55 protein-coding genes (1 of these 55 cut by a window edge) are annotated in these 55,783 nt (G+C 61.4%); 26 read left to right on the forward strand and 29 right to left on the reverse strand.

The annotated features are described in order from the left end of the window. The coding region (locus tag AKL28_RS10750; RefSeq protein WP_050468136.1) for an AI-2E family transporter at positions 1-1,082 on the reverse strand (1,082 nt) is incomplete at its 3' end. Positions 1,083-1,183: 101 nt separating this feature from the next. Between AKL28_RS10750 and purM the strand changes: the two genes are divergently transcribed. Next, entirely contained in the window at positions 1,184-2,227 is a 1,044-nt protein-coding gene (gene purM, locus AKL28_RS10755) for a phosphoribosylformylglycinamidine cyclo-ligase (protein ID WP_050468137.1), read from the forward strand. Between the two features lie 104 nt (positions 2,228-2,331). Here purM and AKL28_RS10760 read toward each other — a convergent pair whose 3' ends face one another. The 6 genes from AKL28_RS10760 to AKL28_RS10785 all read right to left on the reverse strand — a co-directional run bounded on the left by AKL28_RS10760 (position 2,332) and on the right by AKL28_RS10785 (position 7,514). Continuing rightward, positions 2,332-3,210, reverse strand: a complete 879-nt coding sequence (locus AKL28_RS10760) for a peptidase (protein ID WP_050468138.1) — start codon at positions 3,208-3,210, stop codon at positions 2,332-2,334. Between the two features lie 143 nt (positions 3,211-3,353). After that, positions 3,354-4,346, reverse strand: coding sequence for an alpha-E domain-containing protein (locus AKL28_RS10765; protein ID WP_050468139.1), 993 nt, complete (start codon positions 4,344-4,346; stop codon positions 3,354-3,356). Position 4,347: 1 nt separating this feature from the next. After that, complete coding sequence (locus tag AKL28_RS10770) at positions 4,348-5,775, reverse strand: circularly permuted type 2 ATP-grasp protein (protein ID WP_050468140.1); 1,428 nt, start codon at positions 5,773-5,775, stop codon at positions 4,348-4,350. Positions 5,776-6,067: 292 nt separating this feature from the next. Further along, positions 6,068-6,505 carry a cupin domain-containing protein gene (locus tag AKL28_RS10775; protein WP_050468141.1) on the reverse strand — a complete coding sequence of 146 codons (438 nt, stop codon included), beginning with the start codon at positions 6,503-6,505 and terminating at the stop codon, positions 6,068-6,070. A gap of 102 nt (positions 6,506-6,607) precedes the next feature. Next, positions 6,608-7,264, reverse strand: coding sequence for a glutathione S-transferase family protein (locus AKL28_RS10780; RefSeq protein ID WP_050468142.1), 657 nt, complete (start codon positions 7,262-7,264; stop codon positions 6,608-6,610). Between the two features lies 1 nt (position 7,265). Then, positions 7,266-7,514, reverse strand: a complete 249-nt coding sequence (locus AKL28_RS10785) for a hypothetical protein (protein WP_050468143.1) — start codon at positions 7,512-7,514, stop codon at positions 7,266-7,268. A 59-nt stretch (positions 7,515-7,573) separates the two neighbouring features. On the opposite strand from AKL28_RS10785, the gene AKL28_RS10790 reads away from it, so the two are divergent. After that, complete coding sequence (locus AKL28_RS10790) at positions 7,574-8,800, forward strand: polyhydroxyalkanoate depolymerase (RefSeq protein ID WP_050468144.1); 1,227 nt, start codon at positions 7,574-7,576, stop codon at positions 8,798-8,800. On the opposite strand, the gene AKL28_RS24405 is transcribed toward AKL28_RS10790, so the two are convergent. Next, a complete protein-coding gene (locus tag AKL28_RS24405; protein WP_156226295.1) occupies positions 8,781-8,966 on the reverse strand; it encodes a hypothetical protein in 186 nt (61 codons plus the stop codon). The genes AKL28_RS10790 and AKL28_RS24405 overlap by 20 nt on opposite strands. Between AKL28_RS24405 and AKL28_RS10795 the strand changes: the two genes are divergently transcribed. The 3 genes from AKL28_RS10795 (at position 8,965) to AKL28_RS10805 (ending at position 15,946) form a co-directional block, all read left to right on the forward strand. Further along, positions 8,965-12,339 (forward strand): transglutaminase family protein, encoded by a 3,375-nt coding sequence (locus AKL28_RS10795; RefSeq protein WP_050468145.1) that lies wholly within the window; start codon positions 8,965-8,967, stop codon positions 12,337-12,339. The genes AKL28_RS24405 and AKL28_RS10795 overlap by 2 nt on opposite strands. Before the next feature lie 114 nt (positions 12,340-12,453). Continuing rightward, positions 12,454-14,958, forward strand: a complete 2,505-nt coding sequence (locus AKL28_RS10800; RefSeq protein WP_050468146.1) for a circularly permuted type 2 ATP-grasp protein — start codon at positions 12,454-12,456, stop codon at positions 14,956-14,958. 1 nt (position 14,959) lies between these two features. Continuing rightward, positions 14,960-15,946: a transglutaminase family protein gene (locus AKL28_RS10805; RefSeq protein ID WP_082221444.1), complete on the forward strand. Its 987-nt coding sequence runs from the start codon at positions 14,960-14,962 to the stop codon at positions 15,944-15,946. A gap of 55 nt (positions 15,947-16,001) precedes the next feature. Here AKL28_RS10805 and AKL28_RS10810 read toward each other — a convergent pair whose 3' ends face one another. From AKL28_RS10810 to AKL28_RS10830, 5 genes are all read right to left on the reverse strand, one after another. After that, a complete protein-coding gene (locus tag AKL28_RS10810; protein ID WP_050468147.1) occupies positions 16,002-17,576 on the reverse strand; it encodes a methyl-accepting chemotaxis protein in 1,575 nt (524 codons plus the stop codon). Positions 17,577-17,795: 219 nt separating this feature from the next. Next, entirely contained in the window at positions 17,796-19,838 is a 2,043-nt protein-coding gene (locus AKL28_RS10815; protein ID WP_050468148.1) for a sodium:solute symporter family protein, read from the reverse strand. After that, the gene (locus AKL28_RS10820; protein ID WP_050468149.1) at positions 19,828-20,112 is read right to left on the reverse strand and encodes a DUF4212 domain-containing protein; all 285 of its coding nucleotides are present in this window, start codon (positions 20,110-20,112) and stop codon (positions 19,828-19,830) included. The genes AKL28_RS10815 and AKL28_RS10820 overlap by 11 nt, the downstream gene beginning before the upstream one ends. 1 nt (position 20,113) lies before the next feature. After that, entirely contained in the window at positions 20,114-21,703 is a 1,590-nt protein-coding gene (locus AKL28_RS10825) for a sensor histidine kinase (protein ID WP_050468235.1), read from the reverse strand. Positions 21,704-21,756: 53 nt separating this feature from the next. After that, complete coding sequence (locus AKL28_RS10830; RefSeq protein WP_050468150.1) at positions 21,757-22,446, reverse strand: response regulator; 690 nt, start codon at positions 22,444-22,446, stop codon at positions 21,757-21,759. Positions 22,447-22,805: 359 nt separating this feature from the next. On the opposite strand from AKL28_RS10830, the gene AKL28_RS10835 reads away from it, so the two are divergent. Further along, a complete protein-coding gene (locus AKL28_RS10835) occupies positions 22,806-23,222 on the forward strand; it encodes a hypothetical protein (protein WP_050468151.1) in 417 nt (138 codons plus the stop codon). Positions 23,223-23,421: 199 nt separating this feature from the next. Beyond that, positions 23,422-24,369: a Tim44 domain-containing protein gene (locus tag AKL28_RS10840; RefSeq protein ID WP_050468152.1), complete on the forward strand. Its 948-nt coding sequence runs from the start codon at positions 23,422-23,424 to the stop codon at positions 24,367-24,369. Here AKL28_RS10840 and AKL28_RS24410 read toward each other — a convergent pair. Next, a complete protein-coding gene (locus tag AKL28_RS24410) occupies positions 24,342-24,590 on the reverse strand; it encodes a hypothetical protein (protein WP_156226296.1) in 249 nt (82 codons plus the stop codon). The two genes, AKL28_RS10840 and AKL28_RS24410, sit on opposite strands and share 28 nt — an antisense overlap. A gap of 137 nt (positions 24,591-24,727) precedes the next feature. Between AKL28_RS24410 and AKL28_RS10845 the strand changes: the two genes are divergently transcribed. Then, positions 24,728-25,150, forward strand: coding sequence for an OsmC family protein (locus tag AKL28_RS10845; protein ID WP_050468153.1), 423 nt, complete (start codon positions 24,728-24,730; stop codon positions 25,148-25,150). A gap of 65 nt (positions 25,151-25,215) precedes the next feature. On the opposite strand, the gene AKL28_RS24830 is transcribed toward AKL28_RS10845, so the two are convergent. The 6 genes from AKL28_RS24830 to AKL28_RS10870 form a co-directional block, all read right to left on the reverse strand. Further along, entirely contained in the window at positions 25,216-25,359 is a 144-nt protein-coding gene (locus AKL28_RS24830; RefSeq protein WP_169801824.1) for a hypothetical protein, read from the reverse strand. A gap of 4 nt (positions 25,360-25,363) precedes the next feature. Then, on the reverse strand, positions 25,364-26,350 hold the full coding sequence (locus AKL28_RS10850; RefSeq protein WP_050468154.1) for an aliphatic sulfonate ABC transporter substrate-binding protein: 987 nt from the start codon (positions 26,348-26,350) through the stop codon (positions 25,364-25,366). Between the two features lie 22 nt (positions 26,351-26,372). After that, complete coding sequence (locus AKL28_RS10855; RefSeq protein ID WP_050468155.1) at positions 26,373-27,188, reverse strand: ABC transporter permease; 816 nt, start codon at positions 27,186-27,188, stop codon at positions 26,373-26,375. Between the two features lie 79 nt (positions 27,189-27,267). Further along, the gene (locus AKL28_RS10860; RefSeq protein ID WP_050468156.1) at positions 27,268-28,254 is read right to left on the reverse strand and encodes an aliphatic sulfonate ABC transporter substrate-binding protein; all 987 of its coding nucleotides are present in this window, start codon (positions 28,252-28,254) and stop codon (positions 27,268-27,270) included. A gap of 149 nt (positions 28,255-28,403) precedes the next feature. Then, positions 28,404-29,012: a sensor histidine kinase gene (locus AKL28_RS10865; protein WP_050468157.1), complete on the reverse strand. Its 609-nt coding sequence runs from the start codon at positions 29,010-29,012 to the stop codon at positions 28,404-28,406. Between the two features lie 2 nt (positions 29,013-29,014). Beyond that, the gene (locus AKL28_RS10870) at positions 29,015-30,643 is read right to left on the reverse strand and encodes a tetratricopeptide repeat protein (protein WP_050468158.1); all 1,629 of its coding nucleotides are present in this window, start codon (positions 30,641-30,643) and stop codon (positions 29,015-29,017) included. Between the two features lie 387 nt (positions 30,644-31,030). On the opposite strand from AKL28_RS10870, the gene recA reads away from it, so the two are divergent. The 6 genes from recA to AKL28_RS10900 all read left to right on the forward strand — a co-directional run bounded on the left by recA (position 31,031) and on the right by AKL28_RS10900 (position 36,976). Then, on the forward strand, positions 31,031-32,080 hold the full coding sequence (gene recA, locus AKL28_RS10875; protein ID WP_050468159.1) for a recombinase RecA: 1,050 nt from the start codon (positions 31,031-31,033) through the stop codon (positions 32,078-32,080). A 239-nt stretch (positions 32,081-32,319) separates the two neighbouring features. Further along, a complete protein-coding gene (gene recX / locus AKL28_RS10880; protein WP_050468160.1) occupies positions 32,320-32,787 on the forward strand; it encodes a recombination regulator RecX in 468 nt (155 codons plus the stop codon). Positions 32,788-33,275: 488 nt separating this feature from the next. Beyond that, positions 33,276-34,436 carry an ADP-forming succinate--CoA ligase subunit beta gene (gene sucC / locus AKL28_RS10885; protein ID WP_050468161.1) on the forward strand — a complete coding sequence of 387 codons (1,161 nt, stop codon included), beginning with the start codon at positions 33,276-33,278 and terminating at the stop codon, positions 34,434-34,436. Between the two features lie 112 nt (positions 34,437-34,548). Next, positions 34,549-35,430: a succinate--CoA ligase subunit alpha gene (sucD, locus tag AKL28_RS10890; RefSeq protein WP_050468162.1), complete on the forward strand. Its 882-nt coding sequence runs from the start codon at positions 34,549-34,551 to the stop codon at positions 35,428-35,430. Positions 35,431-35,584: 154 nt separating this feature from the next. Next, positions 35,585-36,310, forward strand: a complete 726-nt coding sequence (locus AKL28_RS10895) for a TerC family protein (RefSeq protein WP_050468163.1) — start codon at positions 35,585-35,587, stop codon at positions 36,308-36,310. Between the two features lie 159 nt (positions 36,311-36,469). Then, a complete protein-coding gene (locus AKL28_RS10900) occupies positions 36,470-36,976 on the forward strand; it encodes a pilin (protein ID WP_050468164.1) in 507 nt (168 codons plus the stop codon). 95 nt (positions 36,977-37,071) lie between these two features. Here AKL28_RS10900 and moaC read toward each other — a convergent pair whose 3' ends face one another. Continuing rightward, positions 37,072-37,581 carry a cyclic pyranopterin monophosphate synthase MoaC gene (gene moaC, locus AKL28_RS10905; protein WP_050468165.1) on the reverse strand — a complete coding sequence of 170 codons (510 nt, stop codon included), beginning with the start codon at positions 37,579-37,581 and terminating at the stop codon, positions 37,072-37,074. 182 nt (positions 37,582-37,763) lie between these two features. Between moaC and AKL28_RS10910 the strand changes: the two genes are divergently transcribed. Then, positions 37,764-39,320, forward strand: a complete 1,557-nt coding sequence (locus AKL28_RS10910; RefSeq protein WP_050468166.1) for a beta-barrel assembly-enhancing protease — start codon at positions 37,764-37,766, stop codon at positions 39,318-39,320. Between the two features lie 9 nt (positions 39,321-39,329). On the opposite strand, the gene AKL28_RS10915 is transcribed toward AKL28_RS10910, so the two are convergent. The 5 genes from AKL28_RS10915 to AKL28_RS10935 form a co-directional block, all read right to left on the reverse strand. Continuing rightward, positions 39,330-39,935: a DUF2946 family protein gene (locus AKL28_RS10915; protein ID WP_050468167.1), complete on the reverse strand. Its 606-nt coding sequence runs from the start codon at positions 39,933-39,935 to the stop codon at positions 39,330-39,332. Beyond that, complete coding sequence (locus AKL28_RS10920; RefSeq protein ID WP_050468168.1) at positions 39,928-40,920, reverse strand: YheT family hydrolase; 993 nt, start codon at positions 40,918-40,920, stop codon at positions 39,928-39,930. The genes AKL28_RS10915 and AKL28_RS10920 overlap by 8 nt, the downstream gene beginning before the upstream one ends. A gap of 42 nt (positions 40,921-40,962) precedes the next feature. Next, the gene (locus tag AKL28_RS10925; protein WP_050468169.1) at positions 40,963-41,397 is read right to left on the reverse strand and encodes a YybH family protein; all 435 of its coding nucleotides are present in this window, start codon (positions 41,395-41,397) and stop codon (positions 40,963-40,965) included. Between the two features lie 53 nt (positions 41,398-41,450). After that, on the reverse strand, positions 41,451-41,651 hold the full coding sequence (locus AKL28_RS10930; protein WP_050468170.1) for a zinc-finger domain-containing protein: 201 nt from the start codon (positions 41,649-41,651) through the stop codon (positions 41,451-41,453). 66 nt (positions 41,652-41,717) lie between these two features. Beyond that, positions 41,718-42,638: a branched-chain amino acid transaminase gene (locus AKL28_RS10935; RefSeq protein WP_050468171.1), complete on the reverse strand. Its 921-nt coding sequence runs from the start codon at positions 42,636-42,638 to the stop codon at positions 41,718-41,720. 181 nt (positions 42,639-42,819) lie between these two features. Here AKL28_RS10935 and AKL28_RS10940 point away from each other — a divergent pair, with 181 nt between their 5' ends. The 10 genes from AKL28_RS10940 to AKL28_RS10985 all read left to right on the forward strand — a co-directional run bounded on the left by AKL28_RS10940 (position 42,820) and on the right by AKL28_RS10985 (position 52,720). Continuing rightward, positions 42,820-43,608, forward strand: a complete 789-nt coding sequence (locus AKL28_RS10940; protein ID WP_050468172.1) for an AzlC family ABC transporter permease — start codon at positions 42,820-42,822, stop codon at positions 43,606-43,608. Then, on the forward strand, positions 43,605-43,928 hold the full coding sequence (locus AKL28_RS10945) for an AzlD domain-containing protein (RefSeq protein ID WP_050468173.1): 324 nt from the start codon (positions 43,605-43,607) through the stop codon (positions 43,926-43,928). The genes AKL28_RS10940 and AKL28_RS10945 overlap by 4 nt, the downstream gene beginning before the upstream one ends. A gap of 159 nt (positions 43,929-44,087) precedes the next feature. Further along, positions 44,088-45,278, forward strand: a complete 1,191-nt coding sequence (locus tag AKL28_RS10950) for a phosphoglycerate kinase (RefSeq protein ID WP_050468174.1) — start codon at positions 44,088-44,090, stop codon at positions 45,276-45,278. A 120-nt stretch (positions 45,279-45,398) separates the two neighbouring features. Then, positions 45,399-46,832 (forward strand): pyruvate kinase, encoded by a 1,434-nt coding sequence (gene pyk, locus AKL28_RS10955; RefSeq protein ID WP_050468175.1) that lies wholly within the window; start codon positions 45,399-45,401, stop codon positions 46,830-46,832. A 26-nt stretch (positions 46,833-46,858) separates the two neighbouring features. Beyond that, positions 46,859-47,923: a class II fructose-bisphosphate aldolase gene (gene fba / locus AKL28_RS10960; RefSeq protein ID WP_050468176.1), complete on the forward strand. Its 1,065-nt coding sequence runs from the start codon at positions 46,859-46,861 to the stop codon at positions 47,921-47,923. Positions 47,924-47,996: 73 nt separating this feature from the next. Further along, a complete protein-coding gene (locus AKL28_RS10965; RefSeq protein ID WP_050468177.1) occupies positions 47,997-48,893 on the forward strand; it encodes a phosphoribosylaminoimidazolesuccinocarboxamide synthase in 897 nt (298 codons plus the stop codon). Between the two features lie 3 nt (positions 48,894-48,896). Beyond that, positions 48,897-49,394, forward strand: coding sequence for a 5-(carboxyamino)imidazole ribonucleotide mutase (purE, locus tag AKL28_RS10970; protein WP_050468178.1), 498 nt, complete (start codon positions 48,897-48,899; stop codon positions 49,392-49,394). Next, the gene (locus AKL28_RS10975) at positions 49,391-50,590 is read left to right on the forward strand and encodes a 5-(carboxyamino)imidazole ribonucleotide synthase (protein WP_050468179.1); all 1,200 of its coding nucleotides are present in this window, start codon (positions 49,391-49,393) and stop codon (positions 50,588-50,590) included. Before purE ends, AKL28_RS10975 begins: the two co-directional genes overlap by 4 nt. Positions 50,591-50,607: 17 nt before the next feature. Further along, positions 50,608-51,657 (forward strand): L-threonylcarbamoyladenylate synthase, encoded by a 1,050-nt coding sequence (locus tag AKL28_RS10980; RefSeq protein WP_050468180.1) that lies wholly within the window; start codon positions 50,608-50,610, stop codon positions 51,655-51,657. 313 nt (positions 51,658-51,970) lie between these two features. Further along, complete coding sequence (locus AKL28_RS10985) at positions 51,971-52,720, forward strand: OmpW/AlkL family protein (RefSeq protein WP_050468181.1); 750 nt, start codon at positions 51,971-51,973, stop codon at positions 52,718-52,720. 90 nt (positions 52,721-52,810) lie between these two features. Here AKL28_RS10985 and AKL28_RS10990 read toward each other — a convergent pair whose 3' ends face one another. Then, the gene (locus AKL28_RS10990; protein WP_050468182.1) at positions 52,811-53,320 is read right to left on the reverse strand and encodes a flavin reductase family protein; all 510 of its coding nucleotides are present in this window, start codon (positions 53,318-53,320) and stop codon (positions 52,811-52,813) included. A 211-nt stretch (positions 53,321-53,531) separates the two neighbouring features. Between AKL28_RS10990 and msrA the strand changes: the two genes are divergently transcribed. Beyond that, positions 53,532-54,065 carry a peptide-methionine (S)-S-oxide reductase MsrA gene (msrA, locus tag AKL28_RS10995; protein WP_050468183.1) on the forward strand — a complete coding sequence of 178 codons (534 nt, stop codon included), beginning with the start codon at positions 53,532-53,534 and terminating at the stop codon, positions 54,063-54,065. Between the two features lie 135 nt (positions 54,066-54,200). Here msrA and AKL28_RS11000 read toward each other — a convergent pair whose 3' ends face one another. Together AKL28_RS11000 and pdxH are read right to left on the reverse strand one after the other, a co-directional pair. Next, positions 54,201-55,406: an SAM-dependent methyltransferase gene (locus tag AKL28_RS11000; protein WP_050468184.1), complete on the reverse strand. Its 1,206-nt coding sequence runs from the start codon at positions 55,404-55,406 to the stop codon at positions 54,201-54,203. A 50-nt stretch (positions 55,407-55,456) separates the two neighbouring features. Continuing rightward, positions 55,457-55,783, reverse strand: the 3' portion of a protein-coding gene (gene pdxH, locus AKL28_RS11005; RefSeq protein ID WP_050468185.1) for a pyridoxamine 5'-phosphate oxidase. The gene runs 309 nt beyond the window's last position; only the last 327 of its 636 coding nucleotides appear in the window; its start codon lies off the right edge, out of view; its stop codon occupies positions 55,457-55,459.

A 55,783-nucleotide genomic window follows, 5' to 3' on the forward strand; every position in this document is an offset into this window, starting at 1 on the left:
TATTGGTTGTAAAAATTGCTGGCGAGGTACTCGCGCCGCACATGCATGGCGAGCACCGAGACGATGGCCGATGCCGGCAGCGCCAGCAGCACGCCGACGAAACCGAACAACTGGCCAAACGCCAGCAAGGCAAAAATGACGACCAGGGGATGCAGGCCGATGCGTTCACCGACCAGTTTGGGCGTCAGGATAAAACTTTCCAGTACCTGGCCGATGCCGTAGATCAGCGCTACCCACAGCAGTCCGCTGGCGCCGTCGAATTGCAGGATGGCGGCCAGTATCGCCAGCACCAGGCCCAGGCCGAAACCGACGTAGGGAATGAAGACCAGGATGCCGGTCAGTACGCCGACCGGCAGGGCGCTATCGAAGCCGGCGACCGTCAGCGCCACCGAATAGTAGATCGCCAGCGTCAGCATCACCAGCAATTGGCCGCGCAGGTACTGGCCCAGCAGGTCGTCCACTTCGGTGGCCATGAGGTTGATGCGCGGCGCCCAGCGGCGCGGGATCATGGTCTGCACGCGCTTGATGAAGGGATGCCAGTCTTGCAGCAAGTAGAACAGCACCATCGGCACGAACAGCAGGTTGGCTGCCCAGGCCAGCAGTGCCGTGCCGCCCGCGCGCGCCGAGGACAGCACGGAAGTCCACATTTCATCGCTGCTGGTGCTGATCTGCTGGGTCAGCAAGGCCTTGATGCCGGCCATATCCAGGCGTACGTCGATGCCCAATTGATGCAGCCGCGGCGACACGATGGCGTTGAGCTTATCCAGCAATGGCGGTATTTGCGCCTGCAACTGCGGAATCTGGCGCAGCACCAGCGGCACGACGATCAGCACCAGCGCCAGCACGGCCAATATCAGCAGCGAAATCATGATGGCCACGGCCACGAAACGCGGCATGCGGACCGGACCGATACGGCGGCTGGCGATCCAGTCCACGCCCGGATTGAGCGCGTAACCGATGATGCCGGCGGCAATGAATGGCGACAGCATGGGCCCGAGCGCGGCCAGCAGGGCCAACAGCAGGATTCCGACGATCAGCCACACCAGATTTTGTTTTTGCTCTTCGGATAAAGAAAAAGGCATGGAATCGGGGTTTGGGGGTGTCGGTTTTGTTAAAATCACGGTTTGGCAGGGTTTCTTACCCTGAATCTTCTTATTTTACCGTCTTCACTGGCAATATCATCATGACTTCATCATCCAATGTCTCCCTTTCTTACCGTGACGCTGGCGTCGACATCGATGCCGGCGACGCCCTGGTTGAGGCAATCAAGCCTTTTGCCAAGCGAACCACCCGCGAAGGCGTGCTGGGCGGCATTGGCGGTTTCGGCGCCCTGTTCGAGATCAGCAAGAAGTACAAGGAGCCGGTGCTGGTATCCGGTACCGACGGCGTGGGCACCAAGCTGAAGCTGGCTTTCCATCTTAACAAGCATGATACGGTCGGTATCGACCTGGTTGCCATGAGTGTCAACGACATCCTGGTGCAGGGCGCCGAGCCGCTGTTCTTCCTCGATTACTTTGCCTGCGGCAAGCTGGACGTACCTTCGGCCACCGATGTCATCAAGGGCATCGCCGCCGGTTGCGAACAGGCCGGCTGCGCCCTGATCGGCGGCGAAACCGCTGAAATGCCCAGCATGTACCCCGACGGCGAGTACGACCTGGCCGGTTTTGCGGTCGGCGCGGTGGAAAAGTCCAAGATCATCGACGGCACCAAGATCGCCCCCGGCGACGTGGTGCTGGGCCTGGCCTCTTCGGGCGCGCATTCCAACGGCTATTCGCTGGTGCGCAAGATCCTGGAAGTAGCCAAGCCCGACCTGAACGCCGACTTCCACGGCCGCAAGCTGGCCGATGTGCTGATGGCGCCGACCCGCATCTACGTCAAGCCGTTGCTGGCGCTGATGGAAAAGCTGGAGGTCAAGGGCATGGTCCACATCACCGGCGGTGGCCTGGTGGAAAACATCCCGCGCGTATTGCAGGACAACCTGACCGCAGTGCTGGACGCCAAGTCCTGGACCATGCCGCCGCTGTTCACCTGGCTGCAGCAGCACGGCGGTGTGGCGGATGCCGAGATGCACCGCGTCTTCAACTGCGGTATCGGCATGACCGTGATCGTCTCCAAGGAAAACGCGGACGCTGCCGAAGCACACCTGAAGGCTGCCGGCGAGACCGTGTTCCGCATCGGCCAGATCCGCGCCCGCGCTGAAGGCGAAGCGCAGACGATTGTTGTCTAAAAGGAAAATTCTCACCCTGTCTTTGGCGGGGTGGGGAAGATAAAAATGGCTGCGATAGCGATATCGCAGCCATTTTTTATTGCAAAAGAGAAAGTATCTCGGACTTAATGGGCTTGTTCCGAATTGCCATCCTGATGCGCCAGGATCTGGCGCGGCATGGTCGGTGCATTGTGCGCGATATTGGATGGCGGCGGCACGCGTACCGGCTCGCTGTGGTCGGACGATGAAGACAGCACATTGAGCGTGGCTTCCGGCGCCGCGTCCCAGACCGGGTCGTCGATGGCTTCGAACACGCGTTTCAGTTGCGCGCCCCAGCTGCGGCGGATCATCTGGAAATACTGGTTTTGCTCGTCAATCGTCACAAAACGGGTCACGGCCAGTTCGTCGCTGTTGTAGAGCAGCAGGTCCAGCGGCAGGCCGACCGAGATATTGGACTTCAGTGTCGAGTCCATGGAAATCAGGGCGCACTTGGCAGCCTCGTCCAGTGTGGTTGTGGGCGTGACCACGCGGTCGATGATGGGTTTGCCGTATTTGGCTTCGCCGATCTGGAAATAGGTGTTTTCGTCGTGCGACTCGATAAAGTTGCCAGCCGAATACATCTGGAACAGGCGGCAACGCTCGCCCTTGATCTGGCCGCCGAAGATGATGGAAACGTTGAAGTCGATGCCGAACTTGCCCAACTCGGCGGCTTCGCGGTCATGCACCGCGCGGATGGCGTCGCCCAGAATCTGGGCGGCTTCATACATGGACGTGGCGGTCCAGATACTGCGCCCTTCGGCGTTGGTGCGTTCGCTCAGCATCTGGCGGATCGACTGCGAAATCGAGAGATTGCCCGCAGTCATCAAAACCATGACGCGATCGCCCGGATTCTCGTAAACACTCATTTTGCGGAAAGTGCCGATATGGTCGACCCCCGCATTGGTTCGCGAATCGGAGAGAAATACCAGGCCGCTGTTCAGGCGCATGGCAACGCAATAGGTCATGATGTGATCTGAAAATGTAAAAACCGGATTTTACAGGAAGCCTTGTCCACGAAAGTTGCGGACAAGGACTTCTGTCGCCGTGTGCCTACATTAACGGCGCAATTCAGAATTTTCTTAGGCAGTGGCGATGATTTTTTGAATATTCATGCTGCCAAAGGAACAAGGAAATCCCGGCTGACCCGGTTGCCTAGTTCGAAGATGCGCTCCAGAAATACCGTCAGGTAATCGTGCAGCCCGGCGTCGAGCACCTCCTCGATGCGCGCGAACTTGAGGTCGGCGTGCAGCTTGCCGGCGAAGCGTTCGGTATCGGCCGAGACGTCGTTGTGCACGTTCTTCAGGTTGGACAGCACGTGGCCCATGCAGGCCAGGAGCGAACGCGGCATGTCGGCGCGCAGGATCAGCAATTCCGCCACCCGCTCGGGCGTGATGACGTCGCGGTAGACCTTGCGGTAGATCTCGAAGCCGGACACCGAGCGCAGGATCGCGGCCCAATAGTAGAAGTCGATCTGGCCGTCGCCTTCCTCGCCCGATTGCGACTGCGATTGGGATTGGCCGTTCTGCTTTTGCGACTGGCTTTCCTTGGCGCCGTGGAACTTGACGTCGATGATGCGCGCAGTATTGTCGGCGCGCTCCAGGAAGGTGCCCAGGCGGATGAAGTGAAAGGCCTCGTCCTTCAGCATGGTGCCGATGGTGACGCCGCGCGAGAGGTGCGAGCGGTGCTTGACCCATTCGAAGAAATCGCTCGGGTTCTGCTCCAGCGCGTTGGTCTGCAGGTAGGACTGCATCTTGATCCAGGTGGCGTTCTGGATTTCCCAGGCTTCGGTAGTCAGCGCGCCGCGCACCGCGCGCGCGTTCTCGCGTGCCTGGCGCAGGCAGGAGGCAATCGATGAAGGGTTGTTCGGATCGCGCACCATGAAGTCGATCACATCCCTCTGCGTGAGCTTGTCGTACTTCTGGTTGTAGCCGTAGAGCAGCTCGGAAATGCCGAGCACGGCGCGCCAGCCTTGCTCGGCGTCGTCGGTCGATTGCGGCAGCAGCGCGGTTTGCACATGCACGTCGAGCATGCGCGCGGTGTTTTCGGCGCGCTCGGTGTAGCGGGCCATCCAGAACAGGTGATCGGCAGTACGGCTGAGCATCTTATTTCTCCAGAATCCAGGTGTCCTTGGTGCCGCCGCCTTGCGACGAGTTCACCACCAGCGAGCCTTCCTTCAGCGCCACGCGCGTCAGGCCGCCCTTGACCATCGTCACGCTCTTGCCGGACAGCACGAACGGGCGCAGGTCGAGGTGGCGCGGCGCGATGCCGGCCTCGACATAGGTCGGGCACACCGACAGCGCCAGCGTGGGCTGGGCGATGTAGCCGTCGGGTTTGGCGATGACGCGGGCGCGGAAGTCCTCGATCTCCTGTTTGGTCGAGGCCGGGCCGACCAGCATGCCGTAGCCGCCCGCGCCGTGCACTTCCTTGACCACCAGCTTGTCGAGGTTGGCCAGCGTGTAGTCGAGGTCTTCCTTCTTGCGGCACTGGTAGGTCGGCACGTTGTTGAGGATGGGTTCTTCCGAGAGGTAGAAACGCACCATGTCCGGCACATACGGATAAATCGATTTGTCGTCGGCCACGCCGGTGCCGATGGCGTTGGTCAGCGTCACCTTGCCGGCGCGGTAGGCTTGCAGCAGGCCCGGTACGCCCAGCGCCGAATCGGGGCGGAACGCCAGCGGATCGAGGAAGTCGTCGTCGATGCGGCGGTAGATTACGTCCACCCGCTTGGGGCCGCGCGTGGTGCGCATGTAGACCACGTTGTCCTTGACGAACAGGTCCTGGCCCTCGACCAGCTCCACACCCATCTGCTGGGCCAGGAAGGCGTGCTCGAAGTAGGCCGAGTTGTACATGCCCGGGGTCATCACCACCACCACCGGATCGGTCACGCCGGCCGGCGCCACCGAACGCAGGTTGTCCAGCAGCAGGTCGGGGTAATGGTCGACCGGGGCGATCTTGTGCTGCGTGAACAGGTCGGGGAACAGCCGCATCATCATCTTGCGGTTTTCCAGCATGTACGACACGCCGGAGGGTACGCGCAGGTTGTCTTCCAGCACGTAGAACTCGCCTTCGCCGGCGCGCACGATATCGACGCCGGCGATGTGCGCGTAGATGTCGTTGACCACGTTGACGTCCTGCATCTCGCGGCGGTATTGCGCATTCTGGAAGATCTGCTCGGGCGGGATGATGCCGGCCTTGACGATCTTCTGCTCGTGGTAGATGTCGTGGATGAACATGTTCAGCGTCTTGACGCGCTGCACGAGACCGGCTTCCAGCTTGGCCCATTCGGCCTTGTGGATGATGCGCGGGATGATGTCGAAGGGGATCAGTCGCTCGGTGCCGGCGTCGTTGCCGTAGACCGCGAAGGTGATGCCGACGCGGCGGAAGATCAGGTCGGACTCGGCACGTTTGCGGGCGATGGTTTCTGCCGACTGCGCTGAAAGCCAATTGGCGAATTCGGCGTAGTGCTGGCGCACTTGCGGGTTGTCGCTTGCGGCGCTCCCCGAATACATCTCATCGAAAAAATGTGCCATAAATTTGATTCGTTTTCCTGGTGTAAACAGGAACTTTTCTAAGTTGAATTTGACGAAAAATGAGGCGTGGAGATCTGCTGCAAATGCGCGCGCTTGCTAGCGTGTGCTCGATAAGCCTATCAGAGGCATATGGTTTTGGACAGTGGAAAATTTCATGGTTTTTATCTTTGCTCCTGATCTGTTTTTCCTTCTTGCACAGGTTCGAAAATACTGAACAGGCAGGCCCCGTTCCATCGATGGAAGTGCCCGGATGAAACGGGATGCACAGCGGAAAACGGCCGTTGCGCCTGGTTCAGTTCCACGGCGTGGGCGGCGGCACGGCACACGGCGGCGGCATGTCGATGGTCTTGAAATCGGCCGGACTGACGATTTCCAGATATTCCATATCGGGCGAATAGTCGAACAGGAAATGCACGATGCCGGGCCGCTGGTGCACGCAGTCGCCGGCCTTCACCAGCGTCACCTGGTCTTCGTACATGAAGCGCGCCCAGCCCTTCAACATGATGACGATGTGGAAATTCGCCTCGTGCCGGTGCCACCCCGTGCCTTCTTCCGGCGCCATGTTGGCCTTGACCAGCTGCGCGACCACTTGCCCGCCCGTGGCTGCGGCGATGCCGAGGTCGCGGTAGAGAAAAAAGTCGCGCAGCCCTCCCGTTTCATAAGGCGTGTCGCCCTCGCATACATGCGAGAACGTGTTCCTTGCCAATACGCTTTCAGCTACCGTGTTCATCACATCCGTCCTTTCTGCGGCGTCCCGCATTTGGCTTGCGATAAAAATAGCTGCGGCGGCTGCCGCACCTGCGGACGCGTTCGCTGAAAAATCGAATGCGTCCTAAAACTCCACATCCAGCTCATCAATATCTTCCGGCTCCTTCTTCGCGGCAGTGATCCATTCCTGCATCTCGGGCATGGCCATGATGCGCTTGCCGTAGGCCGAGCACACCGGATCCAGCTTGACGTCGTAGGTGACGAAGCGCGTGACCACCGGCGCATACATGGCGTCGGCCATGGTGCGCTGCTCGCCGAACAGGAAAGGGCCGCCGTACTTGGCCAGGCATTCCTTCCAGATGGTGGTGATGCGGTGGATGTCGGCTTCGGCGCGCGACCATACCTTGAAGTTGGGGAAGTGCGCCTTGAGGTTCATCGGCAATGCGGCGCGCAATGCCGAGAAGCCCGAATGCATTTCGCCGCATACCGCGCGGCAGTGCGCGCGCGCCGCCTGGTCGGCCGGCAGCAGCAAGGCCCTGGGACGGATTTCGTTGAGGTATTCGGCGATGGCCAGGGTGTCCCATACCAGCACGCTGCCGTGCTTGAGGCTGGGTACCAGGATGGAAGAAGACAGCAGCAGGATCTCTGCACGCGCCGTCGGATCGTCCGGCGGCACGATGTCTTCCTCGAAAGGCAGCCCGGCGAACTTGACCAGGAGCCAGCCGCGTAAGGACCAGGAAGAGTAGTTCTTGCTGGTGATGCGCAAAGTCGTCTTAGGCATGTCAGTCCTTTATCTGTTTTCTCGCAATGTTGACTTTGGGCACGTCGTCGCCGCGCGAGTACGCTGGCGCAGGCACGACATCGTTGCCGCCCTGGTCCCGCGTCTGCTCAATCGGGATGGAAAGCGGTAGCTGGGGGACATGCTTGCAAAGCGCGTGCCAGCTTGCGGATTTGTCGCTGCCAACGGTTGACAAAAAATGTCGTGATGACGGCGTGCGGGCCGCATCGGGAAAGGTATCAGTGGCATGCATATTGCATCGCAAGGAGGACTGCGAGCGAACAATATAAGAGACAGAAGGGCGGCGTCCTCATGATCAATACCTATCAGCTCTACCAGCAATATGCAGACGCCACCGATCCCCTGCGGGCTTCCGCCAGGATGATGGCGCCCGTGTTCGGGGTTGAATGGCCGGGTTTGCCGGTGCATCCCGTCATGCGCAAGCTGGCGTCGGCCTGCGAGGTGTTCGCGCGCACCCAGCTCACCCACGCCCGCCCGGATTTCGAGATCAATAGCGTTGAGGATGGCGGATGCACGGTTTCGGTGCATGAAGAGGTCGTCGCCGGCACACCCTTTTGCAGCCTGCTGCGTTTTCGCAAGGAAACGTCGGATGCCCAGCCCAAGGTGCTGGTGGTGGCGCCCATGTCCGGCCACTTCGCCACCTTGCTGCGCGGTACGGTCAAGACCCTGTTGCGCCATCATGATGTCTACATTACCGATTGGCACAATGCGCGCGATATTCCGGCCGGGCATGGTAAGTTCGGCCTGGATGAATACGTTTCCCATGTCATCTCCTTTCTCGAGATCCTCGGGTCGGGTACCCATCTGCTGGCGGTTTGCCAGCCCACCGTCGCTGCGCTGACGGCGGCCGCCGTGATGGCCGACGACGGAAATCCGGCGCAGCCGCGCACCATGACGCTGATGGCCGGCCCGCTCGATACCCGGGTCAATCCCACCACCGTTAATGCGCTGGCCAAGAGCAAGCCGATCGAATGGTTCGAAAAGAACATGATCAGCACCGTGCCGGCCCGTCATCCTGGCGGCGGGAGGCGCGTGTATCCGGGCTTCATGCAACTGGCGGCGTTCATGAACATGAACCTGAACCGCCACGTTGACGCTTTCCGCAACCTGTACCACCACCTGGCCGAAGGGGAGGATGAAAAAGCGTCGCAGATCAAGACCTTCTATGAAGAATACTTCGCCATGTCGGACCTGCCTGCCGAGTTTTACCTGGAGACTGTGCAGATGGTGTTCCAGGAGCATGCGCTCCCGCTGGGTACCTTGCAATACCAGGGACGCGACGTGAATCCGCGCGCCATCCGCCGCACTGCGCTATTCACCATCGAGGGCGAGAAGGACGACATCTGCGCCGTCGGCCAGACTGTCGCCGCACAGGAAATGTGCAGCAGCATCCGGCCTTACATGCGCTTGCACCACGTTCAGACGGCGGTGGGGCATTACGGCGTTTTCAACGGCCGCCGCTGGGAAAACGAAATCTATCCACGCCTGCGGGATTTCATTAATATGCATCACAGGTAGGTACGGCGGCGTAGTCGCAGTTCCAAGGGAAGGGTTCTAAGAATAATTCGATATGAATATCCATCAGTTCGCCCATCTTCAGCAACAGGCAGGCATATAGGTGCGGATGGCGGATAGGCATATCACTACAGGTATTTACCATTTGCTCGCCGTAAAGGATCTCCATGTCAATTCACGTGGCGCTGAACCATGTCACCTCGTACCAGTATGACCGTGCCATCAACCTTGGGCCGCAGGTCGTCCGCCTGCGTCCCGCACCGCACAGCCGCACTCGCATCCTGAGCTATTCGCTGCGCATCCTGCCTGAGCCGCACTTCATCAACTGGCAGCAGGACCCCGAGGCCAACTACCTGGCGCGCCTGGTGTTCCCGGAGAAGACTACCGAATTCAAGATCGAGGTCGACCTGGTGGCCGAGATGTCGGTCATCAACCCCTTCGATTTCTTCCTGGAACCCTACGCCGAGCAGTTCCCCTTCGAGTACGCCAAGGACCTGCAAAACGAACTGATGCCTTACCGGCAGAAGCTGCCGTTGTCGCCGTTGTTCAAGAAATTCCTCGACGGCATTTCGCGCGAGAAAATGGGCAGCGCCAATTTCCTGGTCGCGCTCAACCAGAAGCTGGCCGACCACATCGACTACACCATCCGCATGGAACCCGGCGTGCAGACGCCGGAGCAGACGCTGGAACTGAAGTCGGGCTCTTGCCGTGATTCGTCCTGGCTGCTGGTGCAACTGATGCGCCATCTGGGACTGGCGGCGCGATTTGTCTCCGGCTACCTGATCCAGTTGACGGCCGACCAGAAATCGCTGGATGGTCCTTCCGGCCCCGAGGCCGATTTCACCGACCTGCATGCCTGGTGCGAGGTCTACCTGCCGGGCGCCGGCTGGATCGGGCTGGACCCAACGTCGGGGTTATTCGCCGGCGAAGGCCATATCCCGCTGTCGTGCACGCCCGAGCCTGCTTCGGCGGCGCCGGTGTCGGGCCTGGTCGATCCCTGCGAAGTCGAGTTTGAACACCTGATGAGCGTCAAGCGCATCTGGGAAGCGCCGCGCGTGACCAAGCCCTACAGCGAGGAGCAGTGGGCCGAGATTGAAGCGCTCGGCCACGCCATCGACCGTGACCTGGTCGCCAATGACGTGCGCCTGACCATGGGCGGCGAGCCGACCTTCGTCTCGCTCGACTATCCGGATGAGCCGGAATGGAATACCGCCGCCATGGGCGCGACCAAGAAGCCGCTGGCAGCCGAGCTCTACCACCGCATGCGCGACAAGTATGCGGCGCAAGGCCTGCCGCATTTCGGCCAGGGTAAGTGGTATCCCGGCGAGCAGTTGCCGCGCTGGGCGCTGAACTGCTACTGGCGGCGCGACGGCGAACCGATCTGGCTCAATCCTGCGCTTATCGGTGACGAGACCAAACCGAACGTGACCGACAAGATTGTCACTAGCCATTTCCTGCACCGCGTGGCGCAGCGTTTGAAGGTGGATGGAAAGAACGTGTTTCCCGCCTATGAGGACGTGTTCTATTACATGTGGCGCGAGCGTCGCCTGCCCGGCAATGTCGATCCCTTCGATTCGCGCGTGGACGACAAGCAGGAGCGCGAACGCCTGATGCGCGTCTTCACGCAAGGCCTGCAAAGTGCGGCGGGCCACGTGCTGCCGCTGGCCCGCCGTTTCGACGGCCGCGGCTGGCAGAGCGGCAACTGGTTTTTGCGCAGCGAGCGCTGCTACCTGTATCCGGGCGATTCGCCGCTGGGTTATCGCCTGCCGCTCGATTCGCTGCCCTGGGTGAGCAGCAGCGAGTATCCGGCGGTGTATCCGGCCGACCCGTCGCAGGCGTTCAAGGGGCTGCCCGGTGCGGCCGAGATCCGGCGCCAGGCCGGCAGTCCGCAGGAGCCGCCATTGCGTGCGGGAGCGCCAACCGGCATCGGCACGGCCAGGCTGGCGCGAGGGCAGGCCGGGGACGCCGCGGCCAATGCCGTGAATGCCGCTGGCGTGGCACCGGCGCATGGCGAATCGGCCAGCCGGATCACCCGTACCGCGCTGTCGGCCGAAGTGCGCAACGGCGTGTTCTACCTGTTCATGCCGCCGTTGGCGCAACTGGAGCATTACCTGGAGCTGGTGGCCGCCATCGAAGCGGTGGCGGAGGAGCTCAAGCAGCCGGTACTGCTGGAAGGCTACGAGCCGCCCAACGACCCGCGCTTGCGCAAGTTCAGTGTTACGCCCGACCCCGGCGTGATCGAGGTCAACATCCAGCCGGCCAACAACTGGGGCGAACTGGTGGAACAGACCACCCACCTGTACGAGGCCGCGCGCGAGTCCCGCCTGACCACCGAGAAGTTCATGCTGGACGGCCACCACTCCGGCACCGGCGGCGGCAACCACATGGTGCTGGGCGGCATCACCACCGGCGACTCGCCCTTCCTGCGCCGGCCGGACTTGCTGCGCAGCCTGATTTCGTACTGGCACAACCACCCGTCGCTGTCCTATCTGTTCTCGGGCATGTTCATCGGCCCGACTTCGCAGGCGCCGCGCATCGACGAGGCCCGCAACGATTCGACGGTGGAGATTGAACTGGCCTTCGCCGAGATGGACAAGCAGGTTGCCAAGGGGGAATGCCCGCCGTGGCTGGTGGACCGGCTGCTGCGCAACCTGCTGATCGACGTCACCGGCAACACCCACCGTGCCGAGTTCTGCATCGACAAGATGTATTCGCCCGACAGCGCCACCGGCCGCCTGGGCCTGCTGGAGCTGCGCGCCTTCGAGATGCCGCCGCATGCGCGCATGAGCCTGACCCAGCAGTTGCTGCTGCGCGGACTGGTGGCGCGTTTCTGGCAGGAACCGTACAAGCCGGCGCGGCTGGTGCGTTGGGGGACCGAACTGCACGACCGCTTCCTGCTGCCGCATTTCATCGAGCAGGATTTCCGTGACGTGATCGACGATATGAACGAGGCCGGTTATGCCGTGAAGGCCGAGTGGTTCGCGCCGCACATGGAATTCCGCTGCCCCAAGATCGGCGACTACGCGGTCAAGGGCATGGAGATCGAATTGCGCACGGCGCTGGAACCATGGCATGTGCTGGGCGAGGAAAGCGGTGCCGGCGGCACCGCACGCTACGTCGACTCATCGCTGGAACGGCTGCAGGTGAAGGTGACCGGCATGGCCTCTGACCGTTATGTGCTGACCTGCAACGGCGTGTCCGTGCCGGTGCAGCCTACCGGCACGGTCGGCCAGTTCGTGGCCGGCATCCGCTACCGCGCCTGGCAGCCGCCGTCGGCGCTGCACCCGACCATTCCGGTGGATTCGCCGCTGACCTTCGACCTGGTCGATACCTGGAACGGCCGCAGCCTGGGCGGATGCCAGTACCACGTGGTGCATCCGGGCGGACGCAGTTACGAGACCTTCCCGGTCAACGCCTTCGAGGCTGAAAGCCGCCGTTTGGCGCGCTATTTCCGCCTCAACCACACGCCGGGAAAATTCGATGTGCAGCCGGCACGGCCGTCTATCGAGTTTCCTTTTACGTTAGACTTACGCTACTTCTAACTCAGCCGGGCGCGGCGTTCGCGCCGCGCCGGTCCTCCCGTCCACGCAAGCCGGTTCGCCGGCGCCAACAGACAGTGGCGGACCCGCCCGCATCGCGCCCGCCCAGCCCCATTTATGCACCAGCGTTTACTGGAAAGCTATCCAGCCAGCAGCGATCGTTACGACGAAATGCTGTCAGCCGACGGCCGCCTGCGGCCGCATTGGCGAACGCTGATCGACCAGCTTGAAAACCTGTCGCCGGAGATGCTGCGCCGGCGCGCCAGCGAGGTGCGCGAGGCCATCGCTTCGGATGGCGTCACCTACAACGTCTACGCCGATCCCAAGGGCGCCAACCGCCCGTGGGAGCTGGACCTGCTGCCGCACATCGTGTCGGCCGACGACTGGCAGTTCCTGGCCAAGGCCGTGGCCCAGCGCGCACGCCTGATGAACGCGGTGCTGGCCGACCTTTATGGCGAACAGTCCTTGCTCAGCGAAGGCCTGCTGCCGCCGGCGCTGGTGTTCGGCCAGCACGGCTACCTGATGCCGTGCCATGGCATCAAGCCGCCGGGCGGCGTGCATTTGCATGCCTATGCGATCGACCTGGCGCGCTCGGCCGATGGCACCTGGTGGGTGGTGTCGGACCGCACCCAGGGGCCGTCGGGCACCGGCTACGCCCTGCAGAATCGCCAGATCATGTCGCGCGCCATGCCCGAGGCATTGCGCGACATGCACGTGCAATCGCCGCATGGCTACTTCCACACGCTGCGCGCCATGCTCACGCAACTGGCGCCAGCCAACGGCGAGATGCCGCTGATCGTGCTGCTCACGCCGGGCCCCTATAACGAAACCTATTCCGAGCATGCCTTTCTGGCGCACACGCTGGGCTTCCCGCTGGTCGAAGGCGTCGACCTGACGGTGCGAGGCGACCAGGTGTTCCTGAAGACCCTGAACGGCCTGCGTCGCGTGCATGCGATCCTGCGCCGCATGGATGACGATTATTGCGATCCGCTGGAACTGCGTGCCGATTCGGCGCTGGGAATTCCCGGCCTGACGCAGGCGGCGCGCCTGGGCAATGTGCTGGTGGCCAATTCGCTGGGCAGCGGCGTGCTGGAGTCGACCGCATTGCACGGTTTCCTGCCGGCCATCAGCGAGCGCCTGCTGGGTGAGCCGCTGGCGCTGCCGGCGGTGGCGTCCTGGTGGTGCGGCGAGAAGCCTGCGCTGGATTACACGCTGGAACATCTCGACGATCTGGTCATCGTGCCAGCCTTTTCTTCCATGCGGATGCAGCCGGTATTCGGCCATGCCGTGACCGGCGCTGCGCGGCGCCGCCTGATCGAAAGCCTGCAACTGCAGCCGCACGCCTACGCGGCGCAAGAGTGGGTGCGCCTGTCGCAGGCGCCGGTGATGTCGCGCAGCGGCGACTATGGCCTGATGGGCCGCACCATCAGCCTGCGCGTGTTTGCCGTGGCCGACGGCCATGGCGGTTATCAAGTGATGCCGGGCGGCCTGACCCGCGTGGCATCGCGCCAGCGCCGCGATGTGGTGTCGATGCAGCAGGGCGGCACCACCAAGGATGTCTGGGTGCTGCGTGAAAACGAACCCGGCCCGGCCGAGCTCATGCCCGACGATGTCGTCGATACGGTCAACGGTACGCAGATCCGCAGCACCGTCGACGTTTCATCCCACTCCGGTGAAAACCTGTTCTGGATGGGGCGCTATTCCGAGCGCGTGAAGAACCTCGCGCGCCTGCTGCGCACCACCTTGCAATACACGATGGACGGCCAGAGCGAAAGCCGCGGCATCCTGGGCAGCGTGAGCTGGATTTGCAGCCAGCTTGGCGTGCTCATGCCCAAGTCCGATCCGCGCCCGACCATCACCGGCCTGCAGCAAAGCCTGCAGGCTGCCGTCATCGATCCGTCCGCACCGGTCAGCGTAGCGACCCAGGTGCGCCAGCTGGCGCATGCGGCCTACCAGGTGCGTGAACATCTGTCTCTGGACAATTGGCATGCCCTGACCAAGATGCCGGCCATGGTGCAGGAGCGCATCAGCACGCCTACCGGCGCCCAGCATGCACTGGGCAATGTGATCGATGCCTGTTCCGGACTGGCCGGCCATGCCCTGGATGACATGACGCGCGACGCCGGCTGGCAGTTCCTGATGGTGGGGCGCCATATCGAACGCATGGTCAACATGGCGACGCTGTTCGACAACTTCCTGCGCCTGCCCCCGGCACGCCAGACGGCCGCGCTGTCGTGGCTGCTGGAATCGGCCAGCAGTATCGTCACCTACCGTGTGCGCTATCGGCGCACGCCCGAGTGGCTGCCGGTGCTGCACTTGCTGGTATTCGATGCCAGCAATCCGCACGGCATGGCCTACCAGTTCCGCATGCTGCAGCAATATCTTGCCGACATCGCGCAGCAACTGGGCTTGCTGAGCATGACCATTCCGTCGCATCTGGCCGGCCAGCTGGATGCGATGAACCTGGCCGATTTCGCGCACGGATCGCCCACCATGGAAGAAGCCAACGCACGCCTGGCGCAACTGATGCGCGATGCCGTCGGCGGCGGCGCCATGCTATCCGACGACTTGTCGCGCCACTACTTCACGCCGTTGACGGCGCCGGTCAGCCAGGGGGTATGAGATGACGGAAAAAGACACTGCCGGCCAGACCTCCGGCGCCAGCGCGGCCGTCGCCGATGGGCGCGTCATCTACCAGCTCCACCACCAGACTACCTACCAGTATTCTCTGCCGGTGCGCCTGTCGCACCAGATGCTGCATCTGACGCCGCGCGAGCTGGCCTGGCAGCGCTGCCTCTCGCACCAGGTCAACATCCAGCCCGCACCGGCGCTGGTGTGCAGCTATGAGGACAATTTCGGCAACGTCATCAAGGCGTTCTCGCTGGACACCGACCACACCAGCCTCGATGTCGTGGCCGAGTCCTGGGTCGAGTTGACGCCGCGCCTGCTGCCGGCACACTCCATGCCTTGGGAGGAGGCGGTCGCATTGCTGTCTTACCAGGGCGCGCGGCCTTTGTCGCCGGGGATGCTGGATGCGTCCAATTTCCTGTTCGAGTCTTCCCATGTGCGCATCAAGCGCGAGTTCATCCATTACGCGGAGCAATGTTTCACGCCGGGTTTGCCGTTGCTGGACGGGGTGCGCGCGCTGATGCTGCGCATCTTCGATGAGTTCGCCTTCGATCCTGCCGCCACCACGGTCTCCACGCCGGTGACCGACGTGTTCGCCAACCGGCGCGGCGTGTGCCAGGACTTTGCGCACCTGATGCTGTCCTGCCTGCGCTCGGTCGGGCTTGCCGCACGCTACGTCAGCGGCTATCTGCTGACCCAGCCGCCGCCCGGGCAGCCGCGCCTGATCGGCGCCGATGCCTCGCATGCCTGGGTATCGGTATATTGTCCCGGACGCGATGGCGAAGCCGGCGTGTGGATCGATGCCGATCCCACCAACGGCCTGTTTCCCGACACCAGCCACATTACGCTGGGGTGGGGGCGCGATTTCCTCGATGTCTCGCCGTTGCGTGGCGTATTGATCGGCGGCGGCCAGCAAACCATGCAGGTGGCGGTGACGGTGATGCCGGGCGAAGAGGCCGGGGAGCTGGCGTTCGCTATCTGAGTGCTGTTTGGAAAGGTAGACGCTGCCTTTCCAATCGCCGCTGAAGAGCGCGGGTTTACGCCTGCGGCTTCAGCAAGAACACACTGACTGCCTGCTGCAGCCGCTGCGCCTGATTCTGCAAGGTGCTCGCCGCGGCGGCAGCCTGTTCCACCAGCGCCGCATTTTGCTGTGTGGTCTGGTCCATCTGCACGATGGCGTCGTTGATTTGCTGGATGCCGGAAGCTTGCTCACGGCCGGCGGCGGTGATTTCGGCGACCACATCGCACACTTTACGGATGCTCTCGACCACGCCATCCATGGTGCTGCCGGTCTGTTGCACCAGTTGGTAGCCGTTGTCGACGTTGCTGACCGATTCTTCGATCAGGGTCTTGATTTCCTTGGCCGCCGACGCGCTGCGCTGGGCCAGCGAGCGCACTTCCGAAGCCACCACCGCGAAACCGCGTCCCTGTTCGCCGGCACGCGCCGCTTCCACGGCGGCATTCAAGGCCAGGATATTGGTCTGGAACGAAATGCCGTCGATCACGTTGATGATATTGACGATCTGTTTGGACGACGAATCGATCGCATTCATGGTGGTGATCATGCGCTGCACCGACTCGCCCGCATTCCCGGCGATCTCGGAAGCCGAGTTGGCCAATTGGCTGGCCTGCGCCGCATTGTCGGCGTTTTGCCGCACGGTGGAGGTCAGTTCTTCGATGGCGGCAGCGGTTTCTTCCAGCGAGCCGGCTTGCTGCTCGGTGCGTGCCGAGAGGTCGAAGTTGCCGGTGGCGATTTCGCTGGTGGCAATGGCGATTGCGTCGCTGCCGGTGCGTACTTCACTGACGATGTCTTGCAAGTTGCCGTTCATCGATTTCATTGCCTGCAGCAAACTCGCTTTCTTGCCATCGACGGCGATTTCACTGCTGAGGTCGCCGGCCGCGATACGGTTGGCGATGTCGGAGGCATACGCCGGTTCACCGCCCAACTGGCCGACTACGCCGCGCGAGATGGCCAGTGCCAGAGTGACCCCGATGGCCAATGCAATGACGCCCAGCACGATCATGGTGTGCTTCGCGGCCTGATAGAACTCGGTTGCCTCTGTACTGGCTTCGTTGTTGAGCCGGTCTTCCAGCGCCGCCAGCTCACCCAGTTTCACGCGGCGCTCCGCTTGCTTGGCAGCCAGACCATTGTCCAGCAGCTGGCGCACGCCATTGATGTCGTCGGCGTCTGCCAATTCGGTCAGCTTTTGCACCAGTGGGGCCGCAGATGCTGAAAGTGCCTTGACCTGCGCCATGGTGGCTTTTTCGATGTCGGCGGTCTCTTCCAGGGTATTGAACATGGTATCGAGTTCCTTTTCGATGCCCTGGTAGTTGGCGACTTCCTTCTTGATGCGCTCGTTCAGGATTTTTCGCGCCGCCGCATCGGGCGCCAGCAGCAGGTCGCGCGTGGCCATCGATTGCTCATACAGCGAGGTGCGCAAGGCCACTGCCAGCCGTGCTTCGACATTGTTGACGTTGCTGATGGAATTGAGGCGGGTATTGACTTCGCCCATGCGGTTGACGCCGATGGCGATGACCAGGGCCAGCAGCACGAGCAGGACACCGAATCCCAGATTGAGGCGGTTGGAAACTTTCATTTGTGACAGTTTCATCGGTAATCCCTTCTTTCTTGGTTTTGATTCGCGGGGAATTGTGATGATGCCGATGTCTACTGCCCTTTACGCCCCTTGCGCAGAGAACCCCCCTATAGTGCACCGATTTTAAGGCCGGAGAAGGCTAGTGTAGAAGGAGAAGCAGGATGGTTTTTACCTCGCTTTTTTCCGGAGTTTCCCTTCAAATATGAAATTGTGTGAGATTTCTCATGCCCGACATCATGGCGTACGGATGTGATCGATCAGTGCGATGGTGGCTTCGTCCGGCGGCGGCGTCAGCAGGCTGACGATGACCATGGCCGCGATGCCTGCCGGCACACCGAACACGCCGGCGGAGATGGAGGCGATATGGAACCACTGGCCGGCGGCGCTGCCGCCGAAGGTCGGGTTGGTGTGCAGCATGTAGTACACGCACATCAAAAAGCCGCACACGATGCCGGCCACCGCGCCGGCCTGGTTGGCGCGCTTCCAGAACACGCCCAGCACCAGCGCCGGGAACAGGGTCGAACCGGCCAGCGAGAAAGCGGCGCCGACCATCGACAGAATGTCGCCCGGTTTCAGCGAGGCGGCATAGGCCGCCAGCAGCGCCACCACCAGCAACAGCAGCTTGGAGATGGTGACGCGCTTCTGGGTCGATGCGCTGGGGTCCACTACCTTGTAGTAGATGTCGTGCGAGAGCGCGTTGGAGATGGTCAGCAGCAGGCCGTCGGCGGTCGAGAGCGCCGCCGCCAGGCCGCCTGCCGCGACCAGCCCGGAAATGAAGTAGGGCAAGCCGGCAATCTCGGGCATGGCCAGCACGATGATGTCGCCATCCATCGAGATTTCGCCGAGTTGTACCACGCCATCGTGGTTGAGGTCGGTAATGCTCACCAGCGGGTTGATCTTGTCGATGTTGGCCCAGTAATAGACCCAGTCGGGCAGGTGGCTGTAGCTGGTGCCGACCAGCGAAGTGTAGATGTCGTATTTCACCAGCACGGTCAGCGCCGGAACCGAGAGGTAGATCAGCATGATGAAAAACAGCGTCCAGAATACCGACTTGCGCGCAGCCGATACGGTGGGCGTGGTGTAGTAGCGCATCAGGATGTGCGGCAGCGCGGCGGTGCCCAGCATCAGGCAGAACACCAGTGCGAGGAAATTGTTGCGCTTGATGTCGGAGCTTTCCTTGTCGCGGCCGGGGAAGGGTTCGGTCTGCGAAACCGGCGGCTGCGCACGCACCAGGTTGGCCGCACGCGCATCGCTCCAGCGCCGTTCGGCTTCTTCCTCGTTTTTAGGGTAAGACGATAGCGCACGGCTGGCCGCCTTGATTTCCGCCAGCGACGCATGGGTGTCGCGTTTGACTTCGTCGATATGGTGTTGCGCTTCCAGCCGTCCCTCCTCCCAGGATTGAGGAAGGTTCTGCAACTTCTGTTCGAATTCGTCGGCACGCGCTTGGAAGATCTTGCGGATCTCCTGTTCCTTGGGATCGCTTTCGAGCCTGTGTTCGATTGTACTGAGCTTGGGCAGCACTGCGCCATATGCCACCGGCGGCACTGGTACCGTAGTGTGCTTGACGGACAGCCAGACCACCGGGATCAGGTAGGCGAACAGGATGATGATGTACTGCGCGACCTGGGTCCAGGTGATGGCGCGCATGCCGCCGAGAAACGAGCACACCAGGATGCTGGCCAGGCCGAGGAAAATGCCGATCGAAAAATCGATGCCGGTGAAGCGGGATGTGATCAGGCCCACGCCATAAATCTGCGCCACCACGTAGGTGAAGGAAATCAAGATGGTGGCGGCCACGGCAAGGATGCGGATCGGGGTGCCGCCGAATTTGCCGGGATAGCGCGCGGCCAGGAAATCGGCGATGGTGTATTGGCCGAACTTGCGCAGGTAGGGCGCGATCAGCAGCGCCACCAGGCAGTAGCCGCCGGTCCAGCCGAGGATATAGGCCAGGCCGTCGAAGCCTTGCAGGTAGAGCCCGCCGGCCAGGCTGATGAAGGTGGCGGCCGAGATCCAGTCGGCGGCGGTGGCCATGCCGTTGAACAGCGGCGGCACGCGGCGCCCGGCGACGTAGTATTCGGGCACGTCCGAGGTGCGGCAGACCACGCCGATGGCAGCGTACAGGCCGATGGTGACGAACAGGAACAGATAGCCGATCCATGAGCGAGGCATGCCCTCGTGTTCCAGGATGGCCAGTACGCACAGGAAAGCGATGAAGCCGACCGTGTAGAAGGAGTAATAGCGGGTCAGCCGCCAGAAAAAGTCTTTGTTACTCTCCATGTCCCTGCTCGCCGTGTACCTGTTGTTCGATGCGCTTCATGCGCCGGATGTAGATCACCACGATGGCCAGGTAGATCAGGATCATGCCCTGGGCCGCCATGTAGAAAGAAAGGGGCCAGCCGAACAGGTGGATCCGGTCCAGTTCGCGTGCGAAGAAAATGAAAAAGAACGTGGCCAGAAACCAGACGGCGAGCAGCACGGCGGTATGTTTGCGGATCTTGCGCCAGTGGTTGCCGGCGTCGCCGGGGCCGTGGTGAGGTGTGCCTTGGTCCATGTCAGCCGATGTCGTCGATGAAGGGCGTGCGCGGCGTCAGGCGGAAGCTGACGCTGAACAGGCTACCCGGGCATTTGGGATCGCCGCTGCGCGGATTATTGGCAATGTCCACCTTGGCATCATGCTGCTGGGCGATCTCGCGCACAATGGCCAGCCCCAGTCCGCTGCCGGTGCTGGGCGTGCCGAGGATGCGGTAGAAGCGTTCGAATACGTTCTGGCGTTCCGAGGGTGGGATGCCGGGGCCGGTGTCTTCCACCTCTAGCACCGCCAAGCCGCCGCCCTCGTCGGTACGTGCGCGCACCGTCACGCTGCCGTTGCCATCGTGCGGCGTGTAGTGCAGTGCGTTGTCGAGCAGGTTGGAGAGCAGTTCGCGCAGCATCAGCGGATTGCCGTGGATCATGATCGGGTGGCCGGGCTGTTCGAAGCCGAGGTCGATGCGCTGGGTGAACGACATCGGCACCCAGTCCTGCACCACCGTGCGCGCCAGTTCCGAGAGTTCGATCGGCACCATGGCGCCGGCCTGCGAGGCCTGGTTCTCGGCGCGCGCCAGCGACAGCAGCTGGTTGACCAGGCGGGTGGCTGATTCGGAGCTTTTGGCCAACTGTTCCAGCGAACGCCGCACATCGACCTGGTCGTCCTGGCGCAGGGCCAGTTCGGATTGCATGCGCATGCCGGCCAGCGGCGTTTTCATCTGGTGTGCGGCGTCGGCGATAAAGCGCTTCTGGATCGCGATGGTCTGCGACAGCCGTTCCAGCATATCGTTGAGCGAACGCACCAGCGGCGAGATTTCTTCGGGCACCTGGCCCGAGTCGATCGGGCTGAGATCATCGGGGCGGCGCGCGCGGATGCGCTGCTGCAGTTCCGACAGCGGCGACAATCCGCGCGAAAGCGCGAACCACACCAGCGCCAGCGCCACCGGCAAGATGATGAACTGCGGCAGGATCACGCCCTTGATGATTTCATTGGCGAGCTGGGCGCGCTTTTCCAGGGTTTCGCCGACCTGCACCGTGGCCAGCCGCGGTTCATGCACTGCGACGCGTTGTGCCGCGCTGCGGCGCAGGTCGACTTGCACGTAGGCGATGCGCACGTCGCTGCCGTGCAGGATGTCGTTGCGGAATTGCACGGTGCCGATGTTCTGGCGATCGTCTTCGGGCGGCGGTTGCGACATGTCGACGTCGCCTTCCACATACTCCCCGTTCGGGCCGCTGACCTTGTAATAGATGTTGTCGATGTCGTCGGCGCGCAGCAAGTCGCGCGCCGATACGGGCAGCCGCGCGACCACCTTTCCATTCACATCGGATACCTGCTGCGCGAGTACGGTGACGCTGTCTTCCAGCGCACGGTCGAACGGCTGGTTGGCGATCGATTGCGCAATCAGGTAGGTGATGGCGATGCTCATGGGCCACAGCAGCAGGAGCGGGGCCAGCATCCAGTCGAGGATTTCGCCGAAGAGCGAGCGCTGGATGCGCTCTACCGGCTGGGTGGCGATGGCTGCGCGGCGTTTCTTGCGCGGCGTTGGCGCCGGCTGGGGTTCGCCGGCTGGCGACGCGGCCGGTTCGGCCTGCGCGGACGAAGGATCACGCCGCAGCATGGTGGCGGAAGGCATCAGGGGCGGGAGGGCGGCCGGTAGCGGCCGTCATCGCATCAGGCGGCGTTGCTGGCGGTTTCGGGGAGCTTTTCGAGGCAATAGCCCAGCCCGCGTACGGTAGCGATACGCACGCCGCCGACTTCGATTTTCTTGCGCAGGCGATGGACATAAACCTCGATGGCATTGTTGCTGACTTCCTCTCCCCATTCGCACAAATGGTCTACCAGCTGTTCTTTAGAGACCAGCCGCCCTGTGCGTTGCAATAATACTTCCAGAAGGCCCAGTTCACGCGCGGATAATTCCAGCATCTGTTCGCCGATGTAGGCAATGCGGCCGACCTGGTCGTACGAGAGCGGCCCATGCTTGATCACGGTCGGGCCGCCGCCGGCGCCACGCCGGGTGAGGGCGCGCACGCGTGCTTCCAGCTCGGACAGGGCAAACGGCTTGGCCATGTAGTCGTCGGCGCCCAGGTCCAGCCCCTGCACGCGCTGCTCCACCGAATCGGCTGCCGTCAGGATCAATACCGGCAGGCGCGAGTTGCGCGCACGCAGGCGGCGCAGCACTTCCAGTCCGGACATCTTGGGCAGGCCCAGATCCAGGATCAGCAAATCGAAATCCTGGGTCGAGAGGGCGGAATCGGCTTCCAGGCCATTCTTGACGCAATCGGCAGCGTATCCGGAATGGCGCAGGGACCGCGTCAATCCATCGGCCAGAACACTGTCGTCTTCAGCTAAGAGGATGCGCATAGGGGGCGATCAGAGAGGGGGCTCGTCTGATTTGTCTCGTAATCTAGAATTATTGTGGTATTTTTACGCATAATCTACTAATTCAATCGTCAATGCAAATTGAGGGATGGCGGTTGTGCTGAAAGCAAGCTCGCAATTCGGCCAAAGGTCTTCGCAGAGCTTGTGATTTATCCGGAAAGCTTGCTCAGGAGTCATGCGGGAGAGCAGGCGCCGTAGGATCATCAAAAAATGTAACAACGGAGCGGTTGGCACTTGAAGTTGGTGGTTTGGCCTCCATATCGTTGCTGTATTTAATTTTCCCCGTGCTGTTGCCGACATTTTTGTTGTTATAATTTCTCTCTTCTTTGCTGGAAAGTTTGATGAAACGTTTGTGGGTTCTGTTGCTGATCTGTCTGTTCCCGGTGCAAGTATTTGCAGCGGTGCTGACTTACGCCAGCTCGGTTGCCGCAACTGATTTCTCGGCGCCGGTTCAGGCCGAACTCAATATCGCCGTCAAGCATCTTGGTTCCCAGGCCGTGACGGTTGCGGATCATGCCGCAATCGACAGCCAGCTGCATGGCGCCGTGGCCGACAATGGCAGCTCCGACGACGACAGCACCGGCTACGCCGACAGCGGCGAAGATTTCTCTACCCATGCCGGCATCGGTGACGAGCCCGTGCTGACCCAATCTCTGGCAGTCCTGCCGGAACCCTCGCGCCTGGCGCCCGCTCTTCGCAGCGATGACGCCAGCCAACCCCCGTTCTTGCCTCTCGCAGGCCGTCCTCCCCGCGCCTGATCTTGTCGCCCTGCGCGACATCCGTTTGCCGCGTCCGCTGAACCGCTCCTGAAACCTGTGGCTTTGCGTCTTGCGACAGCGATGTCTGTACGCACATGGCCTGTTCGCAGGCTTCGTCCGGCGCCAATCAGGTAATCAACAGTTCAGTCAATACGGCCGATGTGACCGCATCACATCAGATTCCATCTCAGGAGATAGCATGAAAAAAGCATTTGTCGCGCTGATAGTGGCGGCGATGACGCTGTCAGTTGGCATAACCAACGTCGAAGCCAAGCGTATGGGCGGTGGCGGTTCGTTCGGCAAGCAGTCTTCGTCGGCCAGCCGTCAGGCGCAAAGCCCGGCCCCGATGCAGAACCAGGCCGCTGCCGCGAAGCCCGCTGCGCCCGCAGGCGCTGCCGCCGCAGCACCCAAGCCTAGCCCGTGGAAGGGCATTCTGGGCGGTGCATTGCTGGGTCTGGGCCTGGGCGCGCTGCTCTCGCACCTCGGCCTGGGCGGTGCGCTGGCCAGCATGATCAGCACCATCCTCACCATTGCGCTGATCGCCCTGGCGGCGATGTTCATTTACCGCATGTTCCGTCGCAAATCGGAAGCATCGCAGCCGCGTCCGGCTTGGGCCGCGCCTAATGGCGGCCACCCGGCCGACAGCACCGCGACCCCGAAGATCGGTTCGCTGCTGGAGCCGGCCCAGCCGCCTGCCGCACCGCAAGGTTCGGGTTTTGGCGGCGGTTTCGGCACGGCTGAGCCTGTAGCGGCTTACGGTATTCCGGCCGGTTTCGATGCCGTCGGTTTCGTGCGCAATGCCAAGACCTATTTCATCCGCCTGCAAGCGGCATGGGACAAGGCTGACATCAACGATATCCGCGAATTCACCACACCGGAAATGTTTGCCGAGCTGCGCCTGCAGTTGCAGGAGCGCGGTGCTTCGTCCAACCAGACCGACGTGGTGTCGCTGGACGCTGAAGTGCTTGGCGTGGAAACCGTGGGTAACGACTACATTGCCAGCGTGAAATTCTTTGGCTTCATCAAGGAAGACCCGAACAGCTCGCCGGCGCAGTTCGCTGAGATCTGGAACCTGTCCAAGCCGGCTGCCGGCCAAGGCGGTTGGGTGCTGGCGGGTATTCAGCAACTGGATCCTGTTTCGGCGTGAGCAAGTTCATGCATCAGTAAAAGTTTGGCGCGGAAGGCGGCGGTTAGTGGATGAGCGTCGCCAGTCCGTTTTACCGCCGGCTCTGCCGGCGGTTTTTTTATCTGCATTCCACGCCTGAAGTTTTCCCCTCCTGCTGCGATGGCAGCGATTCCCCTCTCTTTTCTGTTGCCGATGTCGAATGGCATGGCCGGCCCGGTCGCTGCAGCATCGACGTCTCGCATGAAATCCTACGTATTCCTGCTCCATTGTCCTATCGCCGCACTTGCGCCGCGGGCGCATGATTGAATCTCTGCGCGTGTGGCGCGGATGACTGCGTATGCACACGCGCTCGTCTCAACACTGAACGAAGGAGGTTGCTATGAAACGCAAGGCATCGGCGGTATGGACCGGCAATCTGAAGGACGGCAAGGGGGCACTCACTACCGAGAGCAAGACGCTGTCCGATACCCAATACTCGTTTTCCACCCGTTTCGAAAACGGTGTAGGTACCAACCCGGAAGAACTGATCGCGGCGGCGCATGCCGGTTGTTTTTCGATGGATCTGTCGGCCCGGCTGGACAAGGCCGGCCTCGGCCCAAAACGCATCGACACCGAAGCCACGTTGACGCTGGAGAAATCCGATCACGGCTTCACCATCACCGCCATCCAGTTGGCGGTCAAGGTCGCGCTGGAAGAGCCCGACGAGCATAAATTCAATGAAGCCGTGGCGGCAGCCAAGGCCGGCTGTCCGGTGTCCAAGGTCCTGAATGCGGATATTTCCGTGACGGCGATGTTGGCCTGAGTACCGTATGGATCGTGTGATGCAAAAGGAAAGCGCCGCTGATGCGGCGCTTTTTTGTTGTGGTGCTAGCGGCGAGTCTTCGGGTCTTTCGCGGCGGCACTATCGCCGCTTCTACGGTCATCGCGACGGTTGGACGACAGTGGAAACAGCAGTGCTACGACCACCAGCAACACCAGCAGCACCAGCGTGATCTTGTCGAGTCCGTCCATGCCCTTACCCCAATCGTTCCGGTTTCCAGATCGCGACATCGGCCGTGTTCACCTTCTTCGGCAGCAGGCCGGCGGAGAAGAACGTGTCGGCAATGCGCTGCTGTTCGCCCAGCGCCTCCAGCTTTACCGCGCGCACTTCATAGCTGCGGCGGCTGTTGGCCAGCTCGATGGTGTCCGTATCCAGGCCCCACAGCGGCGCGAGGAAGGCGGCCGCTTCCTTGGGATGTTGCTTGACCCATTGCCCGGTTTTCTGCAGTGCGTCGAATACCGCGCGCAGCACATCGGGATTGGCGTCGGCAAACGGCGTCGACGCCAGGTAGTAGCGCTGGTAGTCGGCGATACCGCGGCCGTCCGATAGCACACGCACCTGGGACTGGCGCTGTACGCCAGACAGGAAGGGGTCCCATGTCACCCAGGCGTCTACGCTGCCGCGTTCGAAGGCGGCGCGCCCGTCGGCTGGCGAAAGGTAGGCAGCCTCGACGTCGCTGAATTTCAGGCCGGCCTTTTCCAGGGTGGCGATCAGCAGATAGTGCACACCGGCCGCCTTGGTCACGGCGATCTTCTTGCGCTTGAGTTCAGCCACGCCGCGGATCGGCGAATCGGCGCGGACCACGATCGCCTGCGCCGAAGGAGACGGCGATTCCTGCGCCAGATAAGTGAGCCTGGCGCCTGCGGCCTGGGCGAACACCGGCACGGTGTCGGCCACGTCGGCACTGAGGTCGACGCCGCCGACATTGAGCGCCTCCAGCAGCGGCAGGCCGCTGGAGAACTCATGCCAACTGATCTTGGCGCCGCTGGGACCGAGCAGTTTTTCCAGCGAGCCGTTGGCCTTGATGATGGTCAGCAGCGTGGAGGATTTCTGGTAGCCGATGCGGATCGCACGGTTGCTATTTTGCGCCAGCAGGGAAGGCGCCAGCGCGGCTGCCGTGATGGCGGCGCCCGCTTGCAGGAGATGGCGGCGGGCCAGGTCGGGAGAGGTGTGCTTGCTCATGGGGCAGTCGGAAAAAGAAGTTTCAGGATTTCGTGGCAGAGGGGCGGTGGGCATCGCGCCAGCGCAGGTTGCGCTGTTCCAGCAGGCGCAACAGGCTGTCGCTGAGCTTGCCCAGCAGCGCCAGGATCAGGATTGCCGCCAGCACCAGGTCGGGCCGGCTGCTTTCGCGGCCATCGGACAGCAGGTAGCCGACGCCACGCGTGGCCGCGATCAGTTCGGCCGCCACCAGGAACATCCAGGCCAGGCTGAGCCCGCCGCGCAAGCCGGTGAACAGATAGGGGAGTGCGGCCGGCAGCAGGATGTGGCGTATCAGTTCGGGTGCGCCCAGGCCGGAGCTGGTGCCGACTTCGATCAGCTTGTAGTCGATGTCGCGGATGCCTGCCACCAGGTTCAGGTAGACCGGGAAGAAGGCGCCGATGGCGATCAGCACGATCTTGGGCGTTTCGTCGATGCCCAACCACAGCAGGAGCAGCGGAATCCAGGCCAGGCTCGGGATGGCGCGCAGGGCCTGGAAACTGGGCTCAAGCAAGGCTTCGGCGCGCCGGCTGATGCCTACCAGCAAGCCCAGCGCGATCGCCAGCAGGCTGCCGATCGCAAAGCCCGCGAGCACCCGCGCAAGGCTGGCCCAGATGTGCGGCAACAGTTCGCCGCGCGCGGCGAGCGACCACAGCGTTTGCGCCAGTTCGCTCGGCGGCGGCAGCAGGCGCGCCGGAATGATGTCCAGCCGCGCGCATACTTCGGCCAGCAGCAGAAAGGCAAGGGGCAGAATCCAGCCGGTGAAGCGGCCCGGGCGATAACCATCGTCGTGTGGCCAGCCTTTGCGGATGGGCTGCGCCATTACGGATTTCGCCCGGACTGTTTCCGTCCGTATCGGTGCCTGCGCAGGCAAGCTGCCGGATCCCGTCTCGCTCATCGCTTCAGGCCTTCACCACGCCTTGCGCATACGACGGATCGATCAGCGCATTGATGGTGCGCGGCAGGTCGGTGCCACTCTTGACCAGGTCTTCCTCGGTCAGGATGGGGGCGGCGGCGCGCAGCGCGTCGATGTGTTCGCGGCCGATCTGCGGATGCGAGAAGTCGTTGCGCTTGAGCTGCAGGCGCGCGACGTCGGGCGACAGCTTCGATTCCTCGGCCAGTAGTTTCACAGTGTCTTCCGGATGCGCGACGATCCATGCACGCGCCTTTTCATAGGCGGCGATGACGCGCTTGACCTGGTCCGGGTGGCGTGCGGCGAAGGTGTCGCTGACGTTGAGGAAACCGTAGGTGTTGAAGTTGATGTTGCGGTAGATCAGGCGGGAGCCGGCTTCCAGTTCGCTGGCCGCCAGGTGCGGATCGAGTCCGGCCCAGGCGTCAACCCGGCCTTGCTCGAGTGCGGCGCGGCCATCGGGATGCTGCAGGTGGACGATGTCGACATCGCTTTTCTTGAGGCCGTTCTCATGCAGCGCGCGCAGCAGGAAGAGATAGGGATCGGTGCCCTTGGTGGCGGCAACCTTCTTGCCTTTGAGTTCGCGCACGGATTTGATCGGGGAGTCCTTGGAGACGGCCAGCGCGGTCCATTCAGGACGCGAATAGACGTACACCGCCTTGATCGGATTGCCGTTAGCACGCGCCAGCAGTGCGGCCAGCCCAGCGGTGCTGCCGAAGTCGACGCTATCGCTGTTGAGGTATTCGAGCGCGCGGTTGCTGCCCTGGCTCAGTACCCATTTGACGTCGGTGCCCTGGGCCTTGAGGTCTTCCTCCAGCCAGCCGAACTTGCGCAGCACCAGGCTGGGAGGCGAGTAATAGGCGTAGTCCAGGCGGATGGTCTTGGGGGCTTGCGCGGCGCGCGTAACCAGCGGGGCGGCGGCCAAGAGGCCGGCGCCAAGTGCGGCCGAGCCGATGCGGAGGAAGTGTCTGCGTTCCATGTGGTCCGTTCTTGTTGTGTTGGGGGAGTCTGCGGTGCAGACAAACACTCTAAGGACGAACGCGGTGCGGCAGAACGACTATTTTCAAGCTTGGATATGCGCTTTGCGCATGCTCCCGCGACGGTCGCCGCGGGAAGCGTGGAGAGGGCTCAGGGCAGGCAGAGTTCGAACAATGCGCCGCCGTCCGGATGGTTGGTCAGGCGCGCTTCGCCATGCTGGGTCTCTTTGTTGTGGGCGGTGGCGATGGCATTGCACAGGTCCATGCCCAGTCCGGTGGACTGTTTCTTTTCCTGGGTGCCGATGCCGGGGCCGTCGTCGTGTACGGTGAAGATCACGCCGCCGTCCGGATTCTTGCGGCAGCCGAGTTCGATGCGTGTACACGCGAAGCGGCTTGCATTTTGCAGCGCGGCTTCCAGCGCCAGGGCCACCAGGTGCTCGTCGAAGAAGCCGACCAGCGGCATGTCGGTCTCGTCGACCTTGAGCTCGACACCCTGGCCATTGCGGTTCATGGCATGCTCGCGCAGCAGCGCTTCCAGGAAGTCCAGCGGCGAGACCGCATCGACCTGCGCGCGCAGGCCTTGCGAATCCGCCTTGTAGAGCGTCAGGAAGGCGATCAGCTTTTCCTGCAGCGCCAGGCAGGTGACGTGCGCCTGCTGAACGCGCGGCACATCGTCGGAGAGGCGGCGCAGTTCGCCCTCAAGGACGCCCAGGGAGTTCTTGATGTCGTGAATGATGATCGCGGCAAGCTTGGGGTCCATGGTCAGCTCTTCGGGGCTACTTTGGTTAAGGTGTCGCGTAAAAACTTATGCATCTTGGCGACACGGTCATTGCCCGGAATCAGGCGATCCAGCGTGGCGAGATCGCGCCTGACGCGTTTGACATACTCGTCGTTCCAGCCGCGCTGGCTCATCCACAGCAGGTGCAGCTGGGCCGACGCCAGCAGCACGCCGGTGTTTTCCGGCATGCTGGAGAGCGCTTCTTCAAGCTTGGCCAGCGACTCGTCGGGTTTGGCGTTGCGCATGAGCGCGTTGGCTTCGGCGATGATGCTCATGCAATGCTTGATGGCGCCATCGATCAGCTCTTCGGCCAGGGCAGCCTTGCCGGTGTCGGCCAATACCTTGCGCGCCAGCATCTGCAGCGTTTTGCTTTCGTGGTCGGACTTGACGACGTTGGCGATCAGCTTGGCGCCCTCGTCATCCTTGCCCATCGAGAAGGCAGCTTTGGCCAGGGCCAGCGTAGTGACTTCGGAAATCTCGTCGCCGGCGGCTTGCTTGGCCGCTTCGAAGGCCTGCTGTGCCGAGATGGTGTCGCCCAGTTGCACATAGGCCTGGGCCTGCACCGCGGCCTGGGCCGCAGTGAACATCTTGGATTCCTCATAGCGGCGCGGAGCGCTTTCCAGCAGGCGCAGGGCCTGGTCCGGATCGCCGCTGTCGACGTGCACCTGGGCCAGCGACAGCAGGTCGCTCGGCTGTGCGGTGAGCGAGCCCTTGGTGTGCTTGAGTACCTTGTCGTAGGCTTCCCTGGCTTGTTCCAGGTGGCCGCTGCGGTAGGCGACATCGCCCACCAGCCGGCTGCGGCGGGCCGAGGGAATGATTTCGGACGACATGGTCAGCGCGGCCAGCGCGCCATCCTGGTTGCCTTGCGCCTCGTCGATCTGCGCCAACAGGTCGTAGGCGGCGATGAACTGCTTGTTCTGGGCGAGCACCTCTTCGACCGTCTTGCGTGCGTCATCCAATTGGCCGGCCACGATATTGCAGCGCGCCAGGCCGAGCTTGGCCCACACCAGGTCGTCGCGCATGGCCAGGGCCTGCGTATAAACTTCGCGCGCTTCGTCGATGCGGCGCTGTTCGAGCAGCAGCGAACCCTTGGTCTTCATGATTTCGACGATCCACTTGGGAGCGGCCTTGAGGACGTTGTCGCATTCGATGATGGCGGCGGCAAAATCCTTGCGCTTCATCTTTTCGGTCACCGGCAGCATGGCGTGCTGCTTTTCCAGCAGGCGGTCGACGCGCTCGGCGATGCGGCTCGCGGTGAGCGGCTTGAGCATGTAGGCGTCGGGCTGGAATTCGGCGGCGCTGGCGACCAGGTTGTAGCCGCTTTCGGCGGTTACCATGATGAACATGGAGGCCGGCGAGAGCATGTTCTGGGTACGGAAGAACTCCAGCAATTGCTGGCCGTTGCTTTCCTTGTTCAGGTTGTAGTCGCAGATGATGAGGTCGTAAGCCCCGGCCTGGACGAAACGGATCGATTCATCAGGCGTGGCGGCTTGATCCACCTTGGTCACGCCGAGTTGGCCGAGGTGCATCCGGATGTTCTGGCGCATCGTCGGCATGTCGTCGATGATCAGGCAGCGCAAGGCGCTAATATGGCTAAAGGGCACTAAACTCATGACAACAGTCTAAAAACAGTCTTTATCTCGTTATATTGCAAGCCTGCAATGTATATCAAATAGGTATTCGCCCGTCACAAAGTTAGGGACGAAAACGATATTCATTTCTAGGGAAACCGCGAGTTTGCCGGTTTTTGCTTTTGCTTGCAGCACTTGTGTCGCATTTCTCCGGCCCAATCTCCCGATCTTTTATAATCGGCCATCTCACCCGTGGATTGATTTTCGTCTTTCGGGTGACAAAAAGCTTGCGCAGATCACTGTTTTTTTATACAGTACTACTTCATCAGTGCAGCGCCACTGAATTGATCGGTGCGCAGTTAATCTAGTGCACTGAGGAAACGAATTCTGCAGTACACCTTCTTCACGACCTTTTGCCGAAAGAGATTTATGGACGACAAAAAAGCTGCAAACAACTCTGAAAAGGGCAAAGCGCTTGCCGCTGCATTGGCGCAGATCGAAAAGCAATTTGGCAAGGGCTCCGTGATGCGCATGGAAGACGGCGCCGTTGCCGAGGAAGTCCAGGTCTTTTCGACTGGCTCCCTGGGGCTGGATATTGCATTGGGCGTCGGCGGCCTGCCGCGCGGCCGTGTTGTCGAGATCTACGGCCCGGAATCCTCGGGTAAAACCACGCTGACCCTGCAAGCCATTGCCGAAATGCAAAAGCTGGGCGGCACCTGCGCCTTCATCGACGCCGAACACGCACTGGATGTTACTTACGCGCAAAAGCTGGGCGTCAATCTGCATGACTTGCTGATTTCGCAACCTGACACCGGCGAGCAGGCTCTTGAGATTACCGACGCACTGGTGCGCTCGGGAGCGGTCGACCTGATCGTGGTCGACTCCGTTGCGGCGCTGACGCCCAAGGCCGAAATCGAAGGCGACATGGGCGATTCGCTGCCCGGCCTGCAGGCCCGTTTGATGTCGCAGGCATTGCGCAAGCTGACCGGCAGCATCAACCGCACCAATACTACCGTCATCTTCATCAACCAGATTCGCATGAAGATCGGTGTCATGTTCGGCAACCCGGAAACCACTACCGGCGGTAATGCGCTCAAGTTCTATGCTTCCGTGCGCCTGGATATCCGCCGTACCGGTTCGATCAAGTCCGGCGACGAAGTCATCGGCAGCGAAACCAAGGTCAAGGTCGTCAAGAACAAGGTGGCGCCTCCGTTCCGCGAAGCCCACTTCGATATTCTGTATGGAGAAGGCACATCGCGTGAAGGTGAAATCCTTGATCTCGGTTCCGAACACAAGATCGTGGAAAAGTCCGGCGCCTGGTACAGCTATAACGGCGAACGTATCGGCCAAGGCAAGGACAATGCGCGTAACTTCCTGAAAGAACGTCCGGAACTGGCGCGCGAAATTGAAAACAAGGTGCGTATCGCACTCGGCGTGCCGCAGTTGGCCAGCGGCGAAGCTGAAGTCCAGGCATCGTAATCTGTCAGAACCTGTTGCGATTTGTATGGCTGGGATAGCAGCAAGGGATGCCTCGCCCGTCGCTGCTGTTTCGGTGGTTGTGGCTGTCACCGGTGCTGTGTGGCTTTGTTTGCAATGCCGGTGATGGTTGGTATTTCTGTCGTTGCTGTTTTGCAGTATTCGTTTTGTCTGCATGCATCCAGCTTCCGATGTATGCAGTCGTCGTTTCACCCGCCTCATAGCCCGTGTAGTCGAACGTCATGCCTAGACCGCCGATCAGCCTGAAAGCACGGGCGCTCAAATATCTCTCTTCACGTGAGCATAGTCGCCTGGAACTTGCGCGTAAGCTTAGCCCTTACGCGCAAGAGGGCGATGATGTCGATGCCCTGCTCAACTGGCTTGAACAATCCCGTTTCCTTTCCTCAGAGCGTTTTTCCGAGTCGCTGGTGAACCGGCGCGCGGCGCGTTACGGCAACAACCGCATCCTGTCCGAGTTGCAAAGTCACGGCATTGAGGGCGAGGCGCTGTCCGAGCTGAAGTCTGGCCTGGCTGAAGACGAGGGAGCCCGTGCAGCCCAGGTTCTGCGGCGCAAATTCAGCGAGCCGCCGGTTGATGCCGAATCCCGCGCCAAGCGCATGCGTTTTTTGCAGCAGCGGGGTTTCTCCCACCGCAGCATTCGTGAAGCGCTCAATACCGCCTGGTCGGATGAAGACGGGCCGGATGCTTGATTGCGGTGCAGCCGCTACGGCGCTGTTCAGTCAACTTTTCTCTGGTGGCGATTGAAAAGTCCGCAGTGCAGGTCTTTATCGGCAAGGTTAGCGCTACCATCGCTCAGCCTCCCGCCCCTGTGCTAGAATTCGGAAGTTTTTGCTGCGGCGCGGTAGCCGATAAGGTATTGATTGTTGCTGTTTTTTTGAAAAATGGCAGATCGATGTAAGGCTGACGACAGTAGTGAAGACGGATAATGCGGATCGCTCCGGTGCATGCCGGTGAGATCGAATATCAGAGACCAACTCATGCAGACGGCATGCACATGCCCAATTTTACGAATTCTTTCGCAACCCGCGCAGCTCATGCCTGCGCCAGTTCTCGTCCGGCAACGGATGCGACACCCGCCTGCGGGTTGCGGTCTGCTTTCTCGTCAGCCGGCATTGCGCCGATGACAGAATTTCAATCCGGCAAGTTTTATTCAATTAGTGTCTAAAGGGAAGCTCCCATGAAAATCCATGAGTATCAGGGTAAAGAAATCCTGCGCCAGTTTGGCGTAACCGTCCCGCGCGGCGTTCCTTGCATGTCCGTCGACGAAGTCGAAGCGGCAGCCAAGAGCCTGGGCGGCTCGGTTTGGGTCGTGAAGGCACAGATCCACGCCGGTGGCCGCGGCAAGGGCGGCGGCGTGAAGGTCGCCAAGTCCATCGAGCAAGTCAAGGAATACGCCAACCAGATCATGGGCATGCAGCTGGTCACGCACCAGACCGGTCCTGAAGGCCAGAAGGTTCGTCGCCTGCTGATCGAAGAAGGCGCCGACATCAAGAAGGAACTGTACGTTTCCCTGGTGACCGACCGTGTGAGCCAGCGCGTGGTCCTGATGGCATCCAGCGAAGGCGGCATGGACATCGAAGAAGTCGCTGAAAAGCACCCTGAGCTGATCCACAACGTCGTGATCGATCCGGCCACCGGCCTGACCGACGCCGATGCCGACGCCGTTGCCGCCAAGATCGGCGTGCCGGCTGCTTCCATCCCCGAGGCACGCAAGAACCTGCAAGGCCTGTACAAGGCCTACTGGGAAACCGACGCTTCCCTGGCTGAAATCAACCCGCTGATCCTGACCGGCGACGGCAAGGTCATCGCTCTGGACGCCAAGTTCAACTTCGACTCCAACGCCCTGTACCGTCATCCGGAAATCGTCGCTTACCGCGACCTGGACGAAGAAGATCCGGCTGAAGTCGAGGCTTCCAAGTTCGATCTGGCCTACATCTCGCTGGACGGCAACATCGGCTGTCTGGTCAACGGCGCCGGCCTGGCCATGGCCACCATGGATACCATCAAGCTGTTCGGCGGCGAGCCGGCCAACTTCCTGGACGTGGGCGGCGGCGCTACTACCGAGAAGGTCACCGAAGCGTTCAAGATCATGCTGAAGAACCCCGAGCTGAAGGCCATCCTGGTCAACATCTTTGGCGGCATCATGCGCTGTGACGTGATTGCCGAAGGCGTGATCGCCGCATCCAAGGCGGTTTCGCTGAAGGTGCCTCTGGTGGTTCGCATGAAGGGCACCAACGAAGAGATCGGCAAGAAGCTGCTGGCTGAATCCGGTCTGCCGATCATCTCGGCCGACTCGATGGAAGAAGCCGCACAAAAGGTTGTGGCAGCTGCCAAGTAAGTAATCCAACACGAAAGCCTGCGCGGCCGAGGCCGCCGGCCGGAAGCCAGCGCAACCGCTTGGCGCCGGCAACAGGCGCCAGCGGCGCAGGCATCATAGACAAGGAAGAGAAATGTCGATCCTCATCAACAAAGACACTAAGGTCATCACCCAAGGCATCACTGGCAAGACCGGCCAGTTCCACACCCGTATGTGCCGCGACTACGCGAACGGCAAGAATGCTTTCGTCGCCGGCGTCAACCCGAAGAAGGCCGGTGAAGACTTCGAAGGCATCCCTATCTATGCCAACGTGACCGACGCCAAGAAGGCCACCGGCGCCAACGTCTCGGTGATCTACGTGCCGCCCGCCGGCGCTGCCGCCGCGATCTGGGAAGCTGTCGAAGCCGAACTGGACCTGGCCATCTGCATCACCGAAGGCATCCCTGTTCGCGACATGCTGGAGCTGAAGAACCGTATGGCCAAGGCCGGTTCCAAGACCCTGCTGCTGGGCCCGAACTGCCCCGGCCTGATCACTCCGGACGAAATCAAGATCGGCATCATGCCGGGCCACATCCACAAGAAGGGCCGCATCGGCGTGGTGTCGCGTTCGGGTACCCTGACCTATGAAGCCGTCGGCCAGCTGACCGCATTGGGTCTGGGGCAATCGTCCGCAGTCGGTATCGGCGGCGACCCGATCAACGGTCTGAAGCACATCGACATCATGAAGGCATTCAATGATGATCCTGACACCGACGCCGTCATCATGATCGGTGAAATCGGCGGTCCTGACGAAGCCAACGCTGCACGCTGGATCAAGGACAACATGAAGAAGCCGGTGGTCGGCTTCATCGCCGGCGTGACCGCGCCTCCGGGCAAGCGCATGGGCCACGCAGGCGCGCTGATCTCCGGCGGTGCCGACACCGCTGAAGCCAAGCTGGCGATCATGGAAGAGTGCGGCATCAAGGTGACCCGCAACCCGTCCGAAATGGGCCGCCTGCTGAAGTCGGTGCTGTAATCCGGCGCTAAGCAGAACCTGCAAGACAAGCATGGGGAGCTTCGGCTCCCCATGTTCATTTATGGAAGCACCGATATTGCCCGCCGCCATGATCAGGAAAATTGTGCAGGCGCACGATGCTGCATGGCGCGATATCTCACGACAAGGGAAGTGAATGGAATTTCTGGCAAACCTGAACTGGATTGCGGTCGGACAAATTATCCTGATCGATATCCTGCTCGGCGGCGACAATGCCATCGTGATTGCGCTGGCATGCCGCAACCTGCCAGCCAAGCTAAGAATGAAGGGCATTGTCTGGGGCACCCTGGGCGCTATTGCGATCCGCATTGCGTTGATTGCTTTCGCCGTGACCATGCTGGAGCTGCCTTACCTGAAACTGATCGGCGGCCTGTTGCTGCTGTGGATCGGCGTCAAACTGCTCAACGAGGATGAGGGCCATGCCGACGTCGGCGGCAGCGACCGCCTGTGGGGTGCGGTCAAGACAGTGATCGTGGCCGACCTGGTGATGAGCCTGGACAACGTGATCGCCATTGCCAGCGCGGCCGAACAGGCCGGCCAGCATCAGATGGCGCTGGTGGTGTTCGGTATTGTCGTCAGCATTCCCATCATCGTCTGGGGGAGTACGCTGGTCTTGAAATTGATGGAAAAATTCCCAGTTATCATCACGCTGGGCGCTGCATTGCTAGGCTATATCGCCGGTGGCATGATCTTCAGTGACGTCGGTATCCAGTCGCACCTGCAGAACTTTATTCCCGACAGTGAATTCGTCGTTCCTGGCGCGCAGTTGCACCTGAGCCTGCCCGGTCTGGTCGGCGCCATCGGTGTGGTGCTGGTCGGCCTGAACTTGAAGCGCAGGGGCCAGGAAAACCGCCAGCCCTGAGCGCGTCATGGCCTCACCGGCAAGCCGGACAAATATGAATGCTTGACTCAGGTCAGCGTGGCGGATATCAAATCTTGCTAGTTTTGGAAGTATTTCGCTTTGCTGCATCATGGGCGCTGCCGATACTGGCAACGTCTTCCATTTTTAAACAGGAACTCAATGAAAACCGTCGTCCGCACATCCCAGCAACAAGGTTTCACCCTGATCGAACTGATGGTGACACTGGCCATCATCGGTATCCTCGCCACTATTGGCGCTACCCAGCTCCAGGATTACATCGCGCGTTCGCGGGTAGCCGAGGGGCTGAATCTGGTCGCGCCCTACAAGCTGGCGGTGGTTGAGCAGGCGAATACCAACAATGGTGCCTTCACGGTGGCGCAACTGGGATTGCCGGCCTTCACGAAAACCGAGAATGTGGAGAACATTACTGTCACCCCCATGGCAGCACGTGGCGTGGGTGGTGTCATTACCATCACTTTCAGCCAGCGTGTCGGCAACGGCGGCACACTGACGCTGACCCCGACCCTGACCGGTTCCTCCATCCAATGGCAGTGCGCGGCAGCCGGTGTTGCGCAGGCAACGTCGCCAGAGGGAGCGCCGCGCAATAGCGAATTTGCCGCCGGCACGCTGGAAGCGCGCTTTGTGCCAGCCAATTGCCGTGGCTGATTCACGGTGAGGCGATTGCCCCCGCATCAATGAAAAAGCGCCCTTCGGGGCGCTTTTTCATTGGGATAAATCGGCCAGACTCCAGGCGGCAGAGCTTATGGCCGCGCCATGCTGATATCGCTTTTCCCCCCGCGCTTTTCTGTTACGCAGATATCGGTCATCACCATGGTCTTGTCGACGGCCTTGCTCATGTCGTAGACGGTCAATAGCCCGACCTGCACCGCGGTCAGCGCCTCCATTTCCACGCCGGTCTTGCCATAGGTTTCCACACGCGCGGTGCATAGCACGCTGGAGTCGGCGGCGTTGGTTTCAAACTCTACCGCCACCCGCGTCAGCGCCAGCGGATGGCACAGCGGAATCAGGTCCGACGTGCGCTTGGCAGCCATGATGGCGGCGATGCGCGCGATGCCCAGAACGTCGCCCTTCTTGGCCGTGCCGGATTCGATGATGGCCAGCGTCTCCGGTTTCATGCGGATCACGCCGCTGGCCACGGCCACCCGGTGGGACTCGTGCTTGCCTCCGACATCGACCATATGGGCCTGGCCGCTCTGGTCGAAATGGGTGAGGCCGCCGTGAGAGGATTGCGGGTCGCTGGGTGTGGTCATTGCAGATCTGCCGGGAAAAATGATGAACGGGGAAACAGAGCAGGTATCATAGCAGGCGTGCCGGAATCGTCTGCAGTAACAGCCGGCGTTCCGGGGGCGGCGCGTTTTAGTCCAGACGGGGAGTCTGGCCGCGCTGCTTTGCGGAATTTCGGCACGACGGTAATTATTTTCAGATTTTGTCCATGCAACGATCCGAGATTTCGTCCGTTAACCACCCGTTTCGCCCGGCGCGCAGAATACTGGCGCGCGTGCTTGCTGCCGCGCTGCTGTTGCTGCCGACCATTCCGCTGACGATTGCACCGGTTGCCGGCGTCGCACAGACGTTGCCGACATTGGGCGATACCGAGCGCGAAGGCTTGTCGCCGTTGATGGAGCGTAAGCTGGGCGAGCAGATCATGCACGATATCCGCAGCGATCGCGACTACATCGACGATGGCCCGGTATCGGAATACCTCAACAATTTCGGCCTGAACCTGGTCGCAATCCACCCTGAAGTCCGCGGCGAAGCCGGTTTCGATTTCCAGTTCTTCATGGTGCGCGATCCGACGCTGAATGCCTTCGCGCTGCCGGGCGGCTTCATCGGCGTCAATAGCGGCCTGGTCCTGGCGGCGCAATCCGAATCCGAACTGGCCGGTGTGCTGTCGCACGAAATCGGCCACGTCGCGCAGCGCCACATCGCGCGCATGCTGGGGCAGCAGAAGCAGAATTCCATGATCCAGCTGGCGGCCATCGTGCTGGGCGCCCTCGCGGGCGTCTCCAAGGCCGGTGGGGATGCCGCCATGGCAACCATGATGGGCGGCACCGGCCTGGCCATCCAGCGCCAGCTCAATTTCAGCCGCGATGCCGAGCGCGAAGCCGATCGTATCGGTTTGCAAATCATGCGCGATGGCGGTTTCGATCCGTCCGGCATGGTTACCTTTTTCGGCCGCTTGCAGTCGGCCTCGCGCAATTTCAGCGACGCCGTGCCGCCTTACCTGCTGACTCACCCGCTGACGACGGAGCGCATCGCCGACATCGAGGCGCGCATCCGCGATCAGCGTTACAAGCAGCGCGTAGATAATCCTGAATTCCAATTGGTGCGTGCACGCACCCAGGTGCTGCAGAACGAATCGGTCCAGGGGTTGCGTGATGTGGCGGAGCGCTTCCAGAGCCAGATGAAGCAGAACACCAAGCTGCAGACGATGTCTGCCAAGTACGGCCTGGCGTACGTCTACTATCGGCAGGACAAGCTCGAGCAGGCCGACGTTATGCTGAAGGAGGCGCGGGAGGCGTCGCAGCCCTTCAATACCGGCATCATGTTTTCAAGCCTGGAGATCGACATCAAGATCGCCCGCAAGCAAGGCCAGCAGGCGCTGCAATTGGCCGATGCGATGCGCAAGCAGTTTCCGATCTCGCGCGTGATGGCGCGCCAATATGGCGAGGCGCTGATTGCCGCCAAGCGCTATGACGAAGCGGTGGCGTATCTGCGCGACCAGGCGCAGCTCTACCGCACCGATCCGCAGATCCAGAAACAGTTGGCGAAAGTCTATGCGGCACAGGGCAAGCAAGCTTTGCAGCATTTGGCGCTGGCTGAAGCCTATGCCTTGAATGGCAGCCTGTTGGCCGCCATCGAACAGTTGGGGATCGCCCGTCGTGCGCCCGACGCTACCTTCTACGATCAGGCCATGATCGATGCGCGCGAGCGTGAGTGGAAGGAAAAATGGAAGGATGAGTCAAAGGACATGAAGGATCGCGGCTAACGCAAGACTTCATTCCTGGCAGGGTGTGGCGACAAAGCCGAAGTGCCGTGCCAGTCCGTTCTGATCCAGGCGCTGCACGGTAACCGCACGGCCGGCATGCTCAAGCCTGAGCACAGTACCAGTGTCGTTGCCTTCCATCCAGCGCAGCAGTGCATCCTCATCGGCGCTGCCCTCCACCTTCAGGGCGCTTAGCATGTGCGACATGTCGCGGTCGTCCAGCGCACCGGTTTTTTTCCCATCGCTGAGATACAGGCGTCCTTGTCCGTCGAGCCAGGCGGCATCGATTTTTTCCATACGCTGGCCGGTGTGCAGGACGAGTTCGGTGCTGCCATCGGTGCCGGGCTGGGTGCGCACGATGTAGGGCATCAATTCGAGATCGACATACACACGCTGCGGACCGTTCTGGAAATACCAGCGGCCGGTTTCGTCGCTGGCGTAGTTGCGTTCGATGAAGGCCAGCAAGGCCGGATGCGCGATACGCTCGCCGGGAAGGTCGAGGTGCTGTGCGCGCTCGTCGCGCATGCGCCAGCCGCCGCGCGCATCCAATCGCAGCCAGCCGAAGCAGTGCGGCACGTTGGGCCATTTGGCCATGGCCTGGCGGACGATCTCATCCATGAATGCGTTCCTCTTGTTCCGTGAAGGCTGACTCGCTCTTGCCTTCCAGGAAATGCAGCAGCCGGCGCGGCAGCCAGTCCAGGCGCCCCGGCGGTCCGCCGGCGGCAAAGCCCACATGTCCGCCTTGTTCAGGGTACTCCAGTACCACCTCGGCCGCCGCCGTGCGGGGCAGGTGGCGGGCCGGCAGGAAGGGATCGTTTTTCGCGTTCAAGACCAGCGTCGGTACCGTGATGTCGTGCAGGATGTGCTTGGCGCTGGCGCGGTCCCAGTAATCGTCGGTGTTGCGGTAGCCGTGTAGCGGCGCGGTGACCACATTGTCGAAGGCATACAGGTCGCGCGCGGCCAGCAGCGCTTCGCGGTCGAACAGGCCGGGGAACTGGTCCAGTTTCACCAGGCACTTGGGCCGCATGGTGCGCAGGAATACCCAGGTGTAAAGGCGGTTGAAGCCGCGCGCCAGCGCAGCGCCGCCGCCGGCCAGGTCCAGTGGCGCCGATACCGCGCAAGCGGCGTCGACGATTTCGGCCTCATGCTGCGATTCGCCCAGCCAGCGCAATAATGCATTGGCGCCAAGCGAGACGCCGGCGGCATACAGATGCGTGGCCCCCAGGTCCGACTGGCGCTGCTTGAGTCGCCGCAGGACCCAGTCCAGCTCTGCCGAATCTCCTGAATGGTAGAAGCGCGGCGCCAGATTGATCTCGCCCGAACAGCCGCGGAAATGCGGCACTGCGCCGTGCCAGCCGCGCCGTTGTACTTCGGCCATCAGCGAGCGGCAGTAGTGGCTGTCCGATGAGCCTTCCAGTCCATGGAACAACACCACCAGCGGGCGGCCGGGTTTGCCGTCGACGAAATCGACATCCACGAAGTCGCCATCGGGCGCTGCCCAGCGTTCGCGCCGATAGGCAACCGGCGGCTTGGCGATGAACGTCGATGGATAGATGGTTTGCAGGTGGCCGCCGGGAAGCCAGCGGGGCGAGGTGTAAAGCATAGTGCAGCCTTGTTGCGATAGTGGTGGCGACAGGGCGCCGTGTCAGTGCAGCATGGCGCCGCTGGAAATCGGTTCGACCGGCGCCGCGCCCGGCGCCACTGAGGCATGGTGCATCACCATGCGCCAGCCCAGCGCGGTCTTCATGTAGACATTGGTGGCAATGACATGCACCTCGGGCTGCGGATCGTCACCGTGGTTGATCTCTTCGACTACGCTGTGCACCGCCGTCATCATGTTCTGCGTGGCATGCAACTGGCGCGGCTGGATATGCAGGCCGCCATTGCCCAGGATCTCTTCCCACACCGAGCGGATCTCGGCGTGTCCCACCAGGCGCTGGGCGCCGGGGTGGATGCAAACGATCTCCTCGTCCTCGGCCCACAGGTCCATCAGCGCCTCAAGGTCGGCGCGGGAGAGGGCGTCGTAGTACGCGGCTTCGATTTCATCGGGGGAGCCGTGAATCATTTTGGCGCGGGGCATGGAAATCTCCGAAGCAGATGAAAAGAGGGCCATCGGCCCTCTTTGTTTTTGTTTCAGTGGGCCTTGACCACGGTGCCCGGTTTCAACTGGTACTGGGTGCCGCAGTACGGGCACTTGGCCGCGCCGTGGTCGTCCAGTTCCAGGAACACGCGCGGGTGCGAGGACCAGCTCGTCATGTTGGGGTTGGGGCAGTGGGCCGGCAGGTCCTTGCCTTCAAGTTGGACGACTGCCTGGGATGCTTGAGCTTGGCTCATGTTTTTCTCCGTAGGTGATGCTGTTTGAGCGTTGAAACGTTGATGCGGTGAATGAATCCGGATGGCTTACACCAGTGTCAGCCAGTGCGAATATTGTGGCGCCTTGCCTGAGACTACGTCGAAGAACAGTGACTGCAGTTTCTCGGTGATGGGGCCGCGCGCGCCGTTGCCGATGGTGCGGTGGTCCAGCTCGCGGATAGGTGTGATCTCGGCAGCGGTGCCGGTGAAGAAGGCTTCGTCGGCGCAGTACATTTCGTCGCGCGTGATGCGTTTTTCGATGACTTCGATGCCGAGGTCGCGCGCCATGGTCAGCACGGCGTCGCGGGTGATGCCATCCAGGCAGGAGGCCAGGTCGGGCGTGTACACGCGGCCGTTCTTGACGATGAAGACGTTCTCGCCGGAGCCTTCCGAAACGTAGCCGTCGGTGTCCAGCAACAGCGCTTCGTCATAGCCGTCGGCCAGCGCTTCCTGGTTGGCGAGGATCGAGTTGATGTAGTAGCCGCAGGCCTTGGCGCGCACCAGCGACACATTGACATGGTGGCGCGAGAACGACGAGGTCTTCACGCGGATGCCTTTGGCGATGCCGTCTTCGCCCAGGTAGGCGCCCCACGGCCAGGCCGCGATGGCGACGTGGATCTTGTTGCCCTTGGCGGATACGCCCAGCTTTTCCGAGCCGATCCAGACCAGCGGGCGGATGTAGCAGGACTCCAGCTTGTTCTCGCGTACCACCTGGCGCTGTGCTTCATAGATGGTTTCCTGGTCGAACGGCACGTTCATCTGGAAGATCTTGGCCGAGTTGAACAGGCGTTGCGTGTGTTCCTTGAGGCGGAAAATCGCCGTGCCTTGCGGTGTCTTGTAAGCGCGCACGCCTTCGAATACGCCCATGCCGTAATGCAGGGTGTGGGTGAGCACATGGATGGTGGCGTCGCGCCAGTCGATCAGCTCGCCATCCTTCCAGATTTTGCCGTCGCGGTCTGCCATGGACATGATGGATGTCTCCTCGGGGAATAATCGGAAAACGGAACGAAAGAGCTCCATTTTAGCGGATTCAAGCGAGCAAAAACTTTCATCTGTAGAATGACTGGCTTGGGTAAAAATGCTGTAAGGCAAGCCAGCGTCTGCAACAGACGCGGCTACCCATTTCATCAAGCGCAAAGCGGAAATAACAATGCAGAAGGAGACGGGCGCCACCGCGCCATCTGACAGCGCCACGCTGTTGGAGGCGCGCCGCGTCGAAAGAGAGGCGTTTCAGGAAGGCTGGCGGGCCAGTGCCTCGACCATACCGGCGGTGTTCGCCTGGGGGATCGTGTCGGGGATGGCCATGGTCAAGTCGGGAATGAGCATTTTCCAGTCGCTGGGCATGAGTCTCCTGGTGTATGCCGGTTCGGCGCAATTCGCGGTATTGCCGCTGCTGGCGGTAGGCACGCCGTTGCTGGTGGTGTTTTTCACGGCGATGATCGTCAACCTGCGCTTCGTCATCTTCTCTGCCGCCGTGGCTCCGCATTTCGAGCATTTGCCTTGGTACCGCCGGATCTGGTACGGCTTTTTCAATGGCGATATCTCGATGGCGTTTTTTCCGCAGCGCTTCCCTAACCACACCGTGGGCCAACCGGCCGGCAAGATCGGTTTCTTCGCAGCCATCTGTTATCCCGGCTGGGTGGCATGGCAGTTGGGGGCGACCATCGGCATCCTGCTGGCCAGCCAGATCCCGGAAAGCTGGAATATCGGTTTTGCCGGCACGCTGGCGCTGATTGCCATCATGATCCCGATGACCAACAACTTGCCCGCGCTGGTGGGCGTGGTGGTGTCGGGCACCGTGGCGGTGCTGGCGCTGCATTTTCCTTATCGCCTGGGTTTGCTGGCGGCGATGGTCATGGGCATGGCGGCGGCGCTGACGGTGGACAAGTTCCTGCCGGTGCGCGACAAAGACGATGAGGATGGCGAGGTGGCAACATGAGCGACTGGTATATCTGGGCGGCAATCGCGCTCATGACCTTGTCTACGCTGATTACACGCAGCGGTTTCTTTCTGTTCGGCCATGCCGTCAAGCTGCCGCCCCGGCTCAAGCATGCCTTGAGCTACGCACCGGCGGCGGCCATGGCGGCCATTGTCATCCCCGACCTGGTGGCTGCCGAAGGCATCGTCGACGTCAGCCTGGCCAATCCCAAGCTGCTGGCAGGCATCGGCGGCGCAGTTTTCTTCGTTGCGACGCGGCATCTCCTGGGAACTATTGTGGCCGGAATGGCACTCTTTACAGTATTGAGATTGATATTGTGAGTTGTTGTCAGTACGGCAACCTGAATTCTTCCGCACCGCCGCCGGCCCTGCAAGCGCGCAGGGCGAATTACCGCCCGGCCGGGCCCCAGAAACCATCTGGAAGCAGGCAGGCTGGAGTAAAATACGGCATTTTTCGCCCCCACCTTCGAATTTGGACCTATGAAATTCAACCGACTGAGCGACCTGATTTCTACCAACCAGTTGCAAGGAAAACGCGTCTTCATCCGCGCCGATCTCAACGTACCGCAGGATGATGCCGGCAATATCACCGAAGATACGCGCATCCGCGCTTCGATCCCGGCAATTCGCGATGCACAAAAGGCTGGCGCCGCGGTGATGGTGACTTCCCATCTGGGCCGTCCGGTGGAAGGTGAATTCAAGCCGGAAGATTCGCTGGCGCCGGTCGCCAAGCGTTTGTCCGAACTACTGGGTTTCGAGGTCAAGCTGGTCTCCAACTGGGTTGATGGCGTGGATGTCGCGCCGGGCCAGGTGGTCTTGCTGGAAAATTGCCGTTTGAACAAGGGCGAGAAGAAGAACAGCGACGAACTGGCGCAAAAGATCGCCAAGCTGTGCGACATCTATGTCAACGACGCATTCGGTACCGCGCACCGCGCCGAAGCCACCACGCATGGCGTGGCCAAGTTCGTGCCGGTGGCCTGTGCCGGCCCGCTGCTGGCGGCCGAGCTGGATGCGCTGGGCAAGGCGCTGAACCAGCCGGCACGCCCGCTGGTGGCGATCGTGGCCGGTTCCAAGGTGTCGACCAAGCTGACCATCCTCAAGACCTTGGCAGAGAAGGTGGACAACCTGATCGTCGGCGGCGGCATCGCCAATACCTTCATGCTGGCTGCCGGCCTGAAGATCGGCAAGTCGCTGGCCGAACCTGACCTGATCGATGATGCCAAGGCCATCATCGACATGATGGCCAAGCGCGGCGCTTCGGTGCCGATCCCGGTCGACGTGGTATGCGGCAAGGAGTTTTCGCCGACGGCAGTTGCGACCGTCAAGAATGCGCAAGACGTGGCCGACGATGACATGATTTTCGATATCGGCCCGAAAACCGCAGCGCTGTTGGCCGAGCAGCTTGGCAGTGCCGGTACCATCGTCTGGAACGGCCCGGTGGGCGTGTTCGAATTCGACCAGTTTGGCAAGGGCACCGAAGCGCTGGCGCGTGCGATCGCCGCCTCCAGGGGCTTCTCGATCGCCGGTGGCGGCGACACCCTGGCCGCGATTGCCAAGTACAACATCGCCGACAAGGTTGGCTACATCTCGACCGGCGGTGGCGCTTTCCTGGAATTCCTGGAAGGCAAGACGCTGCCGGCCGTCGAAATCCTGCAGCAGCGCGCGCAGTAATCACCAATCACAGGATGCGCCGGAGACGCGCATCCCGGGGCGGGAAGCCATCCGCCAAGTCCCGATACCTATGCCGGGATCTGGCGGGCTTCTTCACTAAGTCGAAACTAGAAAGTCCTCATGTCCAGAGCAACAAAAATCGTCGCAACCATCGGCCCAGCGTCCAGCGACCGTGAAACCCTGACTCGCATGATCCGTGCGGGCGTCGATGTCGTGCGCCTGAATTTTTCGCACGGCAAGCCGCAAGACCACATCGACCGCGCCACGCTGGTGCGCGAAGTGGCTGACGCATGCAACAAGAAGGTTGCCATCATGGCCGACCTGCAGGGCCCGAAGATTCGCGTCGGAAAGTTCGAGAACGGCCGTGTCATGCTGGCTAACGGCGACAAGTTCATTCTTGACGCCGATTGCCAACTGGGTAACCAGGAGCGCGTGGGGCTGGACTACAAGGCGCTGCCGCGCGACCTCAAGGGCGAGGATGTGCTGCTGCTGAATGACGGCCTGATCGTGCTGACAGTCGAGCGCGTGATGGGCAACGAGATCCACACCGTGGTCAAGATCGGCGGCGAACTGTCCAACAACAAGGGCATCAACCGCCAGGGCGGCGGCCTGTCCGCGCCGGCGCTGACGGCCAAGGACATGGACGACATCAAGACCGCGATGAGCTTCCAGGCCGATTACGTCGCCGTCTCCTTCCCCAAGAACGCCACCGACATGGAAATGGCGCGCCAGTTGGCCAACGTTGCCGCCGAGCCGTTCGGCCACAAGCCGATGATGATCGCCAAGATCGAACGCGCAGAAGCGATCCCGCTCCTGCAGGAAATCCTCGACGCTTCTGATGGCATCATGGTGGCGCGCGGCGACCTGGCCGTTGAAGTCGGCAATGCTGCCGTGCCCGGCCTGCAAAAGCGCATGATCAAGATGGCGCGTGCATGCAACAAGCTGACCATTACCGCGACCCAGATGATGGAGTCGATGATCGTCAACGCCGTACCCACGCGCGCGGAAGTGTCCGACGTCGCCAACGCCGTGCTGGACGGCACCGATGCGGTGATGACCTCGGCCGAGACCGCCTCCGGCAAGTATCCGGTGGAAACCGTGGAAGCCATGTCGGCCATCTGCCTGGAAGCCGAGCGCTCCGAAGATGTCCGCCTGGATGCCGATTTCCTCAACCTGCGCTTTACCCGCATCGACCAGTCGATTGCGTACGGCGCGTTGTTCACCGCGCACCATTTGCGCGTGAAGGCCATCGCCGCGCTGACCGAGTCGGGTTCGACCGCGCTGTGGATGAGCCGCCATAACATCGACATTCCCATTTTCGCCATCACGCCCAATGTGGCCACCCGCCAGAAGGCGGCGCTGTACCGCAATGTGCGTACCTTCGAACTGGCCCAATCGACCGACACCGAAGTGGTCTTGAAGGGCGTGCAGGACCTGCTGCTGGCGCAAGGCGTCGTGCAGAAGGGCGACCTGATCGTCGTGACCTGGGGCGAGCCCATCGGCCAAGTCGGCGGCACCAACGCCCTGAAGATCCTGCGGGTCGGCGAGTACTGATTTTTTATCGTTCTGGAGTTTTTATCATGCCTCTCGTATCCATGCGTCAATTGCTGGACCACGCCGCCGAAAACGGTTACGGCCTGCCAGCGTTCAACGTCAACAACCTGGAGCAGGTTACCGCCATCATGCAGGCGGCCGATGAAGTCGGCGCGCCGGTCATCATGCAAGCCTCGGCCGGCGCCCGCAAGTATGCCGGTGAAGCTTTCCTGCGCCACCTGATCTCGGCGGCGGTCGAAGCCTATCCGCACATTCCGGTCGTCATGCACCAGGACCACGGCCAGTCGCCGGCGGTGTGCATGGCCGCGATCAAGTCGGGTTTTTCGTCGGTGATGATGGACGGCTCGCTGATGGAAGACGGCAAGTCGGTCGCCAGCTATGAATACAACGTCGAAGTCTCGCGCAAGGTGGTCGAGTTCTCGCACGCCATCGGCGTGACCGTGGAAGCCGAACTGGGTGTGCTCGGTTCGCTGGAAACCATGATGGGCGACAAGGAAGACGGCCACGGCGCCGACGGCAAGATGACCCGTGAGCAACTGCTGACCGACGTGGCCCAGGCTGCAGACTTCGTCAAGCAGACCCAGTGCGACGCGCTGGCGATCGCTATCGGTACTTCGCATGGCGCCTACAAGTTCTCGCGCAAGCCAACCGGCGACATCCTGGCAATCGACCGCATCAAGGAAATCCACGCCCGCATCCCCAACACCCACCTGGTGATGCACGGTTCTTCCTCGGTGCCGCAGGAACTGCTGGCCGAGATCCGCGAATTCGGCGGCGACATGAAGGAAACCTACGGCGTGCCGGTCGAAGAGATCCAGGAAGGCATCAAGCACGGCGTGCGCAAGATCAACATCGACACCGACATCCGCCTGGCGATGACCGGCGCGATCCGCCGCTATCTGTTCGAGAACCCTTCCAAGTTCGATCCGCGCGATTACCTGAAGCCGGCGCGCGAAGCGGCAAAGCTGGTCTGCAAGGCACGCTACCTATCGTTCGGCTGCGAAGGCCAGGCCGGCAAGATCAAGGCGCTGCCGCTGGAGAAGATTGCAGAGAAGTACAAGAAGGGCGAATTGGCGCAAATCGTTCAGTAATTCGACGCACGCGCACTAACCAACCGGGATCCGTTCACAGCGGTCCCGGTTTTTGACTTTACGGAATACCACCATGAGCAGTCTGTACAAATCCTCGATTACTTCCCTGCCTCTCCTGGGCACTGGCAAGGTCCGCGAAAACTACGCCGTCGGCGACGACAAGTTGCTGATCGTGACTACCGATCGCCTGTCGGCTTTCGACGTCGTCATGAACGAGCCGATCCCGGGCAAAGGCAAAGTACTGAACCAGATGAGCGACTTCTGGTTCGAGAAGCTGGGCCATATCGTGCCCAACCACTTGACCGGTGTCGATCCGGAATCGGTGGTGGCGCCCGGCGAAGTGGAGCAGGTGCGCGGACGCGCCGTGGTGGCCAAGCGCTTGAAGCCGATCCTGGTGGAGGCCGTGGTGCGGGGCTACATCATCGGTTCGGGCTGGAAGGATTACCAGGCGACCGGCGCGATCTGCGGCATCAAGCTGCCGGCCGGCCTGCAGCAGGCGTCCAAGCTGGAACAGCCGATCTTCACGCCGGCTGCCAAGGCCGATCTCGGCGAGCATGACGAGAACATCAGCTTTGAAGAAACCGAAAAGCGCATCGGCACCGAGCTGGCCAACAAGATCCGCGATGTCGCGATCAAGCTGTACGTCGCTGCTGCCGACTATGCCGCCACCCGCGGCATCATCATTGCCGATACCAAGTTCGAGTTCGGCCTGGACGACAATGGCGTGCTGCACCTGATGGACGAAGTGCTGACTGCCGATTCCTCGCGCTTCTGGCCGGCTGACAGCTATCGGGTAGGTATCTCCCCGCCGTCGTTCGACAAGCAGTTCGTGCGCGACTACCTGGAAACCGTGGATGGCTGGCAGAAGACCCCGCCGGCGCCGGCGCTGCCGGCCGACGTGATCGAGAAGACCGGCGCCAAGTACCGCGAAGCGCTGGAGCGCCTGACCGGCAACACGCTGAAGGACTGAGCCATGAGCAATGCCATCAAGCCGCTGGTCGGCGTCATCATGGGGTCCTCCTCTGACTGGGATGTGATGCAGAATGCCGTGACCATCCTCAAGGACTTCGGTGTCCCGTTCGAGGCGCAGGTGATCTCCGCGCACCGCATGCCGGACCAGATGTTCGCCTACGCCGAGACCGCGCGCGAGCGTGGCTTGCGCGCTATCATCGCCGGTGCTGGTGGCGCTGCCCACCTGCCGGGCATGGTGGCCGCCAAGACCATCGTGCCGGTGCTGGGCGTGCCGGTGCCATCCAAGTACCTGCGCGGCGAGGATTCGCTGTTGTCCATTGTGCAGATGCCCAAGGGCATTCCGGTGGCGACCTATGCCATCGGCGAAGCCGGAGCGGCCAATGCGGCACTGTCGGCCATCGCCATCCTGGCGACCACCGACGATGCGCTGGCCGCCAAACTGGAAGCCTTCCGCAAGACCCAGACGCAAGTCGCCCTCGATATGAAATTGCCTGTATGACCACGCAGTCCCCGAAACAAGCCCGGCCCGCCGTTCCTTCGACCACGCCTGCCACCTGGCTGGGCGTGATGGGCGGCGGCCAGCTGGGCCGCATGTTCGCCCACGCCGCACAAAGCATGGGCTTCAAGGTCGCCGTGCTGGAGGCCGATGCCGATTGTCCGGCCGGCCAGGTGGCCGACCACCTGCTGGCCGCGCCCTATGACGACGCCCGTGCCCTGGCTGAGCTGGGTGGCCTGTGCGCTGCCGTCACCACTGAATTTGAAAACGTCTCGGCGCAAAGCCTGGCGACCTTGGCTGGCCAGACCTTCGTGGCGCCTGCCGCGAGCGGCGTATCGATTGCCCAGGACCGTACCGCCGAGAAGGCCTTCTTTACCGAATGCGGCAACCGTTCCGGCGTGTTGCCGGCGCCGCATTTCGTCATCAGTTCGGAAGCCGACATTGCCGCCATCGGCGGCGACCTGCTGCCCGGCATCCTGAAGACCGCCCGCATGGGATATGACGGCAAGGGCCAGGTGCGCGTACGCACGCTGGACGAAGTGCGTGCCGCTTTCGCCGACATGAAGGGCGTGACCTGCGTGCTGGAAAAGATGCTGCCGCTGGCCTATGAGGTCTCGGTGCTGGTGGCGCGCGGGGATGACGGCCAGGCCGTGGTCTATCCGATCGCCGAGAACGTGCATCGCGACGGCATCCTGTTCACCACTACCGTCCCCGGTCCCAACATCAAGCAAGACGCTGCCGTGCGCGCCCAGCAGGCGGCCTTGCAGATCATCGAAGGCATGCATTACGTAGGTGTGCTGTGCATCGAATTCTTCGTGCTGCAGGACGGCTCGCTGGTGGTCAATGAAATGGCGCCGCGTCCGCATAACAGCGGCCACTACACCATCGACGCCTGCGTCACCAGCCAGTTCGAACAGCAGGCGCGCGCCATGGCCCGCTTGCCGCTGGGCGACACGCGCCAGCATTCGCCGGCGGTGATGTTGAATATTCTGGGTGACGTCTGGTACGAAGGCGAGAGCGTGCGTGAACCGGCATGGGATCAAGTGCTGGTGCTGCCCGGTGCGCATCTGCATTTGTACGGCAAAGCCGAGGCGCGCCGCGGCCGCAAGATGGGTCACGTGACCTTCACCGGCGCCACTATTGAAGATGCGCAGAAGCAGCTTGCCGCCGCTTGCGCCATCCTCGGCATCGCGTTTTGAGCCGGCAGGAATCGGGCATGAGCGACGACAAGCACAATCCTCAGCAGTTGCAGATCGATGCGGCAGCAGTAATGCTGGCCGCGCGCAAACTGGAGCAGGGCAAGCTGGTGGCTTTCCCGACCGAGACGGTCTACGGTCTCGGCGGCGATGCTGAGAATCCTGCCGCCATCGCCGCGATCTATGCCGCCAAGGGGCGTCCGGCCAACCATCCGGTGATCGTGCACGTTGCGCCCGAGGCCGATATCGGCTACTGGGCAGCATCGGTGCCGGTAGAGGCGCGCCGTTTGATCGCTTCTTTCTGGCCGGGCCCGTTGACCTTGATCTTGAAGCGTGCGCCGCATATTCCCGACGCCGTTGCCGGCGGTCAGGATTCGGTGGGTTTGCGTTGTCCATCGCACCCTGTGGCGCAGGCCTTGCTGCGCGAATTCCGCGGCGGCAAGGGCGGCATCGCGGGCCCTTCAGCCAACAAATTCGGACACGTCAGCCCCACCACCGCCGAGCATGTACGCGAAGAGTTTGGCGGCGATGAAAACAGCCTGGTCGATTACGTGCTCGACGGCGGCCAGAGTGAGGTCGGCATCGAGTCGACCATTGTCGACCTTAGCCGTATCGATACCCACGGTCCGGTGCTGCTGCGTCCGGGCCAAATCAGTGCTGAGCAAATTGCCGCGGTGCTGGGCACCGCGCCTGCTGCGCCGGACGCCGCTGCGCCACGTGCTTCGGGTACGCTGGATGCGCACTATGCGCCGCATACGCCGGTAGTGCAGGTCAATCCGGAAGAGGTACCGCAGGTGCTCGCCAAGCTCCATGCGCAAAACAAGACAGTGGCGTTGATCCACCGCACGCTGCAACCGTCCCAAGTGTTTGCCGCGCGGCGTATGCCGCAAGACGCAGACGCCTATGCGCATGACATCTATGCCGCCTTGCGCGACATGGACCACGCCGGCGCCGACATCATCGTCGTCGAGGCCCTTCCCGTGACGGGACAATGGCAAGGTGTCAACGACCGCTTGCGTCGCGCCGCCTTTGATTCCATCGGCATCCTGTCGCGTCTGACCGGCGCCTGAGCGCGCCGTCTTTTCTTCCCCTGAAGCTCTGCCGTCCATACTGGTACTGACCTTCCGGTCAGTTGCTGGTTGTCAAAACAAGACACCGGCCGACATCGTCTATACAAATTGTCACAAAGCTGGCATAGTATCTTCAAAGAATAGCACGCGCGTTCTTTTTGTTTGGCAGATGTAAATATCGGGGGAGGTATCAGTCGCCCTGAGTGATGCAAAAAAATCAAAAGCGGTAAATTAACCGTTGAGAAACCACCTACCGACACCAGCCGGCGGGAATAAAAAATCTGGGCACAGCCCTCAATTCTTGGAGACAGAAATGCAGAAACAATTTTCCCTTTTGCCCAAAATCGCCGCGTTGTCCGTGATGGCCGCATGCGCTGCACCTGCCATGGCGCAGACCGCCGGCAGTAATATTGTGAACTTGGGGTGGTTCCACCTGATGCCGCAGGATTCGAGCGAAACTCTGCGTAAGAATGACGGCCCGGGAGCTGGCCCGATTCCAGGTTCGGGAGCGACGATTACCAACGCTGATACCCTCGGCTTTGCTTTCACCCACTTTTTTACCGATAACTTCGCATTGACGACTGACCTCGGTATTCCTCCGACCTTCAAGCTGAATGGCACAGGCACTCTGGCAGGCGTTGGTGAGATTGGCAAGGCCAAGCAGTGGAGTCCGGCGGTCGTGGCCAAGTGGTATTTCGGCGATGGCAACAGCAAATTCCGCCCGTTCGTCGGCGCTGGTGTGAGTTATGTCTGGTATGACAGCATCGAACTGAGCAACGGCTTCCAGCAAACCATCTCCAGCAAGTACAGCGGCGGCGCAGTTGCTACGGCCAAGTCCAGCGCCAAATTGAGTTCGTCGTGGGCGCCTGTGTTCAACATCGGTGCGACCTATAACTTCGACAAGAACTGGTCCGTGGCTCTCTCGGTTTCTTACCTGCCTCTCAAGACCAATGCCGACATTACTACTGAACTGCCGGCGGCCGCAGGCGGTACCACGCACTCCAGCACGAGCCTGACGATCAATCCTATCGTGAGCTTCCTGTCTGTCGGCTACAAGTTCTGATCCAGCCAGAGCCGAATAAAAAAGCGCCCTTGGGCGCTTTTTTTATGTCATGTTTGCGCCATCGAGGCCGAGGCAGCATGCTGAGTAGGGTTAGATTTCCCCGGTTCTGATGAAGCTCCCATTGTGGAAAACCAGGGCTGCCTGCGGATTGACCTCGCAGTGTTCTACCTCCCCTACGAAGATCACATGGTCGCCTTCAGGATACTGGCTGCGGTTATGGCATTCGAACCAGGCAGACACGCCATCTAGTACAGGTTGGCCGGTGCGTGAGAGTGAATAAGGGATCCCTTCGAAGCGGTTTTCCTTCTTGCTGGCGAACTGCTGCGCCACGTGTGCCTGGTCGGCGCCCAGGATATTGATGACATAGTGCGAATTACCTGAAAACACAGGCAGGCTATTAGCCTGGGTTCCCAGGCTCCACAGTACCAGCGGGGGAGCCAGCGAAACCGAATTGAACGAACTGGCCGTCAGGCCGAGCAGGGTGCCGTCGGCCAGGCGCGTAGTGATGACGGTGACGCCGGTGGCGAATTGGGACAGCGCCTGACGGAAATGGGCAGCGTCGAATTCGCGAGACTCAGCGCGCGGAAAGCGTGTGTGCATCGAAAGTATGGAGTTTGATTCGAAATGGCTGCGCATGGTAAGTGAGCAAGCCGGATATGCGCATGATAACGGATCGCGGCAAGTCCTGCCGCGGGCAGGCGTGAATATAGGGTCATTGTCATATTGGTTTGTATCAACAAAGCGCACGTCGCTACCGTTTTGCGTTAGAGTTTTAACTAACGCAATGGCAATTGAGGATTGGGAGGTCGATATGGCTAGTGAAATCGCAGTACTGGGCGGCGGTTGTTTTTGGTGCCTGGAGGCGGTCTATCAGCAGGTCAAGGGCATCGAAGCAGTGGAGTCCGGCTATACGGGAGGCGCGGGCGTCAATCCCAGTTATGAGCAGGTTTGCGGTGGCCAGACCGGCCACGCGGAAGTGGTGAAACTGCGTTTCGATCCGCAAAGCATCAGCTACCGGGAAATCCTGGAGATATTCTTTACCATTCATGACCCGACCACATTGAATCGCCAGGGCAACGACGTCGGTACCCAATACCGGTCGGTCATCTACTACCAGAACGAAATCCAGCACGACACTGCCAAGCACATCATTGCCGAGATGGCACTGGTGTGGGATGCACCTATCGTCACGGAGCTGAGTCCATCGCAGCCTTACTATAAGGCTGAGGATTACCACCAGAACTATTTCCAGCAGCATCCCTTCCAGGGATATTGCGCCTTTGTCGTGGCGCCCAAGTTGGAGAAGTTGCGCGAGGTATTCGCAGACAAGAGCAAGCCGGAATAAGGGAAGCAGCTCCCGGAGATTTTCGTGCGATGTAAAAAGCGGGCGCCGGCGTAAGCCGTACGCCCGTTTTTATTTGATGCGGATCCTTCTTTCTCTATCAGCAATAGGGCAGGAAACGGAGGTAGCGCATCCGTCTCATTGGCCGTAGATATAGTTGCGCGACCATGGCAAGCCCTGCGCGCTGGTGTTGGTCTTGGTGCAGACAACCTGGTACAGCGAGATCCAGTCGCGTTCGAAACCGTAAGCACTGCCTGCCAGGTAGACGCGCCAGATACGATAGTGCTTCTCGTCGGTGACTTTGCGGATGGCTTCGGTGTTGGCTTCGAAATTATCGGCCCACATGCTGCAGGTTTTGGCGTAGTGACGGCGCAGGTTTTCCACGTCGAATGCTTCAAGCCCGCCCTCCTGCATGGTCTTCAAGACCACGCTGATGTGGGGCAGCTCACCGGCCGGGAACACGTACTTGTCGATGAATTCGCCCGCGCCGTAAGGCGATTCTCCGTTGTCGATGTCGGTGGTGGTGATACCGTGGTTCATCACCATGCCGCCGTCGGCCAGCAGATTGTTGATCTGTTTGAAATAGAGTGGCAGGTTCTTGATGCCGACGTGTTCGAACATACCCACACTGGTAATACGGTCGAAGGTGCCGGTGACATCGCGGTAGTCCTGCAGGCGGATTTCAACCTGGCCGGCGAGGCCGGCGCGCTCCACGCGCTCCTTGGCCAGCGCGTATTGGTTTTGCGACAGGGTGATGCCCACGCATTTGGCGCCGAATTTCTGCGCTGCCCGGATCACCAGCGCGCCCCAGCCGCAGCCGATGTCGAGCAGGGTCTGGCCGGGTTTGAGCTGGATCTTGTTAAGGATGTGGTCGATTTTCTTGATCTGGGCGGTAGCGAGATCCTCGTCGCCGTTTTCGAAGTAGGCGCAGGAGTACACCATGTGCTCGTCGAGGAACAGCTTGTAGAAGTCGTTGGAGACGTCGTAGTGGTACTGGATCGCCTCGGCGTCCTTCTTCTTGGTGTGGGTCACGCTGCGTACCATGCGTCCCAGCTTGCCCTCGGCCTTGAGCGTGTTGGACGCCAGCGCGTTGGCGACGCTGATGATGTTCTTGACCGCGCCTTCGACTTCGATCTTGCCCTCGACATAGGCTTCGCCAAGGTTGGCGAGAGAGGGATTGAGCAGCGAGGTGATGGCTGATGCCTGGGGTACTTTCAGCGTGACTTCAGGGGCTTCCTGGCTGAAGTCGTATTGCTGGCCGTTCCACAGCACCAGCCGGAGCGGCAGTGCCGATGCGTTGCGAACATTTTCTACCCAGGCGTTAAGCTTCTTTTCCCAAAACACGATTTTCCTCCGCGTAGTGACGTGAATGCTTAACAGCCCTGTTCAAGGAATCAGGGCTGCAGGCGCTGCCGCTGCCATTCCCCGCTGTCTGTGCGGATGTAGAGCACGCGATCATGCATGCGCGATGGCCGGCCTTGCCAGAATTCAATGCGATCAGGGATGACCCGGTAACCGCCCCAATGGGCAGGACGAACCGGATGGTCGCCGTGTTGCTGCTTCGTCGTTTCGTATTGCTGTTCCAGCGTGCTGCGATCCGCGACTACCTGGCTTTGCCGGGAGGCGATCGCTCCCAACTGGCTGGCCAGCGGACGGCTGGAAAAGTACGCGTCGCTTTCTTCCTTGGTGACGCGTTCTATCTTTCCTTCGATGCGAACCTG

It is taken from the genome of Herbaspirillum chlorophenolicum (assembly GCF_001189955.1).
Taxonomy (GTDB): domain Bacteria; phylum Pseudomonadota; class Gammaproteobacteria; order Burkholderiales; family Burkholderiaceae_D; genus Herbaspirillum; species Herbaspirillum chlorophenolicum.

Bases quoted from the DNA above. Each gene is read 5' to 3' on its own strand.
- purM (WP_050468137.1), top strand. From the start codon at position 1,184: ATGACTTCATCATCCAATGTCTCCCTTTCTTACCGTGACGCTGGCGTC.
- AKL28_RS10760 (WP_050468138.1), bottom strand. From the start codon at position 3,210: ATGACCTATTGCGTTGCCATGCGCCTGAACAGCGGCCTGGTATTTCTC.
- AKL28_RS10765 (WP_050468139.1), bottom strand. From the start codon at position 4,346: ATGCTCAGCCGTACTGCCGATCACCTGTTCTGGATGGCCCGCTACACC.
- AKL28_RS10770 (WP_050468140.1), bottom strand. From the start codon at position 5,775: ATGGCACATTTTTTCGATGAGATGTATTCGGGGAGCGCCGCAAGCGAC.
- AKL28_RS10775 (WP_050468141.1), bottom strand. From the start codon at position 6,505: ATGAACACGGTAGCTGAAAGCGTATTGGCAAGGAACACGTTCTCGCAT.
- AKL28_RS10780 (WP_050468142.1), bottom strand. From the start codon at position 7,264: ATGCCTAAGACGACTTTGCGCATCACCAGCAAGAACTACTCTTCCTGG.
- AKL28_RS10785 (WP_050468143.1), bottom strand. From the start codon at position 7,514: ATGCATGCCACTGATACCTTTCCCGATGCGGCCCGCACGCCGTCATCA.
- AKL28_RS10790 (WP_050468144.1), top strand. From the start codon at position 7,574: ATGATCAATACCTATCAGCTCTACCAGCAATATGCAGACGCCACCGAT.
- AKL28_RS10795 (WP_050468145.1), top strand. From the start codon at position 8,965: ATGTCAATTCACGTGGCGCTGAACCATGTCACCTCGTACCAGTATGAC.
- AKL28_RS24405 (WP_156226295.1), bottom strand. From the start codon at position 8,966: ATGGAGATCCTTTACGGCGAGCAAATGGTAAATACCTGTAGTGATATG.
- AKL28_RS10800 (WP_050468146.1), top strand. From the start codon at position 12,454: ATGCACCAGCGTTTACTGGAAAGCTATCCAGCCAGCAGCGATCGTTAC.
- AKL28_RS10805 (WP_082221444.1), top strand. From the start codon at position 14,960: ATGACGGAAAAAGACACTGCCGGCCAGACCTCCGGCGCCAGCGCGGCC.
- AKL28_RS10810 (WP_050468147.1), bottom strand. From the start codon at position 17,576: ATGAAACTGTCACAAATGAAAGTTTCCAACCGCCTCAATCTGGGATTC.
- AKL28_RS10815 (WP_050468148.1), bottom strand. From the start codon at position 19,838: ATGGAGAGTAACAAAGACTTTTTCTGGCGGCTGACCCGCTATTACTCC.
- AKL28_RS10820 (WP_050468149.1), bottom strand. From the start codon at position 20,112: ATGGACCAAGGCACACCTCACCACGGCCCCGGCGACGCCGGCAACCAC.
- AKL28_RS10825 (WP_050468235.1), bottom strand. From the start codon at position 21,703: ATGCTGCGGCGTGATCCTTCGTCCGCGCAGGCCGAACCGGCCGCGTCG.
- AKL28_RS10830 (WP_050468150.1), bottom strand. From the start codon at position 22,446: ATGCGCATCCTCTTAGCTGAAGACGACAGTGTTCTGGCCGATGGATTG.
- AKL28_RS10835 (WP_050468151.1), top strand. From the start codon at position 22,806: ATGAAACGTTTGTGGGTTCTGTTGCTGATCTGTCTGTTCCCGGTGCAA.
- AKL28_RS10840 (WP_050468152.1), top strand. From the start codon at position 23,422: ATGAAAAAAGCATTTGTCGCGCTGATAGTGGCGGCGATGACGCTGTCA.
- AKL28_RS24410 (WP_156226296.1), bottom strand. From the start codon at position 24,590: ATGCGAGACGTCGATGCTGCAGCGACCGGGCCGGCCATGCCATTCGAC.
- AKL28_RS10845 (WP_050468153.1), top strand. From the start codon at position 24,728: ATGAAACGCAAGGCATCGGCGGTATGGACCGGCAATCTGAAGGACGGC.
- AKL28_RS24830 (WP_169801824.1), bottom strand. From the start codon at position 25,359: ATGGACGGACTCGACAAGATCACGCTGGTGCTGCTGGTGTTGCTGGTG.
- AKL28_RS10850 (WP_050468154.1), bottom strand. From the start codon at position 26,350: ATGAGCAAGCACACCTCTCCCGACCTGGCCCGCCGCCATCTCCTGCAA.
- AKL28_RS10855 (WP_050468155.1), bottom strand. From the start codon at position 27,188: ATGGCGCAGCCCATCCGCAAAGGCTGGCCACACGACGATGGTTATCGC.
- AKL28_RS10860 (WP_050468156.1), bottom strand. From the start codon at position 28,254: ATGGAACGCAGACACTTCCTCCGCATCGGCTCGGCCGCACTTGGCGCC.
- AKL28_RS10865 (WP_050468157.1), bottom strand. From the start codon at position 29,012: ATGGACCCCAAGCTTGCCGCGATCATCATTCACGACATCAAGAACTCC.
- AKL28_RS10870 (WP_050468158.1), bottom strand. From the start codon at position 30,643: ATGAGTTTAGTGCCCTTTAGCCATATTAGCGCCTTGCGCTGCCTGATC.
- recA (WP_050468159.1), top strand. From the start codon at position 31,031: ATGGACGACAAAAAAGCTGCAAACAACTCTGAAAAGGGCAAAGCGCTT.
- recX (WP_050468160.1), top strand. From the start codon at position 32,320: ATGCCTAGACCGCCGATCAGCCTGAAAGCACGGGCGCTCAAATATCTC.
- sucC (WP_050468161.1), top strand. From the start codon at position 33,276: ATGAAAATCCATGAGTATCAGGGTAAAGAAATCCTGCGCCAGTTTGGC.
- sucD (WP_050468162.1), top strand. From the start codon at position 34,549: ATGTCGATCCTCATCAACAAAGACACTAAGGTCATCACCCAAGGCATC.
- AKL28_RS10895 (WP_050468163.1), top strand. From the start codon at position 35,585: ATGGAATTTCTGGCAAACCTGAACTGGATTGCGGTCGGACAAATTATC.
- AKL28_RS10900 (WP_050468164.1), top strand. From the start codon at position 36,470: ATGAAAACCGTCGTCCGCACATCCCAGCAACAAGGTTTCACCCTGATC.
- moaC (WP_050468165.1), bottom strand. From the start codon at position 37,581: ATGACCACACCCAGCGACCCGCAATCCTCTCACGGCGGCCTCACCCAT.
- AKL28_RS10910 (WP_050468166.1), top strand. From the start codon at position 37,764: ATGCAACGATCCGAGATTTCGTCCGTTAACCACCCGTTTCGCCCGGCG.
- AKL28_RS10915 (WP_050468167.1), bottom strand. From the start codon at position 39,935: ATGGATGAGATCGTCCGCCAGGCCATGGCCAAATGGCCCAACGTGCCG.
- AKL28_RS10920 (WP_050468168.1), bottom strand. From the start codon at position 40,920: ATGCTTTACACCTCGCCCCGCTGGCTTCCCGGCGGCCACCTGCAAACC.
- AKL28_RS10925 (WP_050468169.1), bottom strand. From the start codon at position 41,397: ATGCCCCGCGCCAAAATGATTCACGGCTCCCCCGATGAAATCGAAGCC.
- AKL28_RS10930 (WP_050468170.1), bottom strand. From the start codon at position 41,651: ATGAGCCAAGCTCAAGCATCCCAGGCAGTCGTCCAACTTGAAGGCAAG.
- AKL28_RS10935 (WP_050468171.1), bottom strand. From the start codon at position 42,638: ATGTCCATGGCAGACCGCGACGGCAAAATCTGGAAGGATGGCGAGCTG.
- AKL28_RS10940 (WP_050468172.1), top strand. From the start codon at position 42,820: ATGCAGAAGGAGACGGGCGCCACCGCGCCATCTGACAGCGCCACGCTG.
- AKL28_RS10945 (WP_050468173.1), top strand. From the start codon at position 43,605: ATGAGCGACTGGTATATCTGGGCGGCAATCGCGCTCATGACCTTGTCT.
- AKL28_RS10950 (WP_050468174.1), top strand. From the start codon at position 44,088: ATGAAATTCAACCGACTGAGCGACCTGATTTCTACCAACCAGTTGCAA.
- pyk (WP_050468175.1), top strand. From the start codon at position 45,399: ATGTCCAGAGCAACAAAAATCGTCGCAACCATCGGCCCAGCGTCCAGC.
- fba (WP_050468176.1), top strand. From the start codon at position 46,859: ATGCCTCTCGTATCCATGCGTCAATTGCTGGACCACGCCGCCGAAAAC.
- AKL28_RS10965 (WP_050468177.1), top strand. From the start codon at position 47,997: ATGAGCAGTCTGTACAAATCCTCGATTACTTCCCTGCCTCTCCTGGGC.
- purE (WP_050468178.1), top strand. From the start codon at position 48,897: ATGAGCAATGCCATCAAGCCGCTGGTCGGCGTCATCATGGGGTCCTCC.
- AKL28_RS10975 (WP_050468179.1), top strand. From the start codon at position 49,391: ATGACCACGCAGTCCCCGAAACAAGCCCGGCCCGCCGTTCCTTCGACC.
- AKL28_RS10980 (WP_050468180.1), top strand. From the start codon at position 50,608: ATGAGCGACGACAAGCACAATCCTCAGCAGTTGCAGATCGATGCGGCA.
- AKL28_RS10985 (WP_050468181.1), top strand. From the start codon at position 51,971: ATGCAGAAACAATTTTCCCTTTTGCCCAAAATCGCCGCGTTGTCCGTG.
- AKL28_RS10990 (WP_050468182.1), bottom strand. From the start codon at position 53,320: ATGCACACACGCTTTCCGCGCGCTGAGTCTCGCGAATTCGACGCTGCC.
- msrA (WP_050468183.1), top strand. From the start codon at position 53,532: ATGGCTAGTGAAATCGCAGTACTGGGCGGCGGTTGTTTTTGGTGCCTG.